The sequence below is a fragment of the Priestia sp. FW507-14D1A genome (assembly GCF_058781295.1).
In genome coordinates, this window is sequence record NZ_JBYSWQ010000002.1 from 344,753 (window position 1) to 401,531 (window position 56,779).

At 38.7% G+C, this 56,779-nt stretch carries 61 protein-coding genes and 3 riboswitches (1 of these 64 only partly in view); of the genes, 16 read left to right on the forward strand and 45 right to left on the reverse strand.

The genetic code is table 11. The features are described 5' to 3' along the window. Positions 1-340, forward strand: the final stretch of a protein-coding gene (gene metH / locus AC3WJG_RS10195) for a methionine synthase (RefSeq protein WP_492588196.1). Its footprint begins 3,104 nt before the window's first position; the window shows 340 of its 3,444 coding nt (coding positions 3,105-3,444); its start codon lies beyond the left edge, outside the window; its stop codon occupies positions 338-340. A 378-nt stretch (positions 341-718) separates the two neighbouring features. Next, positions 719-1,516, forward strand: coding sequence for an HAD family hydrolase (locus AC3WJG_RS10200; RefSeq protein WP_028407913.1), 798 nt, complete (start codon positions 719-721; stop codon positions 1,514-1,516). Positions 1,517-1,573: 57 nt separating this feature from the next. Here the strand turns inward: AC3WJG_RS10200 and AC3WJG_RS10205 are convergent, their stop codons facing one another. The 5 genes from AC3WJG_RS10205 to ymaG form a co-directional block, all read right to left on the reverse strand. After that, complete coding sequence (locus AC3WJG_RS10205; RefSeq protein WP_013055999.1) at positions 1,574-1,780, reverse strand: hypothetical protein; 207 nt, start codon at positions 1,778-1,780, stop codon at positions 1,574-1,576. 48 nt (positions 1,781-1,828) lie between these two features. Next, positions 1,829-2,092: a hypothetical protein gene (locus AC3WJG_RS10210; protein ID WP_013055998.1), complete on the reverse strand. Its 264-nt coding sequence runs from the start codon at positions 2,090-2,092 to the stop codon at positions 1,829-1,831. A gap of 204 nt (positions 2,093-2,296) precedes the next feature. Further along, positions 2,297-2,671, reverse strand: a complete 375-nt coding sequence (locus AC3WJG_RS10215; RefSeq protein ID WP_050689415.1) for a cbb3-type cytochrome c oxidase subunit I — start codon at positions 2,669-2,671, stop codon at positions 2,297-2,299. Between the two features lie 175 nt (positions 2,672-2,846). Continuing rightward, on the reverse strand, positions 2,847-4,145 hold the full coding sequence (locus AC3WJG_RS10220) for an NCS2 family permease (protein WP_013055996.1): 1,299 nt from the start codon (positions 4,143-4,145) through the stop codon (positions 2,847-2,849). A gap of 230 nt (positions 4,146-4,375) precedes the next feature. Next, entirely contained in the window at positions 4,376-4,663 is a 288-nt protein-coding gene (gene ymaG, locus AC3WJG_RS10225; protein ID WP_013055995.1) for an inner spore coat protein YmaG, read from the reverse strand. A 675-nt stretch (positions 4,664-5,338) separates the two neighbouring features. On the opposite strand from ymaG, the gene AC3WJG_RS10230 reads away from it, so the two are divergent. Beyond that, entirely contained in the window at positions 5,339-5,698 is a 360-nt protein-coding gene (locus AC3WJG_RS10230; RefSeq protein WP_028407910.1) for a YueI family protein, read from the forward strand. Positions 5,699-5,722: 24 nt separating this feature from the next. Here AC3WJG_RS10230 and AC3WJG_RS10235 read toward each other — a convergent pair whose 3' ends face one another. The 4 genes from AC3WJG_RS10235 to AC3WJG_RS10250 form a co-directional block, all read right to left on the reverse strand. Continuing rightward, positions 5,723-6,436: a cell wall hydrolase gene (locus AC3WJG_RS10235; protein WP_102813900.1), complete on the reverse strand. Its 714-nt coding sequence runs from the start codon at positions 6,434-6,436 to the stop codon at positions 5,723-5,725. Between the two features lie 312 nt (positions 6,437-6,748). Continuing rightward, positions 6,749-7,075, reverse strand: coding sequence for a hypothetical protein (locus AC3WJG_RS10240; RefSeq protein WP_013082248.1), 327 nt, complete (start codon positions 7,073-7,075; stop codon positions 6,749-6,751). Between the two features lie 147 nt (positions 7,076-7,222). After that, complete coding sequence (gene ykzS / locus AC3WJG_RS10245) at positions 7,223-7,417, reverse strand: protein YkzS (RefSeq protein ID WP_025749421.1); 195 nt, start codon at positions 7,415-7,417, stop codon at positions 7,223-7,225. A 17-nt stretch (positions 7,418-7,434) separates the two neighbouring features. Beyond that, positions 7,435-8,280: a patatin-like phospholipase family protein gene (locus AC3WJG_RS10250; protein ID WP_013055989.1), complete on the reverse strand. Its 846-nt coding sequence runs from the start codon at positions 8,278-8,280 to the stop codon at positions 7,435-7,437. A gap of 307 nt (positions 8,281-8,587) precedes the next feature. Here AC3WJG_RS10250 and AC3WJG_RS10255 point away from each other — a divergent pair, with 307 nt between their 5' ends. After that, positions 8,588-8,773 carry a YkvS family protein gene (locus AC3WJG_RS10255; protein ID WP_013082245.1) on the forward strand — a complete coding sequence of 62 codons (186 nt, stop codon included), beginning with the start codon at positions 8,588-8,590 and terminating at the stop codon, positions 8,771-8,773. Positions 8,774-9,089: 316 nt separating this feature from the next. Beyond that, the gene (locus tag AC3WJG_RS10260; RefSeq protein WP_098248384.1) at positions 9,090-9,317 is read left to right on the forward strand and encodes a hypothetical protein; all 228 of its coding nucleotides are present in this window, start codon (positions 9,090-9,092) and stop codon (positions 9,315-9,317) included. Positions 9,318-9,350: 33 nt separating this feature from the next. Here the strand turns inward: AC3WJG_RS10260 and AC3WJG_RS10265 are convergent, their stop codons facing one another. The 9 genes from AC3WJG_RS10265 to AC3WJG_RS10305 all read right to left on the reverse strand — a co-directional run bounded on the left by AC3WJG_RS10265 (position 9,351) and on the right by AC3WJG_RS10305 (position 17,118). Further along, the gene (locus tag AC3WJG_RS10265) at positions 9,351-10,052 is read right to left on the reverse strand and encodes an NAD(P)H-binding protein (protein WP_013055986.1); all 702 of its coding nucleotides are present in this window, start codon (positions 10,050-10,052) and stop codon (positions 9,351-9,353) included. A gap of 68 nt (positions 10,053-10,120) precedes the next feature. Further along, positions 10,121-10,618: a preQ(1) synthase gene (gene queF, locus AC3WJG_RS10270; RefSeq protein WP_013082243.1), complete on the reverse strand. Its 498-nt coding sequence runs from the start codon at positions 10,616-10,618 to the stop codon at positions 10,121-10,123. A 98-nt stretch (positions 10,619-10,716) separates the two neighbouring features. After that, complete coding sequence (gene queE, locus AC3WJG_RS10275) at positions 10,717-11,448, reverse strand: 7-carboxy-7-deazaguanine synthase QueE (RefSeq protein WP_081085294.1); 732 nt, start codon at positions 11,446-11,448, stop codon at positions 10,717-10,719. Beyond that, positions 11,441-11,881: a 6-carboxytetrahydropterin synthase QueD gene (gene queD / locus AC3WJG_RS10280; RefSeq protein WP_013055983.1), complete on the reverse strand. Its 441-nt coding sequence runs from the start codon at positions 11,879-11,881 to the stop codon at positions 11,441-11,443. Before queD ends, queE begins: the two co-directional genes overlap by 8 nt. Further along, entirely contained in the window at positions 11,881-12,546 is a 666-nt protein-coding gene (gene queC / locus AC3WJG_RS10285; protein WP_028414148.1) for a 7-cyano-7-deazaguanine synthase QueC, read from the reverse strand. Before queC ends, queD begins: the two co-directional genes overlap by 1 nt. A gap of 230 nt (positions 12,547-12,776) precedes the next feature. After that, positions 12,777-12,820, reverse strand: a riboswitch (PreQ1 riboswitch). 70 nt (positions 12,821-12,890) lie between these two features. Then, a complete protein-coding gene (locus tag AC3WJG_RS10290; RefSeq protein WP_337133424.1) occupies positions 12,891-14,012 on the reverse strand; it encodes a GerAB/ArcD/ProY family transporter in 1,122 nt (373 codons plus the stop codon). Between the two features lie 26 nt (positions 14,013-14,038). Continuing rightward, entirely contained in the window at positions 14,039-14,275 is a 237-nt protein-coding gene (locus AC3WJG_RS10295) for a hypothetical protein (RefSeq protein ID WP_013055980.1), read from the reverse strand. 11 nt (positions 14,276-14,286) lie between these two features. Next, the gene (locus AC3WJG_RS10300; RefSeq protein ID WP_098779221.1) at positions 14,287-15,486 is read right to left on the reverse strand and encodes a Ger(x)C family spore germination protein; all 1,200 of its coding nucleotides are present in this window, start codon (positions 15,484-15,486) and stop codon (positions 14,287-14,289) included. A 24-nt stretch (positions 15,487-15,510) separates the two neighbouring features. Continuing rightward, positions 15,511-17,118 carry a spore germination protein gene (locus AC3WJG_RS10305; protein WP_337133426.1) on the reverse strand — a complete coding sequence of 536 codons (1,608 nt, stop codon included), beginning with the start codon at positions 17,116-17,118 and terminating at the stop codon, positions 15,511-15,513. A 207-nt stretch (positions 17,119-17,325) separates the two neighbouring features. Between AC3WJG_RS10305 and AC3WJG_RS10310 the strand changes: the two genes are divergently transcribed. Beyond that, positions 17,326-18,045: a 3-ketoacyl-ACP reductase gene (locus AC3WJG_RS10310; RefSeq protein WP_013082239.1), complete on the forward strand. Its 720-nt coding sequence runs from the start codon at positions 17,326-17,328 to the stop codon at positions 18,043-18,045. 65 nt (positions 18,046-18,110) lie between these two features. Here AC3WJG_RS10310 and AC3WJG_RS10315 read toward each other — a convergent pair whose 3' ends face one another. The 3 genes from AC3WJG_RS10315 to nhaC all read right to left on the reverse strand — a co-directional run bounded on the left by AC3WJG_RS10315 (position 18,111) and on the right by nhaC (position 20,881). Then, entirely contained in the window at positions 18,111-18,236 is a 126-nt protein-coding gene (locus AC3WJG_RS10315) for a DUF6254 family protein (RefSeq protein WP_013082238.1), read from the reverse strand. Between the two features lie 87 nt (positions 18,237-18,323). Further along, a complete protein-coding gene (locus AC3WJG_RS10320) occupies positions 18,324-19,205 on the reverse strand; it encodes an alpha/beta hydrolase family protein (protein WP_014461062.1) in 882 nt (293 codons plus the stop codon). A 293-nt stretch (positions 19,206-19,498) separates the two neighbouring features. After that, the gene (gene nhaC, locus AC3WJG_RS10325) at positions 19,499-20,881 is read right to left on the reverse strand and encodes a Na+/H+ antiporter NhaC (protein ID WP_028407901.1); all 1,383 of its coding nucleotides are present in this window, start codon (positions 20,879-20,881) and stop codon (positions 19,499-19,501) included. A gap of 427 nt (positions 20,882-21,308) precedes the next feature. On the opposite strand from nhaC, the gene AC3WJG_RS10330 reads away from it, so the two are divergent. Continuing rightward, positions 21,309-23,420 (forward strand): ATP-dependent Clp protease ATP-binding subunit, encoded by a 2,112-nt coding sequence (locus AC3WJG_RS10330; RefSeq protein WP_337133429.1) that lies wholly within the window; start codon positions 21,309-21,311, stop codon positions 23,418-23,420. A 50-nt stretch (positions 23,421-23,470) separates the two neighbouring features. Here the strand turns inward: AC3WJG_RS10330 and AC3WJG_RS10335 are convergent, their stop codons facing one another. Then, positions 23,471-23,737 carry a hypothetical protein gene (locus AC3WJG_RS10335; RefSeq protein ID WP_337133430.1) on the reverse strand — a complete coding sequence of 89 codons (267 nt, stop codon included), beginning with the start codon at positions 23,735-23,737 and terminating at the stop codon, positions 23,471-23,473. A 340-nt stretch (positions 23,738-24,077) separates the two neighbouring features. Here AC3WJG_RS10335 and AC3WJG_RS10340 point away from each other — a divergent pair, with 340 nt between their 5' ends. Next, entirely contained in the window at positions 24,078-25,661 is a 1,584-nt protein-coding gene (locus tag AC3WJG_RS10340; protein WP_337133431.1) for a PAS domain S-box protein, read from the forward strand. 132 nt (positions 25,662-25,793) lie between these two features. Next, positions 25,794-25,928 carry a hypothetical protein gene (locus tag AC3WJG_RS10345; RefSeq protein ID WP_255256572.1) on the forward strand — a complete coding sequence of 45 codons (135 nt, stop codon included), beginning with the start codon at positions 25,794-25,796 and terminating at the stop codon, positions 25,926-25,928. A gap of 80 nt (positions 25,929-26,008) precedes the next feature. Here AC3WJG_RS10345 and AC3WJG_RS10350 read toward each other — a convergent pair whose 3' ends face one another. Continuing rightward, a complete protein-coding gene (locus AC3WJG_RS10350) occupies positions 26,009-27,703 on the reverse strand; it encodes a M3 family oligoendopeptidase (protein WP_492588304.1) in 1,695 nt (564 codons plus the stop codon). Between the two features lie 170 nt (positions 27,704-27,873). Further along, a complete protein-coding gene (locus AC3WJG_RS10355) occupies positions 27,874-28,344 on the reverse strand; it encodes a MarR family winged helix-turn-helix transcriptional regulator (protein ID WP_028407897.1) in 471 nt (156 codons plus the stop codon). A 199-nt stretch (positions 28,345-28,543) separates the two neighbouring features. On the opposite strand from AC3WJG_RS10355, the gene AC3WJG_RS10360 reads away from it, so the two are divergent. Together AC3WJG_RS10360 and AC3WJG_RS10365 are read left to right on the forward strand one after the other, a co-directional pair. After that, on the forward strand, positions 28,544-29,311 hold the full coding sequence (locus tag AC3WJG_RS10360; RefSeq protein WP_028414160.1) for a DUF4931 domain-containing protein: 768 nt from the start codon (positions 28,544-28,546) through the stop codon (positions 29,309-29,311). A 156-nt stretch (positions 29,312-29,467) separates the two neighbouring features. After that, on the forward strand, positions 29,468-30,199 hold the full coding sequence (locus AC3WJG_RS10365) for a ZIP family metal transporter (RefSeq protein WP_016763389.1): 732 nt from the start codon (positions 29,468-29,470) through the stop codon (positions 30,197-30,199). Between the two features lie 64 nt (positions 30,200-30,263). On the opposite strand, the gene AC3WJG_RS10370 is transcribed toward AC3WJG_RS10365, so the two are convergent. The 11 genes from AC3WJG_RS10370 to AC3WJG_RS10420 all read right to left on the reverse strand — a co-directional run bounded on the left by AC3WJG_RS10370 (position 30,264) and on the right by AC3WJG_RS10420 (position 40,786). Then, on the reverse strand, positions 30,264-30,503 hold the full coding sequence (locus tag AC3WJG_RS10370; RefSeq protein ID WP_013082228.1) for an aspartyl-phosphate phosphatase Spo0E family protein: 240 nt from the start codon (positions 30,501-30,503) through the stop codon (positions 30,264-30,266). A 277-nt stretch (positions 30,504-30,780) separates the two neighbouring features. After that, on the reverse strand, positions 30,781-30,918 hold the full coding sequence (locus AC3WJG_RS10375; protein WP_165573317.1) for a hypothetical protein: 138 nt from the start codon (positions 30,916-30,918) through the stop codon (positions 30,781-30,783). A 127-nt stretch (positions 30,919-31,045) separates the two neighbouring features. Then, on the reverse strand, positions 31,046-32,386 hold the full coding sequence (locus AC3WJG_RS10380) for a CoA-disulfide reductase (protein ID WP_060746717.1): 1,341 nt from the start codon (positions 32,384-32,386) through the stop codon (positions 31,046-31,048). 86 nt (positions 32,387-32,472) lie between these two features. After that, positions 32,473-33,507 (reverse strand): ABC transporter permease, encoded by a 1,035-nt coding sequence (locus AC3WJG_RS10385; RefSeq protein ID WP_028407894.1) that lies wholly within the window; start codon positions 33,505-33,507, stop codon positions 32,473-32,475. Further along, positions 33,504-35,009 (reverse strand): sugar ABC transporter ATP-binding protein, encoded by a 1,506-nt coding sequence (locus tag AC3WJG_RS10390; protein WP_337133433.1) that lies wholly within the window; start codon positions 35,007-35,009, stop codon positions 33,504-33,506. The genes AC3WJG_RS10385 and AC3WJG_RS10390 overlap by 4 nt, the downstream gene beginning before the upstream one ends. A gap of 16 nt (positions 35,010-35,025) precedes the next feature. After that, entirely contained in the window at positions 35,026-36,102 is a 1,077-nt protein-coding gene (locus AC3WJG_RS10395; RefSeq protein WP_060746714.1) for a sugar ABC transporter substrate-binding protein, read from the reverse strand. 122 nt (positions 36,103-36,224) lie between these two features. Continuing rightward, entirely contained in the window at positions 36,225-36,740 is a 516-nt protein-coding gene (locus AC3WJG_RS10400) for a 1,2-dihydroxy-3-keto-5-methylthiopentene dioxygenase (protein WP_013082223.1), read from the reverse strand. A 15-nt stretch (positions 36,741-36,755) separates the two neighbouring features. Next, positions 36,756-37,394: a methylthioribulose 1-phosphate dehydratase gene (locus tag AC3WJG_RS10405; RefSeq protein ID WP_028407891.1), complete on the reverse strand. Its 639-nt coding sequence runs from the start codon at positions 37,392-37,394 to the stop codon at positions 36,756-36,758. Continuing rightward, on the reverse strand, positions 37,391-38,056 hold the full coding sequence (locus AC3WJG_RS10410; protein ID WP_337133434.1) for a 2-hydroxy-3-keto-5-methylthiopentenyl-1-phosphate phosphatase: 666 nt from the start codon (positions 38,054-38,056) through the stop codon (positions 37,391-37,393). Before AC3WJG_RS10410 ends, AC3WJG_RS10405 begins: the two co-directional genes overlap by 4 nt. Beyond that, positions 38,053-39,297: a 2,3-diketo-5-methylthiopentyl-1-phosphate enolase gene (mtnW, locus tag AC3WJG_RS10415; RefSeq protein ID WP_492588202.1), complete on the reverse strand. Its 1,245-nt coding sequence runs from the start codon at positions 39,295-39,297 to the stop codon at positions 38,053-38,055. Before mtnW ends, AC3WJG_RS10410 begins: the two co-directional genes overlap by 4 nt. Positions 39,298-39,376: 79 nt before the next feature. Then, positions 39,377-39,483, reverse strand: a riboswitch (SAM riboswitch). Between the two features lie 130 nt (positions 39,484-39,613). Further along, positions 39,614-40,786: a pyridoxal phosphate-dependent aminotransferase gene (locus AC3WJG_RS10420; RefSeq protein WP_098779205.1), complete on the reverse strand. Its 1,173-nt coding sequence runs from the start codon at positions 40,784-40,786 to the stop codon at positions 39,614-39,616. A 112-nt stretch (positions 40,787-40,898) separates the two neighbouring features. Between AC3WJG_RS10420 and AC3WJG_RS10425 the strand changes: the two genes are divergently transcribed. From AC3WJG_RS10425 to AC3WJG_RS10440, 4 genes are all read left to right on the forward strand, one after another. Then, the gene (locus AC3WJG_RS10425; protein WP_013055956.1) at positions 40,899-41,681 is read left to right on the forward strand and encodes a carbon-nitrogen family hydrolase; all 783 of its coding nucleotides are present in this window, start codon (positions 40,899-40,901) and stop codon (positions 41,679-41,681) included. 91 nt (positions 41,682-41,772) lie between these two features. Then, positions 41,773-41,923, forward strand: a riboswitch (SAM riboswitch). Positions 41,924-42,058: 135 nt separating this feature from the next. Beyond that, positions 42,059-43,231 (forward strand): S-methyl-5-thioribose kinase, encoded by a 1,173-nt coding sequence (gene mtnK, locus AC3WJG_RS10430; protein ID WP_028407887.1) that lies wholly within the window; start codon positions 42,059-42,061, stop codon positions 43,229-43,231. A gap of 35 nt (positions 43,232-43,266) precedes the next feature. Further along, the gene (gene mtnA / locus AC3WJG_RS10435; protein ID WP_221840259.1) at positions 43,267-44,325 is read left to right on the forward strand and encodes an S-methyl-5-thioribose-1-phosphate isomerase; all 1,059 of its coding nucleotides are present in this window, start codon (positions 43,267-43,269) and stop codon (positions 44,323-44,325) included. A 135-nt stretch (positions 44,326-44,460) separates the two neighbouring features. Continuing rightward, positions 44,461-44,625, forward strand: a complete 165-nt coding sequence (locus AC3WJG_RS10440) for a hypothetical protein (protein ID WP_013055953.1) — start codon at positions 44,461-44,463, stop codon at positions 44,623-44,625. Here the strand turns inward: AC3WJG_RS10440 and AC3WJG_RS10445 are convergent, their stop codons facing one another. The 8 genes from AC3WJG_RS10445 to AC3WJG_RS10480 all read right to left on the reverse strand — a co-directional run bounded on the left by AC3WJG_RS10445 (position 44,626) and on the right by AC3WJG_RS10480 (position 54,131). Next, positions 44,626-45,129, reverse strand: a complete 504-nt coding sequence (locus tag AC3WJG_RS10445; RefSeq protein ID WP_060746707.1) for a methylated-DNA--[protein]-cysteine S-methyltransferase — start codon at positions 45,127-45,129, stop codon at positions 44,626-44,628. Positions 45,130-45,148: 19 nt separating this feature from the next. Further along, on the reverse strand, positions 45,149-47,329 hold the full coding sequence (locus tag AC3WJG_RS10450; protein ID WP_060746706.1) for a PAS domain S-box protein: 2,181 nt from the start codon (positions 47,327-47,329) through the stop codon (positions 45,149-45,151). Positions 47,330-47,734: 405 nt separating this feature from the next. Further along, positions 47,735-48,448 carry a LutC/YkgG family protein gene (locus AC3WJG_RS10455; RefSeq protein ID WP_081085293.1) on the reverse strand — a complete coding sequence of 238 codons (714 nt, stop codon included), beginning with the start codon at positions 48,446-48,448 and terminating at the stop codon, positions 47,735-47,737. Next, a complete protein-coding gene (locus tag AC3WJG_RS10460) occupies positions 48,426-49,865 on the reverse strand; it encodes a LutB/LldF family L-lactate oxidation iron-sulfur protein (protein WP_028407882.1) in 1,440 nt (479 codons plus the stop codon). The genes AC3WJG_RS10455 and AC3WJG_RS10460 overlap by 23 nt, the downstream gene beginning before the upstream one ends. A 17-nt stretch (positions 49,866-49,882) precedes the next feature. After that, the gene (locus tag AC3WJG_RS10465) at positions 49,883-50,602 is read right to left on the reverse strand and encodes a (Fe-S)-binding protein (protein ID WP_028407881.1); all 720 of its coding nucleotides are present in this window, start codon (positions 50,600-50,602) and stop codon (positions 49,883-49,885) included. A gap of 284 nt (positions 50,603-50,886) precedes the next feature. Next, complete coding sequence (gene nadE, locus AC3WJG_RS10470) at positions 50,887-51,717, reverse strand: NAD(+) synthase (RefSeq protein WP_013082209.1); 831 nt, start codon at positions 51,715-51,717, stop codon at positions 50,887-50,889. A 35-nt stretch (positions 51,718-51,752) separates the two neighbouring features. Further along, the gene (locus AC3WJG_RS10475) at positions 51,753-53,273 is read right to left on the reverse strand and encodes a nicotinate phosphoribosyltransferase (protein WP_337133438.1); all 1,521 of its coding nucleotides are present in this window, start codon (positions 53,271-53,273) and stop codon (positions 51,753-51,755) included. Between the two features lie 138 nt (positions 53,274-53,411). Beyond that, a complete protein-coding gene (locus AC3WJG_RS10480) occupies positions 53,412-54,131 on the reverse strand; it encodes a FadR/GntR family transcriptional regulator (protein ID WP_013082207.1) in 720 nt (239 codons plus the stop codon). Between the two features lie 193 nt (positions 54,132-54,324). Here AC3WJG_RS10480 and AC3WJG_RS10485 point away from each other — a divergent pair, with 193 nt between their 5' ends. Further along, positions 54,325-56,094: a B12-binding domain-containing radical SAM protein gene (locus AC3WJG_RS10485; RefSeq protein ID WP_050689442.1), complete on the forward strand. Its 1,770-nt coding sequence runs from the start codon at positions 54,325-54,327 to the stop codon at positions 56,092-56,094. 27 nt (positions 56,095-56,121) lie between these two features. On the opposite strand, the gene AC3WJG_RS10490 is transcribed toward AC3WJG_RS10485, so the two are convergent. Both AC3WJG_RS10490 and ykzP read right to left on the reverse strand, forming a co-directional pair. Next, positions 56,122-56,295 carry a protein YkzE gene (locus AC3WJG_RS10490; RefSeq protein ID WP_013055943.1) on the reverse strand — a complete coding sequence of 58 codons (174 nt, stop codon included), beginning with the start codon at positions 56,293-56,295 and terminating at the stop codon, positions 56,122-56,124. Between the two features lie 2 nt (positions 56,296-56,297). After that, positions 56,298-56,459 carry a protein YkzP gene (gene ykzP / locus AC3WJG_RS10495; RefSeq protein ID WP_013055942.1) on the reverse strand — a complete coding sequence of 54 codons (162 nt, stop codon included), beginning with the start codon at positions 56,457-56,459 and terminating at the stop codon, positions 56,298-56,300. Positions 56,460-56,779: the final 320 nt, after the last annotated feature.

Sequence of the window (56,779 nt, forward strand, 5' to 3'; positions counted from 1 at the left end):
CGGCGAGTTTTTAAAGAGTCACGTATTCCAAGCTCTTGCGCTTGAACTAGCTGAAGGATTAGCAGAACGTGTTCATCAGCAAATTCGTGACCGCTGGGGATTCCCTGATTCGCCTGACTTTACAATGGCGGAGCGTTTTTCAGCCAAATACCAAGGTCAGCGTTTTTCATTTGGATATCCTGCATGTCCAGACCTTGAAGACCAAGCAAAACTGTTTAAATTACTTAAACCTGAAGACATCGGCATTCAGTTAACAGACGGTTTCATGATGGAACCAGAAGCTTCTGTTACAGCCCTTGTTTTTGCACATCCTGAAGCGAAATATTTTAACGTATTGTAAAATATGGCCGCGGTCTTTTAGACCGCGGCTGTTTTTTTACAGTGAACAAACCTGAAAAAAAGGCTGCGACAAATGGATTGTAGCTGAAGAAAGATCCGAACGATAAATCCAGATTCTTAATTGAGAATCAACTGCGTTCGGATTTTTTTCATTGTGATCGTGAACTGGATTTCATGTAGCTGTTTCTAGCTGTTTGAAGGGTAAAGCGAAGACTCCTGCGGAAAAAATTGATGTAGTTATGTCTTAATCTCTTTGAATTCACCGCCGGTTTGAGCTTTTTTTATGAGTTTCTTGGGAAACACTGATAGAATAAGGAATGTAATAAATTTGTAACGCTCTTATCACAGCAAATTTTTTAGGGAAAGGAATTTTCAAGAAATGATTAAGTTATTTGTAAGCGACTTAGATGGCACTCTTTTACACGAAGAAAAATACGTAGAACAGCATAATGCAGACGCACTTAGTGAACTTCAGCGCCAAGGAGTAGAGGTTTGTCTTGCTTCGGGACGAATGGATGCGGAAATTTTAAAGATTTCTACTGATATTAATAATACATTTCATCGCATAAGCCAAAACGGAGGATTTGTGTGGACTAAAGAAAATCAAGAACTTCATGGAAAAGTGTTTGAAGATGATTTAGCGGCTCAACTTTATAAAAAAACGATAGATCCTAACCGTATTACGCTTGTCTGTTCAAACGACACGAATTATGTAGAGCAGCGAAATGAAATTATTGAAGCGATTGAAACTCACATGTTTTTCCCTATCGAAGAACAAATTAAAATGACGGATTCATTTGGTCACGCTCTTTCTCCATCTAAAATCACGGTTCTTGGAGATCATGATGAAATGGTAGCTCTGCAAAAAGAAGTGAACGAAGAGTTTGGTGATTATATTGATACATATATTTCTGCCAAGCAGTGTTTGGATATTATGCCTAAACATATCAGCAAAGGAAATGCCATTGAAATTTTATTAAATCATCTTCAGCTAAAACCAGAGGAAATTGCATGTGTGGGGGATTCATTTAATGATATTCCTATGTTTCAATTAACGCCGAACAGTTTCGCTATGGCTACAGCTCCTGAAGCTGTTCAGCGCCATGCCTCTGCTGTTGTGTCATCTGTTAGTGAAGCAGCGGGTATTGTTTTAGAAAAAAATAAGCAAACCATCTAAAAAAAGCGGTCAACGTTTAAATTGACCGCTTTTATCTATTTAATAAGAAAACGGTAGTTATTTTTTCCGTAAAGAACGAAAAAATTCACCTAAGCTTTTTTGCTTTCCATCTGCATGCTCTCCGTGATTAACCAAGCTGCTGATTCTTTCTCGTCGAACAACAACCATAATAAGAGTGGCAAAAAAGATAATGGAAACGGCAATGACAACCAGTGCAAGAACGGATGCTACAATAGCTTCAGAAGTCGTTAGTGACGATAGCATCTGCCTCGTACACCTCCATTTCGTTTGTGGCGAAAAGGAGCCTAGCAATTAGAAATGCAAATAATCTTTTTTCTCAGCTTGATGCATGTTATTATACACCATTTTCATTTTAGAAGCTGTAGCTTTTAAAGACGTAGAAGAATCCACATCTTCGGCTAACATAATGTTTACTAAGTCAACCACAGAACGAGACAACAACTCTACATTATTTTGCAACTCTAATTCGTCATAAGTTGTACGGTCTTGAAGACGAAGTCGAATAATTTCATTTGCTAGCTCCCTAACACGCACTAATTGTTGATGTTCTCCCATAGTATCTCCGCCGCAAGAAACTTATAATCAGCCCTTTTATTGGCTTTTATAAGAGCTAGAAATCCCTGCAGCTTACCCCTCCTTATAAAGATGCCTAGCACACCTTTATGTAAATCACTCTTTCACCTTGTTTACATGTATATTCGCTATAGCTGGTTCTTTTTCCTTTTGAAATTAGCAGCCGGCGTCACCGACCTTCTTCGTTTATCGTTCAGATTTCAAATTTTTAAGGATGTGATATACGAAAATTAAAACGCCAATAGCCGTAAGTGTTGCTCCTGCTGCCACTACGGGTGTAAAAGCTTGGTTTTCTAGTACGATCATGAAAAATAAACCAATCATCATGACCGGTAATCCTATATTATGCAACCATACGTGCAGTTTGGCTAATTTACTTTCGCTAAACGCAGGAAATAAATAATAAATAAGTCCCGCTAACGTAAGGGATGTCCATCCTAATAAATTGATGTGCACGTGAACAGGTGTCAAAGCGTAGCTGTGAACAATTGACATATAATACCCCAATATGATGCCAATTCCAAAATAAACGGCTGATATTTTAATTAATTTAATTCCCATCATTTTCTCCCCCCTTATATTCCCCTCCGACTTCTGTACTACTTTACGCAGGAAACGTCATTTTAGAAGCGGCAGATTAGCCAAAGGACACGAAATACGGAGTATGATATCTAAAAAGAGGATTCTTTACCGCAAACACAAAAAACAGCTGAGAAAAAATACTCAGCTGTCTATTTTAAGCAATATAATGCAGCACAAAATTCAAGAAAAACAACAGCGCGCTTACATACATAAACATCGATACTTCACGCATTTTACCAAGGAATAATTTAAGCAGTGGATACGCAATGAACCCAAATGCAATTCCATCAGCAATGCTGTACGTAAGAGGAATAAGCGCAATAATTAAAAATGCAGGGAAACCTTCTGTTAAGTCCTGTAAATTGATGTTTTTGATATTTTGAATCATCAATGCTCCAATAACAATGAGAATAGGTGCAATAGCACTATCTGGAACCAGCTTGATAAATGGAATAAACAGAAGTGAACTTAAAAATAAAACTCCTGTAATCAGCGATGTTAAACCCGTTCGCCCTCCTGCTGCAATACCAGATGCTCCTTCTACAGAAGACACCGTTGGACTTGTTCCAAACACGCCGCTTAGCAAAGCTGAGGCGGCTGTTGCTTGAAAGGCCCGCGGAAATTTACTATCTTGATTCATCATACCTAGCTGACCATGCAGCAAACCGATATTTTCAAAAATCAATACCATTGTTAATGAAAAGACAGCTGCCCAAAACGCAACGTCTCCAATAGCTCCAAAAGACAATGTGCCAAAGCTGCTAAAGAAGTCGTTCACGCTCCCAGCGGACTGTCCTTTTTCTGCACCGCTTCTTACACCAAGTAAGAAGGCAAGGACTGATCCGGCAATCATGCTTAACAAAAAGTTACCTTTCACATTTCGGATAAACAGTACGATTGTGATAATTAACGTCAACAGCGTACTGATCACAAACGGATCTGACAAGTCTCCAAGTGCTACAAAAGTGTTTTCGCTTGGAACTACAAGCTTCCCTTTTTGCAAACCGATAAATGTTAAAAATAAGCCAACACCGACTGTTATCGCTTCTTTTAGCGAATGCGGAATCGAAGAGACAATTTTGGCAGACAATCGTGAAAAAGCTAATGCTATAAAAAGAAAGCCGGATATCACTACTGCTAATAACCCTTCTTGCCAAGATAACCCCATTGATTGAACCATCGTATACGTAAACAATGCATTAATCCCCATACCTGGCACCAGAATAAGAGGCGCATTTGCCCAAAAAGCCATAATAACACAGCCTACAAAAGCCGAAGCTACCGTTGCGAATATTCCTGCTTCAAGCGGAATACCGGCATCAGACAAAATGGTTGAATTAACAGCAATAATATACACGATGGAAAGAAATGAAATGACCCCAGCTAAGCTTTCTTTTCCAACAGTTGTTTGGTGGTCGTTTAAACGAAACAACTTTTCAAATAATGCGTTCAATCTAATTTCCTTCTTTTCATCTATCCCTCGCCCACCCAGTGGCCAAAAATGCCACCGAAGTTATTATAGCAAAATCAACAATTGTTGCAAGGAAAACTTGTCTCCTTTAGCTTAAGCGTTCATTCCTTATTTAAAACTGTTATCATTTTCTAAACGTAACGTCTTGCATTCATTCTATATATATCTTGGACTGGACATAATAAAAGAGCGCTTTATCAGCGCTCATTGTTTTAATAATAATAAGGATAATATGGTGGGTACGGCGGATAATATGGTGCTGGATAACCGTAATAACCTGGACCTCCTAATGCACTTCCAAGAACTAATCCTCCAAGAAATGGAGCTCCAAAGCCCCAACCCCACGGGCGACCAAAGCCAAAGCCGAACCCCGGACGGCCGAAGCCAAAACCAGGACGACCGAAACCAAAACCTGGGCGACCGAAACCGAATCCTGGACGACCAAAGCCTCCAAAACCACCGAATGGTCTTCTTATGTCATTAATATCAAATTCTTGCATGATACATGCCTCCTCAAATTATATTTCATTCTCTTTATTACATATGTTATTCACCTACTTCTTGCATAGGCAATAGCCTCTTTTTTTGTGATTTCTTAAAAAATATTCCTTTTCTACCACCTCGTTAGGGTTAAACAAGCGTAGAGACATATATTTTTTAAGGCTTTGAAACATACTACATGTAACTTATGTAAAATAAGAGAAATGAAACGAGGAATGGACCTTTGTAATTTCCAGCACCTGCTGCAATAAGGAATAAACATAATATGAACGCATAAAAAGAACGCTCAACAAAAATGTTGACCGTTCTTCTTATGAAAATACATAGCGATTTTTTATTAATTTATCTGACCCTTTGCTTGACCGTATATGCCCTAAAGCTATATAATCCCCTTTTTATACAATGCGCTTTGAACATAAAATCATAGGAGCGTCTCCCCAAACGCTGCTATGTATGTATATCTGTAATCGCTTACAAACCTTTAATAAAAAACCGATATGATTTTCTATCTATTTACATTAAACAATATTTTAGGCTAAATTTCAACACATTTTTTGTTTTTCTTTGTACTCAGCAAAAAAACAGGTGATATAGCACAGTGATTTTCCTTTTTTCCTCTCCCTTTTACTTATAGCCATAATCGTTTATAGTTTATAACGAAAGGAAGTGACGCAATGTCTGATCAACTAGAAGAATACTTAGAACGAGGAATGTACGGAGCAAAGGAAACAAAAAGAGACGAAAGAAGATATTTCTTAACTGCTCTACGTGAGAATATTGAACTTGCGCTAAAAAAAGGGCAAGTCATGAAAAAAGATGCAGTAAAAATAAAGCCTCTTTTAAAAAAAGTGAAAGACGGTCATTTGTTTTTAAATGGCTCCTTGTCTTACTCATACCTCTCCCCCTATATTCAAGCGGCTAACGAACATAAAGTGCCTTTTACTATCGTTCAGAACTTAGAAGCTGATACCGATATTGGTCTGGTTTTAACAGGTTCTGAAGGCAGTTTGGAACGAGATATTTTTTTAGACTAAAAAAAGAGCCATAACGGCTCTTTTTTATTTAGCAAATACATGATGATCAATTGTTTTAATTACAGCACGTGAACGAATCCAGTTATCGGTAGCTGTTTTTGGATTATAAAAGTAAATGGAATCGTCTAAACGATCTTTTCTAGTCAATGCTTGCTCTACTGCTTTTTTCGAATCTTCTGAAGCAGGTTTGTTAATTGATCCGTTTTGGACCGGTGAAAAAGCGTATGCTTTTCCGACAACTTGTTTAATAACTCCTGTTACCGTATCTGGAAACTTCGGAGAATCTACACGGTTTAACACCACTGTTGCTACCCCTACTTTTCCTTCATATGATTCGCCTTTTGCTTCAGCTTCTACTAAGCGCGCTAATAAATCTTTTTCACTTGTTGAAATCGAAACTGCAGGTGTTTCCTGCTCTGCGGGTTTGGCCTCTGGTTTTGCTTCTGGTTTAGCCGTATTAGCCGATGCTGCCGTTGAAGGTTCCGTTGTTTCAGCAGCCAGCACTTTTGTCTTACTCGGAATCGCTAATGTTTCACCAATATAAATCATATCTCCTTGACGATTGTTTAATTTTTTAATATCGTCAATTGTTACACTATATCTTTTACCTAACTTCCAAAGACTATCGCCTTTGACTACTTTATAATTAGTTGCAGCCGTAGCTGTTGCATTAAAACCTATAAATGAAAGAGTAGCTAAACAAGCTACTACCATTGATTTCATATAACTATGTTTCATAGGTAATACCTCCTGAAATTTCGTATGGTATTACTCTATCATAGCTATATAGGGGTTTCACCGAACGATTCAATTACATTTCTTTAAGTTTGATGAACAAAATTACGTTCGGAACACAATTATGACATTGTACCTTGTTTTTTGTCATAATCACGGTAATTTTTCTGAAATACAGGTATATTTTCCCGGTTTGTTTCAGTTTAATCAGAAATTTCTTCATTTGTTTTTCCCTTATAATTCTTATGATAAACATTTAAATTCATCTACTTTTACACAAAAGAGCTGAATGTTGTAATCAACATTCAGCTCTTTTTAATCTTCGATCTCAATTTCTACAACATCATAGAAATCAATCACTAGCTTAGCACCCGTATCATCCATAAACGTAAAGACGTCTTGATCATCTGATAAATGTATCACGTATCCGGTCAACTGCTGTTCACTGTTGTCGTAAACAGTAGTAATTAGAATTTTTTTATGATCTACATATGCTTCTTCTAATAACGAATGGAGGTCATAGTCCCCGTCATCTTCGGGCCGGTTCGTTAACAGCATCCCATAAGTCGTCATTCCATTTTTATCTTTCCATATATGATCTGCAAAATAAAAAGGTGCTGTACTTTTTCGAAACTCATCCATAATATCCCTCCTATAACTAAACACGTTTATTCGCTCTTACCGTACGTTACTAAATAAACGCACAAGCACTTGTAACAGTATATTCTCTACTGTACAGGCTCATACATCCATTATATAAGGCATAATCAAATAATGCCATCATTTCGTTTAGCTCCTAGGAATTTCTAGATACGTATAGGTAAAATCCCCACCGCGTCCAGCTATTCCACGAAAATGTTTGAAATCAGGGCGATTTACTAAAAAAGGACGAAAAGCAAGAAAGTCTTCTTTTTTAACTTTAATTTCGATTACTTTTCCTTCACTTAACTCATTCAACATGTTTATGGCTGTTTGTTCATCCATTCAGTTTCACCTCGCTTTTAACTGTTCAGCCAATTTTGCAGAGATGCAAATTGAGCTTCAGCTTCTTTATATCCTTGGTTGTAAAGAGCGTCGAGACGCTCACGATTCTTCTCAATTCGCCCTACTACAAGAGGGGTTTGCGGACGAATCACAAAGATATTCCCCTGTCTTTCCTGTTCTTCAATATATGACAATGTTTCATTATACAATTTATAGCGGTTCTCAAGCGCACGAGTCAGCCCATCATAATGACGATATTTGCGCTTCAATAACCAAAGCATATTTGATTTCTTTTTTCGATATCCTTCGTTTCGCGTTAGCACAACAATATTTTTTCTATATCCATCCTGCACTGCTTTTTTGATTGGAATCGGATCACTGATTCCTCCGTCTAACAGCTCTTTTCCTTTATATGTAACGACAGGTGCTAAAAATGGAAGGGAACTAGAAGCGCGAACCGCTGTCAAAATGTCCCGGTCATACTCATCAAAATAAACGGGTTCTCCAGTCACACAGTCCGTTGCTCCTACTACAAGCTTCTCTGTACGCTCAGCAAATGCCTCAAAGTCAAATGGAAGAAGCTGATTAGGAATTTCATCAAAAACGAAATCCATTCCAAATATCTCTTTTGTTTTAAAATAATTTTTCCACGACAAGTAGCGAGGATCTTCTAAAAAATCTAAATTAGCTTTGCGACTTCTTCCTATTTGTCTAGATAAATAAGAAGTGGCATGACAAGCGCCGGCTGAAACGCCAATTACATACGGAAGGTACAGATTTCTTTCCATAAAGTAATCTAAAACTCCAGTTGTATAAAGGCCTCTCATACCGCCTCCTTCGAGCACGAGTCCAGTATCTTTCAATTTCTACACCTTCTAATTCTTATAATTTATGACAAGATTATACCTCGTTTATTATAACGAAAGATGCACAAAGATGGAACTGTCCTGCTTCTCTCTTTCATTAAAGCTACCAATTCCTTTTATTTCTCAGCACATTTTACTTATTTTTTCAATTTTATTTTATATTTTTTCAAAAAACTCTTTACTAATTCCCAGTTTTAAGGCAAAATTGTAAAAAAGAAAACGCTAACTAGTTTTACTATTTTTAAAATTAAAATTATTTAAAAAATTTATAATGAACTAATTTAAAACAAAGGAGCGATAAATCATGAAAATAGCAGAGGTAGGAAACTTGATAGAATTTAAAAATGGCTTACAGGGCATTGTCGAAAAAGTAAATGAAAACTCCGTGATTGTAGATTTGACTTACATGACAAACTACCGTGATTTAGACTTAGAACAGCGAACTGTTGTCAACCACAAAAACTACATCATCATTAATCCAGCTATGTAAAGGAAAAAAGCAGCCGGAAAGCAAAAGCGGTTGCTTTTTTATTGGTTTTGAAAGAATTGATTCTTTTGTTCTTCTGTAATAATCCCCAGCTTATACATGAGGTAAATATACTGTTGCACCTTAACATCCTTCGAACTTTTTTTCACTGTACTCCCTCTTTTCTAAAATGTTTCTTTATACAATAATATATGGCTGAGATAAAAAAAGTTTCCTTAAAGAAACAAAAACAGGCCCCATTTTTTCTTGAAAGGGGCTTATTTTCGTGTGACAATAAGAACAAGCTACTACTATCTTCTTACCGAAAGGAATTACTAGCATGTTTGATACTGTATTGTTTATCGTTGCTCTTATTGTCATTCTTTTTTTCATCGTGCAGTTCGTTTTTAAACGCAAACAAACTTCAAATAAAAAAACATCCGTTGAACCCATGAATTATGCCGAAGAAGATTCTAACTCCTACACAAGCTGGAGTGAATCTGCTTCTAACCACGATCATGATGGAGATGAAGATAGCGGTGGAGATGCGGATGGTGACGGAAGATAGAAAAAAAGCCCCTTCTTATGAAGAGGCTTTTCTTTATTTTGATAATACTCGCTTGCCGTTGGTAAACGAATAATAGCATTCACCTGTATAAATGTCTTGGCTTTCATGTACATGAACGCCACATTTATCTTCAAGAGCAGCTTTCATCATCGATTTGGCTACGTTATACGCTTTAATTGGACGATACTTTCTCCACTTTCCTACAAGGCAAAATGAACACGACTTTAACGTGTATCCCCCAATCTTTTCAAATAGGCGAAACTCTTGACGCTTGCCTAATAATAACGATGGGCGGAAAAAGTGAGTAGAACGGATATACAAGCTTGCGATATCTTCTTCTACTTGCCCCTTTACTTTACTGTAAAAGAATGGCGAACGAAGATCAGCACCAATTGCTGTGATCGTTAAAAAGTTTTTGCAGCGATATTTTTCTGCACATTTAGCCGCTTTTAAAGGAAATTCGTAGTCCACTTTAATGAATTTCGCTTTTGTTTTTGCTTTTTTCATTGTCGTGCCTAAACAGCAATATACATCATCAACTGCAAAGCATTCTTCGTGCTTATCAAGCTCTGAAAAATCAATTTCAAGCTGACGTAGCTTTGTGTGTTCGATTGGTAGCTTTTTTCGAACAAACACTGTCACATGGTTATATAAGCTGTTGCTTAATAACATTTTTAAAAGTTCTTGACCAACAAGTCCGCTTGCACCTAATACTAATGCTGATCTCTGTGACATTCTTTCACCTTCTCACCTGTTGTTTTTGCAATGGAAAACAGGTTGCATACACAACCTGTTTGTTCGAATTAACGATTATCAATTGTTTCTGGGTATAAATCATGATTCATTAGGCGATAATTAGCCATTTCTTCATACTTCGTACCGGGACGGCCATAGTTTGTATATGGATCAATTGAAATCCCGCCGCGTGGTGTGAATTTTCCCCATACTTCAATATATCTTGGATTCATCAGTTTAATTAAGTCATTCATAATAATGTTCATACAGTCTTCATGGAAATCTCCATGGTTACGGAAGCTGAACAAATAAAGCTTTAACGACTTGCTTTCTACCATTTTTTCATCTGGAATGTAACTAATATAAATGGTTGCGAAATCCGGCTGACCTGTTTTTGGACATAAGCTCGTAAATTCCGGACAGTTGAATTTCACAAAATAATCACGATTTGGATGTTTGTTATCAAACGCTTCTAGAATCTCTGGTGCATATTCAAACAAATAGTTTGTTCCTTGATTTCCAAGGAGTGATACACCTTCTAATTCTTCATCTTTTCGACCGCTCATTTGCATTTCCTCTCTTTCTACGATTGTCATTCTAACAGCGTTTTTTTATTTTGTATATATCTGTTTTTATTTTTCTTTGTAAATTTTTTGCTATGCGCTTACACGCCTCGTTTATTTCCCCATACAAGGGCGTGAACCTGCGGCAGAACTCTTACATCGTTCATGTTTTTAGCTGCCACTGCCTTATCGATTAACCACTCATACTTTTTAAGCAATTCTTGTGTTAACGACGCATTATCGATTGTCGTTAAGTCCTCGTTGCCTACTTGAACAAAAAATGGAACCTCAGGATAACGTTCATGAACAGACGCTGCATACTCAAAGTCCTCATCATTAAATACAACGACTTTTATGCTTATATGCGCCATGCGTTTTTCCTTTAGTAATGTCTCTATAATATCGTCTAATACGGAGAAATTTGTTTTCATTAATGAACTTGGAGGCTTAGGAGAAATCGTTAAATCATCGATCTTTAGGAACCAATCCTGATAACGGCTTCCCTGTGTTTCAAGAGCTGCTTTTACCCCTTGACTGTGCAAAAGCTCTACAAGTGAACCAATCGCCTTGATAAGCGCAGGGTTTCCTCCAGAAATGGTGACGTGATCAAAGCAATCTCCTCCAATTTCTTTTAGCTCCGTCCAAATTTGTTCTGCTGTTAGCTGACGAATATCGTTTTTAGCTGATCCATCCCACGTAAAAGCTGAATCACACCAGCTGCAGGAATAATCACAGCCTGCGGTACGAACAAACATCGTCTTACGTCCTACAACCATTCCTTCCCCTTGAATCGTTGGTCCGAATATTTCAAGTACTGGAATTGTATTAGCCACGTTTTTTCACCTTCTTTGGGCGGTAAACTACGTAACTTGTCGGCGTTTCCCGCACGAATACTTGTACGCAAGAAGGCTTATTTGGTAGTGTGTCTAGATATTCTTGAACCAACTCATAAATTTTACGGGCAACAACTTCAGTGGTAGGAAAATCATTTGGATTTTCTTCGTTAAAGATAGAATGATCGTTCAATAATGTATGATCAAATTGACCAGAAACAATTTTTTTCAATAGCGCAAAGTTTACTAAAAAGCCCGCTTCGTCTAATGTATCTCCGGCAACAGTTAGATTTACAAAATACGTATGTCCATGGACTTGACGGCATTTACCTGCTTCTGTGTGAGGAACAAAATGTGCCGCAGCAAACTGCATATCTTTGTTCAGTTCATATTCATAGTCATGAAATACTTGAGGATACATTTGTTGCAGCATTATTTCTCTCCTCCTTCTTTTGTTTGCAGGTATTGATCTAACCCGCGTTTTCGCAATTGACATGCGGGACATTCGCCGCACCCGTCAGCAACAATACCGTTGTAGCACGTTAATGTTTTTTCACGCACGTACTCAAGCGCCCCTAGCTCATCGGCTAACGCCCACGTTTCTGCTTTATCAATCCACATAAGCGGCGTATGAATCACAAATTCAAAGTCCATTGATAAATTAAGCGTGACGTTTAACGATTTCACAAATACGTCTCGACAGTCTGGGTATCCTGAAAAATCAGTTTCGCAAACGCCTGTTACGATATGACGGCCTCCACTGTTTTTAGCCAGTACGGCTGCAAATGATAAAAATAACAGATTGCGGCCGTCCACAAACGTTGTAGGCAACTCTCCTTCTTTTTGCTCGATCTCAATATCATCTCGCGTTAAGGCATTTGGTGCTAATTGATTTAAAAGTGACATATCTAGTACGGTATGCTTCACACCTAAATCAGCTGCGATAGCTTTTGCTACCTCTATCTCTTGACTATGACGCTGACCGTATTGAAAAGTAACCGTTTCTACTTCTTTAAAGTTTTTCAAAGCCCAAAATAGACATGTTGTACTATCTTGACCTCCGCTAAATACAACAATAGCTTTTTCATTTTTCATCATTATTGTTCGTCTCCTTTTTGATTGAAATCAAAAGAAGAAGAAACTTTATTGAACCGTTCGTTCCCTTTGTGACTAATTTTATAACACAAAAAAGAGACTGCTCTTTTCCAGCAATCTCCCTAAAAAGCAACTAAGATACACGTCCTCGCCAGCATACACGTCAAAAAGACGCGTTGATAGAAAAGCACGTGAAAGAAGACACGCTAAAACCGTGTCTTTTGTCATCAACGATGATCTTAGTTTTTTATAGAGGGAGTTTTCGAACCTCTCCCGTACATATACAAACGTGTACGGCGTTTCTTCTTGAATTGTCATCGTATTATACCACATGCGTATGAATAATGCTATATTTGTTGGCTTCTATCGCCTTTAGCTGCCTTATGTTTCTTTATATAAGAAAGCGCAATAAATAACACCGGAAAACAGACGCTTAGTACAAATAAATAAAACGGCCAGTAATATTTTTCAAAATAATTGAAGTACGCTGTATTAGGAATAATGTAATACGCCACGCCTGTAATAATTAGACCTAACGGAAAGCTTAAAAAATTGCGCACCCGTAAATTACACAATTGGACGATACTTAACTGAATAGCATAGAACACAATAACAACTTTAAAAAAGATAGATAACATCCAAATAATAGCTACTAATACTTCAACATGCTGAATCGTTGCACCTAACGAAATCATTTTTCCTAATAAATAAACTGGGTAGCTGTGCATCGATGCAATATTCGCGCCAAGAGCTAATATACAGGCCGCAACTGCAATCGTAATCGTCAAGCCCGATGCGACAGTGCCGATAACAAACATTCTTTTTACCTTTTTTCCATCTTTTATATGAGGCGTAATCATTAGAATAAAAACCAATTCCATAAACGGGTTTCCTAAAAAATAAGTGGTCCCTAATACTAAATCATCCATGCTAAATTCAAAAAAAGGATAAAGACGATCAATTTTCATCTGAGGAATATTTAAAACAATTAACAATAAAAAGGGGACCACAATCCAAGGCAAAAAGATTTCCGCGGTTCTTGCTACCACTTCAATACCTAGATACCCTCCGTATATAACAGCTAAAAGAACAAGAGCATGAATCCACGTAGGCAGCGTTTCAGGGACAATTTGAGTCGTCATGAATGTACTGATATCTCGAAGCGAAAACGTAGACTGAATGAACATAAAGAAAATGTAAATAAGAGAAATACACGTTCCTGCATAAGGACCTAGCGCCTTTTTAGCTATTTGAATGAATGTTTGCTGAGGGTAACGCTGAATCAGCCATAAAAGCACCGCAACGATTAAAAGTGCAAAGCCAATAGCAAGCACACCGCAAAACCACGCATTTTGTCTATTCGTCTCTAATAATGTAGCGGGAACTGCCAAGATGGCGCTTCCGATACAAAAAACATAAATGAGAAAAAGAAATTGTTTCGGACTAATAAATTCTTTTATTTGCATCATACACACCTTCTCTCCTACATGCTTGCTCACGTGAATAACAAATGATGAACGGTTCTAGTAAGAGGCTTAATTAGTGCCTCTAAAAAGTACAGAGGCGTAGGAACTTCTTTACGGAGTGTAATCGCTCCCCAAAAGAATAGACCCAAACCTATAAGACAAAGGTAGACGACTATCTCACGATAATACTTTTCCTTTCGGAAGTTGATCATTATTTTTTTAGTCAAATAAGCAAGCAGTACAAGTAAGGCGATAAATCCCTCCATTTTCTTTCTCCTTAATGCTTCATTTGCTTCATATATGAGTTATTTAACGTGCCTAAGCGACGGATTTGAACTTTTGCATCTAAATCGACGGTTAAATCCTCTGCGTAAATTCTGTTCCAGTCTCTTTTCATTTTGTACCATCTCTTTACATCTTGTCTGTAAAACGCTTCGCCGAAACCAAAGATATCGCTTTTATAGGTTTTTTGAGCTTTTTCTACTGCATCATTCATTTTTTCTTTCACGTCAGCTGCTGTTTTTCGTTCGAGCATATTGATTACAGCTGGGTCCTGTAAATTCACTTGACACTCTACATCAGCCACGTTCGCTTCTCCTTTTAAATCAACGTGAATATGAGGTTTATGATTTTTCATCGTAGCTGTCACCTTGACATTCGTTCGAAGCATTTCTACTCCAATGATATCATGCTGTTTTTCTTTTTTTTCGCATGGAATAACAATCAACGTACTTTTTACATTTCCTGTAATATAGTTATACCCTTTACTTTCGTCTTCATTGAACCAGCCGATAAGCTTATCATTTTGAAAGACACCTAATCCTTTGAAATTGAGCAGTGTGGAAAGATTGGTGCGAGAAATGCTGGACATATCTCCTGCATTTTTCACATTGCCTTTCACCAATACCCCTGATAATACCGCCTGCTTTCCCTCGCTGGTTAAGTTACTGATCAGTTCATTTAACTTTACTCCTCTAGTAGGTGCCCAAATACGCTGTGACACGTCTAATGAAGCAAACATGTGGTTAGCTGGTATTTTTTCGATTGTTGTTAATACGTTCAAAACGCTCGATGCTTTCGTGTTTTTAGCCACAACAACAAAATAATCGGTACGCACTTCATGATCCCGAGCAAAGAAATCAAGCACTTCAGCAATACCGTCTTCCGCCATGCTTTCGCTAAGCACTAGCATTCGCAAATGAGAAAGATAAATTTTCCGCGGAGATTTTGTCGTTATTTTTCTTAACCCCTCCATTACAGACGAAGCCTTAATAGAAAATGTGGTAACAGAAGGCCCGTTTGTAGGGGTTTTGGCCTGAATATCACCAGGGTTAATCAGCTGAACTGTCACAATAATGCCATCTTCTGCTTTATCAATTCCAACGGCAACCGTAATGGCTAGCTCATTCAACTCTCGACTGCTCCAGCAGCCGCTTAATAGCACTGAACAGATACATAACATTAGAAATGCTTTCATAGTAAACGGCCACCTTTACACAGTTTAGTTTTTTTGCGTCTTTTGACGTGAAATATTCTTCTCGTTAATAAGCTTTGGCCTTGTTTTCATTTTTTTGATCGAACGTCTAATCAGAACATCCTTTTGATCACGCTTCACAAATGGAGCCATAGGTGTCATATAAGGGACTCCAAATGACCTTAAGCTGCATAAATGTAAAATCATTAAAATTAGCCCCAGGATAATACCGAACAAGCCAAAAGTAGCTGCTAAAACCATTAAGATAAAGCGCAGCATCCTTACTGCAATAGCCATATCATACACGGGTGACACAAAGTTACTAATAGCGGTGATGGATACAACGATAACCATTGCAGGTGAAACTAATCCCGCTTGTACGGCGGCTTCTCCTAAGACGAGTGCTCCCACAATCGAAATAGCTGAACCTACTGCTCGAGGCAATCGGACTCCTGCTTCTCGCAAAATTTCAAACGTGATTTCCATAATAAACGCTTCAATAATAGCAGGAAACGGAACACCTTCCCTTTGAGCTGCAATACTAATTAACAAAGCAAAAGGAAGCATTTCTTGATGAAAAGTAGTTAAAGCAATGTAAGCAGAAGGTGTTAAAAGGGCTAAGAAAAATGCCATGTAGCGCATTAAGCGAATTAATGTACTAATATCTGCGCGCTGGTAATAATCTTCGGCCGCTTGAAAAAATTGAATAAATAGGGCAGGAACCATTAATACAAAAGGTGTACCGTCTACTAAAATGGCTATTCGCCCCTCTAAAAGACCTGCTGCTACGGAGTCTGGACGCTCCGTGTTATGCATAGTAGGAAAAGGTGTATAATCTTCATCTTGAATCAACTCTTCGATATATCCGCTCTCCAAAATACCGTCTATATCAATTTTAGAAAGACGCTCCTTTACCTCTTGAATGACCTGTTCATCCGCAATGCCGTCTATATAAACGAGCGCAATATCCGTTTTTGTAAACTCTCCTATTTGCTGAGATTCAACCCAAAGTTTTGGAGATTTTATTCGGCGCCGAATCAATGCGGTATTCGTTCGCAGTGTTTCTGTGAAACTGTCTCGAGGCCCTCTTACAACGGTTTGAGACTGTGGTTCAGAAACAGCCCTGTCTCTCCACCCTCTTGTACTTGCCACAATACACGTTTGATACCCTTCTAAAAACAGTACGGTATCTCCTGATAACACGTGAAGAAGAGCATCATCCAATGTCTTTGCTTCCATGATTTCACCCGCTGCCAAACTATAGCTTTTAATCAATTCGTACATATTAACGATGCCATCATCATGTGTTAAATGTTCATCGTGATAGTGCATAATGGAGTCCAGCGCATAGTGTTCAACTTCGTCTTTATTTACTAATCCGTCGATGTAAGCAACACCTAAAGTAAATTTTTCTTCAATCGAAATTCGAAACTCTCGCACAACTAAATCGGTGCTCTGTCCCAATGCTTTTTTCATGCGGGATAAATTATCTCCCGCCCTCTCAGATAATTTCTGCTCTTCCTGTGTAGAAGAAGCACTAGTATCCTTAGTGTCCTTAGAGTCCTTCGATTCGTCAGCTTTTTCTTTCCGCTGTTTGGATTTATTCGTTAACTCAGATAGTTTTTTTATACGCATTGTTCATCCTCCACTACATTGAACGAAAAGAAACGGAATTTCTTCTTTTTAGTCGCTATAGTTTTTGTATGAAAAGGAAATTTATACTTGAAGCCATTTTAATAATCTTTATTTTTGACATCATTTGTGCATTTCTATAGGATAGTAATGGATAATTCTTTGTTATTATGAAGAATGTTTATGCGGAACATTGAAAGGAGTCTATACATGGCACAATCACTTAAAGGCAAAGTAGCTCTTATTACAGGAGCAGGAAAAGGCATCGGTCGTTCAACTGCGATTGAATTAGCAAAAGAAGGCGTAAATATCGGTTTAATTGCTCGTACAGAGGCAGATTTAAAGGCTGTTGCTTCTGAACTAGAAGCATTTGATGTACAAGTTGCTTATGCAACAGCAGATGTTTCTTCTATGGAAGAAGTAAACGCAGCAGTTGAGCATCTACATACAAAATTAGGGGCAACGGATATCTTAATCAACAATGCAGGAATCGGTAAATTCGGAAGCTTTTTAGAGCTAGACCCAGCTGAGTGGAAACAAATCATTGATGTGAATTTAATGGGCGTTTACTACGTAACGCGCGCCGTTCTACCTCAATTAATCGAAAAAAATGGTGGAGACATTATCAATATTTCATCCACTGCTGGTCAAAAAGGCGCTCCCGTTACAAGTGCTTACAGCGCTTCAAAATTTGGCGTGCTCGGCTTAACTGAATCTCTAGCGTTAGAAGTGCGCAAACACAATATTCGTGTAACAGCGCTAACACCAAGTACAGTAGCAACGGAATTAGCTTATAAAGAAAACTTAACGGATGGCAATCCTGATAAAGTGATGCAGCCTGAAGACTTAGCAGAAATTATGGTCGCACAATTAAAACTGCATCCGCGTATTTTTATCAAATCTGCGGGCATGTGGTCCACAAATCCATAAACAAACATAGAAAAAGGAGAGCATCAGCTCTCCTTTTTTGTGTCTTTCTTTATATGATGGTTACCTTATTTACGTTTAGGCGTGATTTCTTCTGATAATTCTTCAAAAGATTTTACTTTTCCATGCGATGGGTTTTGTGATTGTTTTCGTACATTCCACTGACGCTCTTTTTGACTTTTAGACTGAGTCATTTTGCTTCATCCCCTCTTTATATGCTTACATGTAGTAGGATCAAACAAGCTGCTCTTTTCCATTCATCAAAACTGCTTCCAATTTCTTTACTGCTTAGCTAAATGTATTTTAAACCATTTATCAATTTCCGCGTTATACTGATCATAATATGCAGTTAGCGGATGGTCTCCGTTTTTGTACAGTACATATTTGTATTCTTTTCCCTGCTCATCTAGTTGTTTCACAAGCTTTTCAGCCTGCGTGTGGTGAACTTTACGATCATGATCACCCTGTAAAATCAAAAGAGGTGAATTTACTTTATCGCTCCAATAAACAACAGAACGACTTTTATACCTCTCCGGATACTGCGCCGGATCTCCTACAATCGTCCGCAGCACTTGTTTCATTTCAGGCCCTCTTTGATCATAGAATTGAAACATGTCTGTAATACCTGATTGTACGACAACTGCATCAAATTTAACGCCGTTTTTCATCGTTAAATACGTCATCATGCCGCCGCGTGAATATCCTAGCGCTACCTTTTGCTGGTGATTTACATAAGGAAGCTGTTCTCCCCACTTAATAAGATTTAACACGTCGTCAATATCTTTACCGCCGTACGTCTCTGTACCTTCACTTCCGCCATTTCCCCTGTATTGAGTCGCAACCACGACGTAGCCTTTACTTGCCCAATATGATAAGTACTGCAGTGTTTTTGCGCGAATCATGCCATGTTCGCGATTTCCTCCGCGATTATATACTAAAAGCGGATAATGTTTGTCTGCAATGTCTTTAGGCTGTACTAAAAACCCTTTTATCTTTAAATTATCACTAGGATACGTAATGCTATATACATCTACTTTATTTGAATAAGGCGATAATAAATTCAATTTTTCTTTATTTACATCATCACTTTCGGCTCGGTTGAAAACCGCTGTCACACCGAGCACAGCTACAGTGATTAATGCAATGATGCCCCATTTTTTCAACAGAAACCCTCTCCTCAATAAATATCTTTTCTCTTTTATAATGAGTGTTTTCATTTGGCTTTACCCTTCTTAAATGTTTGCTAAAAAGGGCATTCGTCCCATCGCCAATACAGCTTATTTATCATACCGCAAAACTCAAATTTCTTCATCTGTAAAGAAATAAGAATTCATACAAATACATTAACAAGAAAGACGTATAGTAAATTGTATTATTAAATTATAGATTTGAAAAGTGGAATGATACTTTTTTTGTCGTTTTTTACCTGTCCTTTTTCCAAAAAAAAAAAGCTCAGTTAAGACTGAGCTTTTTTCTTGGCAATGCCTATGCCTGTATATGCTAAAATAACTGAAAAGATCGGACAGAGAATGCTAAAGAATGTAAATGGAATATAGTCAGCTGCGGGAATATTTAATGCAGTTGAAATAAAAGCACCGCTGACACCCCACGGAATAATAGCATTAATAACCGTTCCGCCGTCTTCAAGCGTTCGTGATAAGTTTTTTGGATCTAAATTCCACTTTTCATACAGCGGCTTAAACGTCTGTCCAGGCAAGAGAATCGATAAATACTGTTCGCCTGTAATAACGTTCACTCCAATTGAAGATAGAAGCGTAGCAAAAATAACGTCTCCGCTGCGGCGAATTTGTTTTGCTAACCCTTCTAACAAAGCATCAATAATTCCAACGGCTCTCATCAAGCCACCTAGCGACAAGGCAATCATGATAAGGGAAATAGAAAACATCATGGACTGCAGTCCCCCTTTATTCACAATCGCATCCACTACTTTATTTCCTGACTCTACTGCCGGCCCGCTTTGAAGAACCCCTAGCAATTGACTCAGCGTAAATTCATGCTGTGTAATCATTCCTGTAATGATGGCCGTTACAATACCTAAAACTAACGTTGGCAGTACATCGACTCTTCTCATCGAAAAAATAAGAACTAAAAGTGGAGAAAGCAACGTTAACACGTGTAAATTAAACGTATGTTTTAATGCGTCTTGAATTCCTTGAATTTCCCCGTAATTGACGCTTTCCTGATTTCCGTTGATTCCGATTACCAGTGCAATGATTGCTGTAATAACAATACTTGGAACCGTCGTCCACGTAATGTGCTGAATATGTTTAGGAAGCGGGACTTCAACGATACCAGAAGCAAAATTTGTTGTATCAGACAAGGGAGACATCTTATCTCCAAACACAGCTCCTGAAACAATCATCCCCGCTGCTAGCCCTGGGTGTACACCAATAGCAGTTCCTACGCCAAATAAAGCGACCCCTACCGTACTGACGGTTGTTAATGAACTTCCCGTGAATGTTGAAACTAATACGGTAATAACCAAAGCACTAATTAAAAAGTACTGCGGTGAAATCCAGTGGAAACCGTAGGATAAAATCGTCGGTATCGTTCCTCCTACCATCCAAATCGCAATAAGCATCCCGATCAGCATTAAAATAAGGATAGGCTTAATGCCCAGTCTAACACCGTCTAAAATCCCTTTCTCCATTTCTGTCCACTTATATTTCAACAAAAAGCCAATCACACTAATAAATGCTACACCAAATATCAGCGGAATATGAGGCGGCAGCTTTAACGTAAATAATGAAACAAAAATAATAGCTAATAGCACCAAAACCACCGCTATTGATTGTATAAATGAAATTTCTTTTTTCATGAGGTATTCCCTTTCTATCTTTCTTTTTCACTTAAACGCTTTTATGCTTTTATGCTTTTATGCAGTTAAGTGCAAACCTTCTTGAGTATAATTTTTATCCTTCTTGCTGTCAATAACTTATTTTATCCAACGGTAGGCTCTGCACTCATCTTTCCACTTTTCTTCTTATTAATATTAATTCCCTCTCCAAGCAGATCATTGTACAAAATGCCTCTTATGTTTTTACATGTATAGAACGGGTACACATAAAACACATCTTTTTTTAATGTACTGCCTTTTGTACATAAGCGAGGAACTTCCTTCAAAAATTTTTTAAGCAAAAGACTTGAAAGTCAAAAAAGGTCAAAGTATAATAAAATTACGAAAGGTCAAGAAAGGTCAAACACCTGCTGATCTTCGATTAAAATCATTTAGGGAGGCTAATTAAATGATTTGTCAAAACTGTAATAAACGTGAAGCATCTATTCAATTAAATGTACAAACAAATAACCAAAAATCTCAATATCGTTTATGTCATACATGTTATCAAGCACTAATGAAAGAACATAAAATCCCATCAGGTTTTGGAGGTGGCGGCTTTATGAACATCGATGATTTATTCAATCAAATGGCGCACGAACAAGCTGCACCGGAGCAGCCACAGCAAGGAAATGGCGGCGGCTTTTTAGATCAATTTGGTCGAAACTTAACTCAAATTGCGAAAACGGGATTGATTGACCCTGTTATTGGCCGCGAAGAAGAAGTAGAGCGCGTCATTGAAATTTTAAATAGAAGAAATAAAAACAACCCGGTGCTAATCGGAGAACCTGGTGTTGGTAAGACAGCTGTTGTTGAAGGGTTAGCTTTAAAAATTGCGGAAGGAAAAGTTCCTGCCAAGCTGCTAAATAAAGATGTATATCTGTTAGATGTAGCATCTCTCGTAGCTAATACCGGCGTGCGCGGTCAATTTGAAGAGCGCATGAAGCATTTAATTTCTGAGCTTCAACAGCGAAAAAACGTGATTTTATTTATCGATGAAATTCACCTTCTTGTAGGAGCTGGTTCAGCGGAAGGTTCAATGGACGCAAGCAATATTTTAAAACCAGCTCTTGCACGAGGCGAACTTCAAGTAGTCGGAGCGACAACTTTAAAAGAGTACCGTTCCATTGAAAAAGATGCGGCTCTTGAACGACGCTTCCAGCCGGTTATGGTTCACGAACCGTCTGTAGAAGAAGCCGTTGAAATTCTAAAAGGAATCCAAAGTAAATATGAAGATTATCACGGCGTTAGCTATACAGATGAAGCGATCCGCGCTTGTGTAAATTTATCACACCGCTACATTCAAGATCGCTTCTTGCCTGATAAAGCAATTGACTTGCTAGATGAAGCAGGTTCAAAAATGAACTTACAGGCAGGCATTACAAATAAAGACGACGCGGCCGCTCGCTTAAAAGAAATTACAAAAGAAAAAGAGCAGGCACTAAAGGATGAAAAATATGAAGTAGCGGCAAAACTGCGCGATGAAGAAGCTGCTCTTGAAAAACAACTAAACGAAGAACAGCAAAAAATGAATGTCGATATCGCTGACATTCAAGCAATTATTGAAAAGAAAACGGGTATCCCTGTTGGTAAACTTCAAGAAAATGAATCAGCAAAAATGAAGCATTTAGCAGAGCACTTAGCTCAAAAAGTAATCGGACAGCAGGAAGCTGTAGAAAAAGTAGCAAAAGCGATTCGACGTTCTCGCGCTGGATTGAAAGCGAAGCATCGCCCAATTGGTTCATTCTTATTTGTCGGCCCAACAGGTGTCGGTAAAACAGAGTTAACCAAAACATTAGCTGAAGAACTATTCGGCTCAAAAGATGCTATGGTTCGTCTAGATATGAGTGAATATATGGAAAAACACGCGGTGTCTAAATTAATCGGTTCACCTCCTGGCTACGTAGGTCACGAAGAGGCAGGACAATTAACAGAGAAAGTACGCCGTAATCCTTATTCCATCATCTTACTAGATGAAATTGAAAAAGCTCATCCAGACGTTCAGCATATGTTTCTGCAAATTCTAGAAGACGGACGTCTAACAGATAGTCAAGGTCGCACAGTAAGCTTTAAAGACACAGTTATCATTATGACAAGTAACGCTGGTGTAGGTGAAAAGAAAATTACGGTTGGGTTTGACGCAGAAAATGACGCACTTAAACAGGCATCCGTTTTAGATTCACTTTCATCTTATTTCAAACCAGAGTTTTTAAACCGATTTGATACAATCATTGAATTTAATCATCTTGAAAAAGACAACTTGATTAAAATCGTGGACCTTATGCTTGCTGAATTAAAAGAAACATTACAAGAACAAAACATTACGCTGAGCGTAGCAGCTGAAGTAAAAGAAAAACTGGCTGAACTTGGCTATCACCCTGCATTCGGTGCTAGACCGCTCCGCCGAGCAATTCAAGAACAGCTTGAAGATCGAATTACAGACTTACTTTTAGATGACGCAGACGTATCGACAGTGAACGTAACGTTAAATGAAGCAAGCGAAATCACCGTACAAAACTAATAAAAAAAGCGACTCTACTTGAGTCGCTTTTTTTATAGAAATACTTACGTTTATTTACTTTCATCTGTTTTTTCGTCAGCACTATCCGTTGATTCTTCTTGATCATCAGCTGCTTTATCCCCAGATGAATCATCTGCTTCGTTTTGCTTCATTGTTTCCTGTGAATCATCTGTCGTTGTATCCTCCGCTTGAGTATCATCCGACTGTTCTGTTTGCTGTTCTGTGGCATCTTTTTCATCCGTTTGTGAGTTGCATGCTGTGATTAACATAATTGCTAGAAGTGATCCAAATAACTTGACTAATAAACTTTTGTTCATTTTACCGTCTCCCTTCGAATCATCTGAGCCTCTATGTAGTCACCATTCATATGGCTCTACTGGCAGTATAGCCTATCCAATTAGAAAAAAGTTCATTTTTACAAGGTTATCACAAAAGCTTTACATCCCCTTCATTTCGTTCATATTCCCCTCATATTTCCTTAATAGTTTATGACTAGCTGTATTCTAGATCTATCTTCCTTGGTCTAAGTGCTTAATTCAGCTATTCACACAGTTGTAACTATGCTAATATGAGTGATATATCACTATATCGTGCGACTAGCTGACTATAAAGTTATTCTCCTATAAAATTATTCACCATTTAAGAAAGGGATTTTTTATGGAATCACACAACCTCATAAAAAAACGGAATTTTATTCTTTTACTTATTTTTTGGCTGCTATATTTTGTCCACATTGTGTTATACCACTTTATTGCAGCTGATCCTCATATGATTGTTTTTATAAGCGGAGGAATTTTATTATTGATAGTGACGGCTATGTACTACTTTTGTTTTCATCCTGCTATCATTATGTATTCTTTTTTTATATGCTATTATGCCTATATTGCGTACATGACATCTATTGAACCTGCTGTTATTAATTATTTATTTTTGTTTCTTGGAATTATTGTTAGCTTTATTTATTATAGCTATGTCGCTATTGTAATTTCTACATTAATGTCCATAATAATTGTTTTGTACTTTTATGTAAGCAACACTCTTTTTACATCTGTGACTTTCGTGAAATTAGATATCGTTTATTTCATTTTGTTTACGCTGATCACAATGATTATTTTGTTGTACTGTGCTCATTTCTCTAAAAAACTGATTGCTATTACGACGGTCAAAATGAACAAAACTGAAGATGAACTGTATTCAGCTCAAGAGTATTTACAATCTTTTTTTACATACAATCGCGACGCCATTGCCGTGTTCAGTCTAGACGGTAAAGTGATTAAAGTAAACGATGCTTTTGAGCAAATATACGGATGGAAAGCTGAAGAAATTGTGGGAAAAGCCATTCCATTTATTCCTGCCGGCTTAAAAGGCGACGCTGAAAGCCGATTAGAAAGGGTTAAAAAAGGAGAAAAGCTAGTAGCCTTTGAAACCCAGGACAAGCGAAAAGACGGAAAAATAATTGATGTAGAAAGCACTGTTTCACCTATTTTTAATCGTGATAAACAGGTCGTTGCGCTTTTTGGTATTTCACGCGATCTTACCGAAGAGAAGGAAACAGAAAAATTTCTTCGCCAAACCGATAAGTTATCTCTAGCCGGCGAAATGGCAGCGGGAATCGCTCACGAAATTCGAAATCCGCTTACTTCTCTGAATGGGTTTATTCAGCTTATTCATGAAGACAGCAGCCGCTATCATTCTTATACAACCATCATGCTTAGTGAACTGAATCGTATTAACTCAATCGTTGGAGAATTTTTATTGCTCGCTAAACCTCATGATACGGTTATGAAAAAGCATGCATTCTCTACTATTTTAAATGACGTTATTCTTCTGTATGAATCAGAATGTGTATTAAAAAATGTCGTAGTTAAAACGCAGGTGGAAGCCCCGCATACATACATCTGCTGTGATGCAAATCAAATTAAGCAAGTACTCATTAATTTGTTGAAAAATGCGCTCGAAGCTATGCCTATCGGAGGAGAAATTCATTTAAACGTTACTCAGCATACTAAAGATCTTACTATTTTCATTAAAGATACAGGAGTCGGCATTCCTTCACATTTGCTTACGCACATTCAAAAGCCCTTTTTTACCACGAAGCCCTCAGGTACTGGTCTTGGACTTGTTGTGATTAAAAACATTTTGTATCAGCATAAAGGAACATTTGAGATTAAAAGCACTGTTGGCGAAGGAACCAGCGTTTCCCTTACGATTCCTTTATGGGAACAAGAAATTAATCATTAAAAAAGAGGCTGGAACAAAAGTATGTTAGTTGAAGAAAGATCCGAACGAGTTTGTTTCTTGATTAAGAAACAAACTCATTCGGATTTTTTATTATGAGGGTGAACGTAGATTTAATCTAGGTGCTTCTAGCTGTTGATTGGAGGGCAAGGCGAAGACTCCTGCGGGAAAAGCGGAATAGGTGAGACCCCGCAGGAGCATAAGCGCCAAGGAGGCTCACCGGCCGCCCGCGGAAAGCGAAGCCTTGCACAAAAATCAACGGCGGTGTAACAAGCGATTCATACTAGATTGTTTATCCCATTTGTTCGTCTTTAGATTGGATTGATTTTGTTGTGTCTCAATCTCTTTTTTTATAGCTTTTTATCATCAATACTATTTAAATAGTTTTCAATTTCATCTACTACAGACTGCACGCAGCCCTCTTCGAATGGAGAGATCAAATTCGCTTCCTCTACTAATTCTAAAAACGGCTTACTTCCGCCAAGCTTACACAAATGAACGTAATCTTGCCATGCTTGTTCATGATTTTCTCGATCTTTTTTCCAAAATTGAAATGCACAAATTTGAGCGAGCGTGTAATCAATATAATAAAACGGAGACGTGTAAATATGAAGCTGGCGCTGCCAGAAGCCCCCGCTTTCTAGATAGTGATGGCCGTCATAGTTTTTAGAAGGCATATATTTCTTTTCAATTTCTCGCCACGTTTGTTTTCGTTCCGAAGGCGTCATCTCAGGGCATTCGTATACAGCGTGCTGAAATTCATCTACCGCTACCCCGTAAGGCAAGAAAGTTAAGCCTGAGCTTAAATGAGAAAACTGGTATTTATCTTTGTCTTCTTTAAAGAATAACTCCATCCAAGGCCATGTAAAATACTCCATACTCATCGAATGAATTTCAGCTCCTTCATGCGTAGGCCAGTGATACTCATTGGTTTCCATATCTCGGCTGGAATACACTTGAAAAGCATGCCCTGCTTCATGCGTTAACACATCAATATCCCCTGATGTTCCATTAAAATTCGAAAAAATAAACGGCGCTTTGTATTCTTCAATAAACGTACAGTAGCCTCCGCCTGCTTTGCCCTTTTTAGCGACTAAATCCATCAAATTATTTTCAAGCATAAATGAAAAAAATTCGTCCGTCTCTTTAGAAAGCTCCTTATACATAACCCGTCCATTTTCAATAATCCACTTTTCATCACCTTTTGGCACTGCGTTTCCTGTTTCAAACTGAAACGGTTCATCATAATAAGTTAAGCTCTCTACTTGAATTCTTTCCTGCTGACGCTTTTTTAGTTTTTCAGTAAGGGGAACAATATACTCTTTTACTTGTTTGCGAAAAGCGGCAACCATTTCAGCATCGTAGCCTATTCTAGACATACGAGCATAGCCCACTTCTACGAAATTTTTATAGCCTAATTTTCCAGCAAGCTTGGTCCGCACTTTTACAAGTTTGTCATAAATATCATCAAATTCCTCTTCATGATCGGTAAAAAATTGAAACTTTGCTTCTGCTGCTTTTTTTCTCATTTCTCGATCAGGTGACTCCATAAACGGATCGAGCTGAGCTAACGTTCTTTCTTCTCCTTCAAATAAAATTTTAGCTGACGCCACTAGTTTCGTATATTGAGACGATAGCTTATTTTCTTCCTGAAGCTCTTTTACTATTTCCGGAGAGAACGTTTTTAACTGCATTTCAGCAAGAGAGAACAGCTGCTTGCCCCACTTTTCTTCTAGTTGCTGTTTAAAAGGCGAAGAGATTAACGCTTTGTAAAATTTCTCTACATATCCTTCTAAAAGCGGCTGTGTATCATCAAAATAGTCTTGTTCTTCCTTATAAAATTCATTCGCTGTGTCGATAGAATGACGAATATAGCAGATGTTCCCCATTGTGCTGTACTGGGAATACGCATCATTTGCTAGACGAATTGCCTCGTTTTGCTGACTGACTGACGCTGCTTCCGTAAAGTGTGTAATGGCCTTTTCAAACTGCTTTTCAATTTCATTCATATCAGGTCGCGTATATGTATAATTCTCAAATTTCATCATTTGTACCCCTTCCTCTATTGTCTGTATGTAACCTAATTCGTTTTTATCCAGCTGTATTCCTGTTAATTTCAATTTTTTGTCACTTTTTATTTTTTATGTCGATTGGTTATGAAAGAAGTCATAGAAAAAACTCGTTTGTTCAACAGAAACAAACGAGCTTTCCTTAATTAATTAGTCGATTCCGGTAAAAATTCATCTGCATAGTGCCCCAGTTTCTTAAGCATCGAAATAGCAACTTCCTTTTCTTCGCTAGACAGGACGGATAAAATATCATGAATTCTTTTTTCATGACTCGGAAACATACTTTCAATCATTTCCTTGCCTTGCTGAGTGATCGCTGCGTAGGTTACACGGCGATCGTTCGGACAAGCAACGCGCTCTAAGAAGCCTTTTTTCTCAAGCTTGTCTACTACATACGTAATACTGCCGCTTGCGAGTAAAATTTTTCCGCCAATTTGCTGCAGAGGCTGTTGACCTTTGTGATACAATAACTCTAGGACAGCAAATTCAGTTGGATTCATTCCATGCTGTTGAATAAATTTATGCACATGATCATTAATTGAACGATTGGCACGAGATAGTACAATAAATAATTTAAGAGATTGGTCTAACTCTTCTCTAGTTACATCATTCGTCATTTTAATCAGTTCCTTTAATATTATCTTGATATCAAGATAATACTAAAATTTCCCTTCAAAGTCAATCAAAGCAGACTTATTTCATCGGTTATTCTCTCCGCTTGTACAATTTTTTCGATAAAAAATGTATATAAGTGGATTTATACATATGCTTTTAATACAATAAACATATGACCATTACATAAAAAGGTGAATGATTATGAAACCAACCCATTTATTATTTAATTCCGCGATTGGTTCACAAAAGCCTGAAACAATCGTTAACCGGCAAAACCCCTGTCCCTTTTGCGACGTAGAATCTCTTACTGGCATTATTGAAAAACAAGGACCTATCATTTGGCTGAAAAATAAATTTCCCGTTCTGCAAGATGCTTATCAGACGGTTATTATTGAGACCGATGAGTGTTCTTCGGAACTATCTATTTATCCAAAAGAACATCTGTACACCTTGCTGAGCTTTGCTACTGAACGATGGATATCGATGATGAACAGTGGTGAATATGCTTCTGTTCTTTTCTTCAAAAACCATGGACCTATGTCTGGGGGGTCGTTACGGCATCCTCATATGCAAATTATTGGTTTAAATGAGATGGATGTAAATGAAAATGTGAAGCTCGAGCAGTTTGAAGGAGTCACAATTGCCAAAAATGAACACGTCACATTTAATTTATCTGTAAAACCTAGAATGGGCTTTTTTGAATTTAACGTGATAACGGATCAGCTTGACAAAGAGCTGCACACATTTGCAGATTATCTTCAAACGGCTGCTCACTATTTATTAAATCATTTTCATCGTAGCTGCACGAGCTATAACTTATTTTTTTATAACCTTAAAAACGGCAAAATTGCGGCGAAAATCATTCCTCGCTTTGCCACATCTCCTTTGTATGTAGGATATGGCATTCCTCAAGTTTCCAATAAGCTTGAGCACATTGCTAACCAAGTTCAGGAGCTGTACTTTACCTAAAAAGTTGAACCTTCACTGGTTCAACTTTTTTGTAAGGTTATTGCATAAAGCTATTCATTTTTAAAATAGTCATGCTCATAGAAAACAAAAAAACATACACTAAAAGAACGATGTGAATTGAGGATAAAAAGAAGAATACGTAAAAGGAGACGGTTTATGACTGAGGTACTAATTGGAAGCATTCTTTCTGCGCTATCGACTGGAGTAGGCGCTTTGCCTATTCTGTTTTTGAATCAAGAACTCACTCATCGCTGGAAAGATATACTTCTTGCGCTCACTGCAGGTATTATGACAGCTGCTTCTACTATGAGCTTGATTCCAGAATCTCTTCAAAGCGGCGGATTTTTTTCCTTAGCAATTGGCTTACTGCTTGGAGTTGTAACATTAACACTCTTGGAGCAGAATATTCCTCACATTGACCTTGAACATTCTAAAACCGGCATTCAATTTGATGAAAAAGCACTTTTAATTGTTTCCGCTATTACTTTGCATAACCTTCCTGAAGGACTGTCTGTTGGTGTTAGCTACGCTTCAAATGTTGAAAATACAGGGAACTTAATCGCCCTTGCAATCGGTCTTCAAAATGCACCTGAAGGACTGTTGGTCGCGCTATTTTTAGCTCAGCAAAATATCAGTAAAATAAAAGCATTTTTAATTGCTACCCTTACAGGCTCTGTTGAGATTGTAACATCTTTACTCGGGTTTTATTTAACTAATTTTGTTGATTCTCTCGTTTCATATGGATTAGCTTTTGCTGCTGGAGCCATGCTTTTTATTATTTATAAAGAGTTGATTCCGGAAAGTCACGGCGATGGAAACGAAAGATTTGCTACTTATTCGTTTATTTTTGGTATTTTGTTTATGATCTTTTTAATTAACATTTTTTAAAAGTGAAGAGAGGCCACGGGCAGCATAATTGTTTTACTGCCCGATCCCGAATGCTTGTCCTGCATTACAGCTTTGAAAAAGATAAAAAGCGGCTAATCAGTGTGGCAAACGATGTCTTTTCTTCCTCTTCTTTTAAACGCTGCTTTTGATAAACGAGTAAGAGCTGATCAAGCTCTTGACTACAGGTAACGGTTTCTTCATTAGTCAAACCTTTTTCTTCTCCGAGCTGCACCATCTTTTGTCTTTTTTGGACGATTTCTACTAATAATCTCTCTGATTTCGTTCTATTTCTCACTCCAAACACAAAATCCTCTCCTATGACAAAGAAATTAGCTTATAACGCATTATTACAAATTCTACTAAATATGTAAATAGAGTCGCAATAATAGACATTTTTTTTGCAAAAAAATTATTTTGTCGGAATTTACAAACGCTTACATTACTATAGGAATACCATTTATCTTTTTTTTACAACTTGTTTTTCGACAAAAGATGCTGCTTGTCGAATCGAAAAAAGATTGAGACATAACGAAATAAATCTAATCGAAAGACGAACAAATGAGATACATGAGCTGGACTGCTTATGACACCGCAATTGATTTCCGTGCAAGGCTTCGCTTTCCGCGGGCGGCCGCTGAGCCTCCTCGTCGCTTTCGCTCCTGCGGGGTCTCACCTGTTCCGCTTTTCCCGCAGGAGTCTTCGCCTTGCCCTCCAATCAACTGCTAGAAGGAACGAAACAAATAAAACGATGTGCACCATCACAAAAAAAACGAACCACTCATCAAACAGGTTGATGAATGGTTCGTTTTTTACTTGGACTCAACTACTTTTGTCCCAGCCTCTTTTTTATTCAGCTTTCTGAGCAGCAATTTGTACAGCATCCCATACCGTAGCAAAAGGAGGAGCGTACGAAAGATCTAGCATGGTTATTTCATCTGTTGTGAGGCGGCAAGTAATAGCTGTCGCAAATACATCGATTCGTTTTGCTACTCCTTCTTTCCCAATCATTTGAACCCCCAAAATCTCTTTTGTTTCAGGGTGATAAACAAGTTTTATCACAATCTTTTCAGCTCCTGGATAGTAAGAAGCATGACTCGGAGCTTCGGCTGTGACGGCTTTGTATAAAAGAGAATTTTCTCTTGCTTCTCTTTCTGAAATGCCGGTTTTTCCGATTTCATAGTCCATCACTTTGACAATACTTGTACCTATAACACCGGGAAATTCTCGACTTTCTCCCCCTAATCGGTAACCAAGAACCCTTCCCTGCTTATTGGCAATGGTTCCAAGAGCAATATGAACATCTTTTTTTAATACGCGGTGATAGCTCGTTGCACAATCCCCTGCTGCGTAGATATGTGGCACGTTGGTTTCCAACTTCTCATTTACTAAAATAGCTCCATTTTCAAGCATCCTTAGTCCGTTTCTTTCTAAGAATTGCGTATTCGGACGAACTCCTACATTTACAATCACTAAATCTGTTTGATACGTTTGACGGTTTGTTTGAACGTGAGTGATGGAACCATCTGAATGCAGCAATGCTTCCACTTCTTCTTCGAAATGAAATAAAATATCGTCATCTAGCTGCTTTTGTAAATGCTCTGCCATTTCTTGATCTAAAATAGATAGAATCTGCTTTCCCTGTTCAATAACCCGTACTTCTTTTCCCAAAGCCTTCATTGCTTCAGCTACTTCCATTCCGACATATCCTCCGCCGATAATGGTGACTTTCTCTACGGAGTGAGCCTGTAGATATGTATAGATTCTTTCGCTGTCTTCTAATGACTTTAATGTGCATACATTCGGCATGTGATCACTCATAAAATTGGGTTTAACAGCCGTTGTTCCAGTTGCAATGATGAGTTCATCATATGTTATCTCTTTTTCCGTTGACGTCTTTACATCTTGCACTACTATGTATTTTTTTGTATGATTTACTTCTTTAACTTCGTGGAAAAGATGGACGGAGATGTTTCGCTCTTCAAATTCTTGTTTCGTCCGAGCAATCAAATCGTCTTTTTCTTTTACAACTCCTGACAGATAGTAAGGCATGCCACATGCGCTGTAAGAGATATCTCCACCTTTTTCAAACACAAGGATTTCCACTTCTTCTTTTTCTTTCATCCGGCGAAGCTGTGAAGCTGCGCTCATTCCGGCGGCTACTCCTCCTATAATGACGACACGTTTCATCTATACTCCCTCTTTCTACATAAATAATAAGCTATACTATTGTTTTTCCTTATTCTTCCCGATTTCAAACGAAAAAAAACGGCTGTTTACACAGCCGTAGATGTTTGTTTCGAGCGGTAATATGTTAAAGCCAAGGCTCCTGCTAATACAGCTCCTTTAATAATGTCTTGCATATAATACGGAACATTTAGCATCGTTAACCCATTTAACAGCACACCAATTAAAATAGAGCCAATCAGTGTCCCGAATACATTCGGTTTCCCTGCTCCAAATACGGAAAAGCCAATGTATGTAGCAGCTACGGCATCCATTAAAAATGGTGAACCCGCGTTTACTTCTCCTACTCCAATACGGGCAGCTAAAACGACTCCTCCAATTCCAGCAAGCAAACCTGAAAACATATAGGCATACATACGGTAACGATTAACCGGTACGCCCGAAAGTCTTGCTGCTTCTATGTTCCCTCCTGTTACGTAGAAAAAACGCCCAAACTTCGTATAGGAAAAAACGATATGAACAAGCAGCACAGTCAGCAGCATAATGATAACAGGAACAGGAATACCTAGTAAGTGACCTTGCCCCAGCGCAAGGAAAGATGGAATAAAAATTCCCGGAGCTCTGTCTCCGCTTGGTAAAGGCATATTGGTATAAATAGCTGAGCCTTTTGTATACGTTAATAAAATCCCCTGTACGATGAACATCATGGAAAGAGTGGCTAAAATATCAGGAATCTTTACTTTCACTACTAAAAAAGCATTTATTAACCCGATAAGAAGCGATGCAATAATCGGAACAATAATAGCGACTGCAATTTCTTGTCTGTGTAAAACAAGCATAGAGGCTGATAAAATAGTGGCTAACCCAGCCGTAGACCCTACAGATAAATCGAGTCCGTTGACGGTTAACGATATCGTTACACCAAGCGCTATTAAGGTAACAATGGAAATAGAGCGCAGGATATCACTAATGTTTTCTCCTGTTAAAAAGTTAGGTGTGGCAATGGAGAAAATAATCATAATAACAAAAATCATTAAGACTGTCCCATATTTATAAAAAAAGTCGAAAACGCTTATTTTTCTCTTTGGTTTCGCTACAGGTTCTGTTACATACTCCGCACTCATCCTTTTACTCCTCCTGCTGTATAATAAAATAATTTTTCACTAGTTGCTTCTTCTTTGGATAATTCTTTCACGATTTTCCCGTTGTACATAACATAAATTCGATCCGCTACCCCTAGCAGTTCCTCGAATTCACAGGTTGCATAAACAACGCCTTTTTGCTGTGACACAAGATTTGTAATTAAGTCGAATATTTCTCGTTTGGAGCCCACATCGACCCCTTTAGTTGGTTCATCAAACAACAGCACGCTAGAGTCCGTAACAAGCCATTTTCCGATTGCTACTTTCTGCTGATTTCCACCGCTTAACGTTCCAACTGACTGCTCGATAGAATGAGACTTTACGCCAACTTGCCCAGTCGTTTTCTGCGCTTTTTCTTTGATCTTTCCCCGCTTTAGAAATGAATAATTTGTAAAGCGGGACAGACTTGGCAAAACTAAGTTATCCGCAATGGATTCATGAACAAAAATCCCTTCTTTTCTTCGTTCTTCAGGAACAAGAGAAAGACCTTGTGCAATATAATAATAAGGCTGTTTATTCAACTTTAGTTTCTTGCCTTTTAACCGCACGCTGCCGCTCACATATTGTTCTAAACCAAATAGACTGCGGCAAAGCTCCGTTTTCCCCGCTCCAACAAGCCCTGCAATACCGACTACTTCTCCTTCCTTTACATGAAAAGAGATATTAGAAAGGCGCCCTGGAAGAGATAATGCTTCTACATGTAACAGTTCGTTTCCAATTTCTGCTGATTTTTTGACCCATTGTTTTACAGAAGACGTTCCTAACATAAGCGTAATCACGTCTTCAATCGATGTATGTGAAGTTTCTTTTGTAGCTACATAGCGTCCGTCTTTTAAAACGGTTAAACGGTCGCAAATATCAACCACTTCTTGAAGGCGATGTGAAATGTAAATAATGCCTACTCCGCTTTTCTTCAGCTCTCTCATCACAGAAAACAATTGTTTCGTCTCTTCCACACTAAGAGGTGCGGTTGGTTCATCCAAAATTAAATAATCAACATTCTGTACAATTGCACGTGCAATAAGCACCTGCTGTTTTTCTGATAGAGTTAGGTCAACGACATTTTTTTTAACGGATAGAGAAGAGCCAAGTAAAGAAAGAGCTTCTTCCGCTTTCTTATAAATAGATTTCCAGTTTACAAATGTCTTACTTTTATTAGAAGTCTGCACGTCTAACACAATGTTTTCAGCTACTGACAGCGAAGGAATCAGCGCTACATCTACTTCTTGATGTACAATGCCGATGCCGTGGCGCTTAGCTTCTTTAGGAGAAGAAATGGAGATTTCTTCTCCTTTTTTGAATATTTTTCCTTCGTACTCATCGTAAGCTCCGCACAATATTTTCATCAGCGTACTTTTACCGGCACCATTGGCTCCCAATAAAGCATGGATTTCCCCTTTTTGAACAGTAAAATCAACTTTGTTCAGCGCTTGAAAAGAACCAAAGTTTTTTGTAATGTTCTTCATTGAAAGCTCATTCGTCATATCTGTCCCTCCATTTCTATTCTTTATTGCCCCATTCTTTTACGTACTGACTAAGCTGATCCATATTAATCGTTTGATTAGGCAAGTCTGTTTGTTTGACTAAAACCGGATCAAATGAATAGTAGCGAGGAATCTCTTGACCGGAAATCTTTTTAAGAAGCAGATCAACTTGCTTTTCTCCTACTGAAGCTGGATTTACGGCAGCTGACGCTTTCCACGGACTGTTTTTTGCCTGCATCATTTGCAGATCTTCATCAGATAAGTCCACTCCGTACACTTTAATCTCGTCTCGTCCCGCTTCTTTAATCGCTCTTGTTACTCCTTTTGCAAATTCGTCCCAAGGTGCCCAAACGGCCGCGATGTCTCCTTTATTTGGATACTGCTTCAACACAGCTGCCATTTTATTTTGTGTGTCTAACGAGGTGTTGTCCGTTGCGCTTCCAAACGTAGCAATTTGTTTTACATCTGGGTAGCGATTCATCATAATTTTATAAATGCTGTCGCGCTTTTCCATCGGCGCAAAGCCTCCAACAAACGCATATACAATGTTTCCTTTTCCATTAATGTCCTGCATCATTTGTTTTAGACCCTGCAGCGCAAGCATATAATCGTCTTGGTCAATTGTTGTAACGCCTTCTACTTTTAATTCTACGTCTGTTGCAATAACGGGAATTCCTTTTGCAATCGCGCGTTTCACGCCAGGTTCAAGAGTTTCAGCCCGGCCGTGGTCAATCATAATACCGTCAACATTTTGGTTAATAGCCGTGTCTAAATAAGCAGCCATTTTGGATTGATCATTGTTTGAATCAGAAACGGATAGCTGTACCCCTGCTTTTTTAGCCGCTTTTGTCACACCTGTTATGTACTGAGCAGCGTGAGTGCCTGACGTAAATTCAGAAATAAGCGCAATTTTTGTATCTTTCGTAACCTTTTTTCCTTCTTGCTGTACAGGCTTAGCAGAAGCCGCTTGCTGCGCTGGAGCTGCCTGTGCTTTCTCGTTTAGACTTGGCTGTTCTTTCGTGCAGGCAGCCAGCGCAAAGACTAGAAGCACGAGCAAAGTAAGTGGCCACAGCATTTTTTTACTCTTTTTCATGGTGTTCCTCCCATTAAACTTATTATTCATATAAAAATAGTTAGTTTTATAATAATCCAAAGAATACCCCGCTTTTAGATGTAAAAGCGGGGTGATGATGACCTATGCTTTACAAGTAATTGTTATGCGTAAATAGGTACCCATCCTTCAGTTGTCACGAAAATTCGGACAGCGACTACTTTACGATCTTCCATTAGTGTAAAGTAATGAAGAATATTTTCTGGTACTGAAATTAAATCGCCCGGCTCTAATTCAACATCAAAAAATTCGCCGTCTTTTCCTTGGATAACAAAGATTCCATGACCGCTTACAATAAAGCGAACTTCGTCATCTGTGTGAATATGCTTGCGCTGAAAGTTTTTTAACAATTCATCAATATTTGGTGTAGATTCCGATAACGAGATAACATCTTGAGCTTTATAACCGCGGCGTTCAGAAATATCTTTAATATCCTCACCAAAAGCGTTTAAAATTTCTGTTTTTTCTTCATCAGTTAAATCATATTTTTCACGAAGATTTTCTGGAAGTTTTGTAATGTCCCAGTTTTCATAAATAACTTCATTGTTTGCCAGAAAAGCTGATACTTCCTCTTGAGTTTCAATTCTTTTATTGTTTACATGTAAGCGAATGTGCGCCATTGTTGTTTCCTCCTTTTATAAATGCACCTTTGGCTTAATGCCTTTAAGTGACAGTAATTTGACGTGGTAGCTAAATAGAAATTCATAGGCTTCTAGCGCTTTTTTTGTTTCAAATGCATTTTTCCCCCATACCGTAATCCCGTGGTTACGAATCAAAATCGCGCCTTGATCGCCTTTTATATGATGAGAAAACTCTTCTGCTAGTGTCGGAATATCTGCGTAATTCGGAATAATCGGAACAGTAATTTCCGCATCTTCTTCCCAAATACCTAGCGCCTTAATAATTTCTTGACCTTTGAATGAAATAACGCCTTCATCTCCGTACAGTTCAGAGATCACGTTATTGTCGATTGTATGTACATGAAGGCTGCACCCAGCATTCGTTAAATTGTAAATCTTAACGTGCAGAAGCGTTTCAGCAGAAGGCTTTAAATGCGTGTCTTCTGCAGGCTTTCCGTATTGATCAACTAATAAAAAATCTTCATTTGTACGTTTTCGTTTATCTTTTCCACTTGCTGATACAAAGAAAGTTGTTGGATTTTGGTCCACTTTAATTGCTAAGTTTCCGCTTGTACCGAAGAACCAATCGCGCTCTGCCAGCTCATCTTTTATATCCGCAAGCTCATGCAACCTTTGCTGAGCCATGATACTCATGCTTTCACCTCTTCTGTTAATTCTTGTAAATGATGAATTACATCATAAAAAGTAGAAAAAGGACGATACGGTAGAGATAGCTCTTCACATTTTTCAATTAAAAAGTCACGTGCAATGACCGTATCAGCTAATTTGGCAGCCTGCAAATCCGTAATGGAATCGCCAATAACAACCGTATGATCTCTTTCATCTGCAAGATGGTGAATAATCGTTGGCTTACAGCAGCCGCAGTCATTTGTACACTGTTTATCACATGTATGAGGCCACGTAATGGAAATATGCTCACCGGAAAAATCAGATCCGTTGCAGTAGAGCATTTCCTCTGCAACTCGATTTCCCAAAAGTGGTTTTACAAAAAAGTCAATTCCTCCGCTTACAATATAAAGCGGAATATGGTGCTCTTTTGTATAGGCAATAAAATCATCAAATCCATCTCGAATAGCAGACGTCTCTAAAATATAAGAAATAATATCTTCTTTTAATTCCACGGGGAGCAAGGCAAACATTTGCCCTACTCCTTCTTGAATAGAGACGCGCTGTGCCAACACGTCGTCTTTAATACTTTCCCACTCCGGAGGAGCAAATTGTTTCATAATAGCAATAATGTTATCGCTATTTGTAATTGTTCCATCAAAGTCACAAAAGATTTTTAACGATGTCATGCTTTCACCTCTACTGTTCCCCATAGTTGCAAAGCTTTTTGCAACTCTTTTGATTCTTCAGCTTTTTCGGCTAATGTTTGATGAGAGAGTACTGCATCTATCGCCGCACGGAATGCTTTTCCTCCTCCGATAGCTCCCTCTGGATGACCGTGAACTCCGCCTCCTGCATTAATAATGCTGTCGATTCCAAAGTCCTTCACAAGCTGCGGTACCATTCCAGGATGAATTCCTGCTGAAGGAACCGGGAAAGACTGCTTATATTTGTATACAGGACGCGTTAATTCGTAGGCAATGCCTGTCGTATCTTCAAGAGAAAGCGCTACGCTTCCGTATGGTGATGGAAACAGAGAGAAGTCCGCTCCGGCTAAACGCAATAGCTTTCCAAGCAGTAATGAATTTGAAAAACCGTAAAACTCTGATGGCGTAAGCGCTCCGCTAACAGCTGGGTGTGCCATAATCGACAAGTTAATTTCATCGTCTTCTCGAAGTGCCTGCAGTACGTCTAACCCGTAAGCAAATACATTGAATAAAAGAGCATCGGCTCCTAGCTCAGCTGCTTTTCTCGCTTTTTCTTTTAATTCAAACGTTCGACCCGTTAAATTAACAGCATACAGCGTGCGGTGTCCCGTTTTTTCGTATACTTCATTCAGTACTTTTTTCCCTTCTGTAACGCGAGCTTCAAAAGGTGTTCGTTCACTATCAAACAAAATCTCGTCGTCTTTAACCAAATCCACTCCGCCAAGCGCTTGCTCACGCAGCTGAGTTGTTAAGTACGTCATATCTCTTCCAATCACGCCTTTAAAAATACTCATCACAAGCGGACGGTCATAAACGCCTAGTTTCTCTCGGATACCTTCTATTCCAAAGCGCGGTCCTGGGAATTGAGCTAATAATTCATCAGGAAAATCCAAGTCTAATAATTTCACTTTTCCATCAAGTGATAGTTTTCCGAAAACTGTAACTAGAATAGCCGGTAAATCTCTTGAAAAGTTGGCAGTTGGATAAGCAATTTTGACAATTGCCTGCTTAATTTCTCCGCCTAAATATCCGTTTACACGTTCGCAATCTTGAAGCTCAGTTACGGACACGACGCGCCCTTTATGCTTTTGAAGCTGCTGTTGATCTAAAAGCGGCAGATCTGTCCATGAGCCGACGGTTAGTCCTAAAGCAATTCCTTCCGCTTTTTTATAAAAATTCCCTTTATTATCATGTAGTAAGTAGCTTGCAACGATTTCACTCATTATGCTAAAAACTCCCTTGCTGTTTAATATCGTTAATAAAAAAGCCTCTTCTGTGATTAAGAAGAGGCTTTCGTTGCTCTTCTTATCTCTCAGCTGCTGCTGCAAGAATTAGCACCGTGCTTAACATGCGTTAAGTCGGTTGCCGGGCTTCATCGGGCTAGTCCCTCCACCTACTCTTAATAAGAAAGTTGCTATTTATTTAAATTAAATTCATAGATTATATACTAAATAAAAAATACCGCTAGGATTTATCGGTTATTAATCTCGTTAACTTCTTACATATTAAGCCAACTCAAAAAGGATTGTCAATGCGTTTTTAAAATAAATTTAATTTTTTTATTCGAGATACGGCTTCTCTCATACGCTCTTCATCCGTCAGCAGTCCTACGCGCACATAGCCTTCACCATATGTTCCAAAGCCTACTCCAGGCGCCACTACAACGTGAGCTTTTTCAAGAAGTAAATCTGAAAACTGTTCAGAAGTATATCCTTCAGGAACTTTTAGCCATGCAAAAAAGGAGCCCGCTGGAGATGTAACATCCCAACCAATTTCTCGAAGCCCTTGAATAAAGGTATTGCGTCTAGATTCATAGCGCTTAACTAAATCATTCACACATTGTTGAGATTCTAACAGAGCTGCGGCTGCTGCCTCTTGAACCGCCCCAAAGAGACTGACATACATATGATCTTGAAGAAGATTAATAGCTTCTACAACACTTGCATTTCCTACAGCAAATCCAACTCGCCATCCCGCCATGTTATACGTTTTAGAAAGAGTATAAATTTCAATTCCCGTCTCTTTTGCACCAGGAGTCTGTAAAAAACTGATTGGCTTTTTACCATCAAATCCAATTGCTCCGTAGGCAAAGTCGTGTACCACACAAATATCGTGCTTGGCAGCAAACGCCACGGTGTCTTCAAAAAATTCTGCCGTTGCTACTGCACCAGTAGGATTATTCGGATAGTTTAAAAACATGAGCTTTGCCTGTTCTTTAGCACGTTCACTTATCTCTTCGTATACGGGTAAAAAATGATTTTCAGCCGTGAGCGGCATCACTTCCATCTTTGCCTTTGCAAGCTCTACTCCAGACCAGTAATCAGGATATCCAGGATCGGGAACCAGCACCGTATCTCCAGGGTTTAATAAGCACTGCGGGATTTCTACAAGTCCACCTTTCCCGCCAAACAAAATAGCTACTTCTTTTTCAGGATCCACATCAACGCCATATTCTCGTTTATAAAAAGTCGCAACGGCCTCTTTTAAAAACTGGTGCCCCCGAAATGGAGAATATTTATGATGCATAGGATTAGCACTTGCTTTTTGCAGTGTTTCTACAATATGTGAAGGAGTAGGCTGATCGGGATTTCCCTGCCCTAAGTTAATAACGTCGTGCCCTTGGGCCATTACTTTTCCTACCTTGCCTACAAGTGATGCAAAAAATTGTTTTGGTAAACTTTTTAATAGTTCCGATTGCTCAAATTGTTTCATCATCGCACACCTTCTCAAAAAATTCTTGAAATTCTAGTCACAAATAATATATTGTAATACTCAACTTGTAAAGTCATTTTTTTCAACTACTAAAAAAAGGACGGATGATAAAGTGAGTGTAAAAATTACGTGTTTACAGCTTGATATTGCGTTTGGAAACCCAACTAAAAACCGAAAATATATCGAACAAAAAATGACGGAAGCCCTGAAAGAAAACCCTGATATCCTTGTGCTTCCTGAGCTATGGGATACAGCTTATGATTTGACTCGGCTAGACGAAATTGCAGATGATGAAGGGCAGCAAGCCAAGCAATTAATCTCTCAGTTTGCTAAAACAAACGAAGTAAATATTGTGGCAGGTTCGATTGCGAAAAAAACAGAGCAAGGTGTCACGAATACGATGTATATTTTTGACCGAAAAGGTCGTGAAGTATCACAATACAGTAAACTGCACTTATTTAAATTAATGGATGAACACCTGTATTTAGAAGCAGGAACAGCAAAAAATCTTTTTACACTTGAACAGTCACTGTGCGCAGGAGTTATTTGTTACGATATTCGTTTTCCAGAATGGATACGGGTTCATACTAGCAGCGGAGCAGAAGTCTTGTTTGTTGTCGCTCAGTGGCCGGCTCCAAGACTTGCCCACTGGAAAGCCCTGCTCATTAGCCGTGCAATCGAAAATCAATGCTATGTAATCGCGTGTAATCGTGTAGGCCAAGATCCTAATAACACATTTGCCGGACATTCCTTAGTCATCGATCCGTGGGGAGAAATAATCGCTGAAGCTGGCGATAGCGAAGAACTTTTAAGTGCTGACGTTAACCTGGAACTTGTAAAAGAAATTCGTAAACAAATTCCTGTCTTTACAGATCGCCGTACAGAATTTTATTAATTATGTATTGACAGCCGTTTTTTTGCATGATACGATTTTCACCAGATATCATAAAATATTCAAACAAATCAAAATTGAATAAGTAATCGTACTCTTATCAAGAGTTGGCTGAGGGATTTGGCCCTGTGAAGCCCAGCAACCGACCGTCATTCCATCCTAAGATGGATCACACCCGTAAAACATGTTTTACAAAGGCACGGTGCTAATTCCAACAGAAAGTAATTTTTTCTGGCAGATAAGAGGTTTGAACACTACAATCAAGCCTCTTTCCAACGAAAGAGGCTTTTATATTTTCTAAAATTATAAAAGCCTCCATATATTCTTAAACCTATTAACTTAGTAAACGAATCAGTTTAATAAACTATGGAGGGATTCCGATGTCAACAACAAAAACAGAGAAGTATCAGCCTTTAACAGAAATTTCAGCAATCAAACTTGTGAAAAAGCTAGGTCTTTTTGATGCTACAGAAGCACTGACTGCCCGTGAAATTGGTGACGGTAACTTAAATCTCGTCTTTCACATCATAAATGATCAAACGAATAAATCCATTATCGTCAAACAAGCACTTCCCTATGCAAAAGTTGTAGGCGAAAGCTGGCCTCTATCCTTGAACCGTGCCACAATTGAAAGCAATGCGCTCAAGCAATTCGGTGCATTTACGCCAGAACTTGTTCCCGCTGTTTATTACCACGATGAAACGCTTGCTGTTACGGTCATGGAAGATCTGTCTCATTTAACGATTTCTCGTGCCGGACTTATTCAAGGTGAAAGTTATCCTCTGCTCTCACAGCATATCGGTTCTTTTTTAGGACATATTGCGTTCAAAACGTCTGATTTCGCCTTAAAGCCTCAGGATAAAAAAGAAGAAGTTGTTAAGTACAGCAACCCCGACTTATGCAATATTACGGAAGATTTAGTTTTTACAGATCCTTTTTTTGATATTGATACAAATGAATTTGAAAAAGCGCTGCGTCCTGATGTAGAAGAATTGTGGAATGATAGTGATGTAAAGCTACAAGCAGCAAAATTAAAATATAAATTTTTAACAAATGCGCAAACGCTAATCCACGGTGATTTACATACAGGCAGCATCTTTGCTAGCAGTCAAGAAACGAAAGTGATTGATCCAGAGTTTGCTTTCTACGGTCCGTTTGGATTCGATTTAGGGCAATTTGTTGCGAATTTATTTTTAAATGCTCTTTCTCGAGAAACAAATCGCGAACCGTTATTTGCACACATTACGAACACATGGAACGTATTCAAAGATACCTTTACTGCGCTTTGGCATTCTGAAAGCACTGAACCTTTCGCTAAAGATGAGCGCTTATTACATGAAATTTTAACGCAAACGTGGCAAGATGCTGTTGGATATGCAGGATGTGAAATCATTCGACGTACGATTGGCTTAGCTCACGTGGCAGACTTAGACGAAATTTCTTCAGAGGAAAGAAAAATTAACGCTAAACGTACTGCGTTAAAAATTGGACGCTATTTGCTTCTGCACCAACAAGACGTTTCACCAAATGAATTTGAACATTTACTTCGATAACGAATAATGTACACAATGAAAGGATCGGTATCAGCATGACAAATACACTATCACTTCCGCGCTCAGTGGAATGGAATGAATCATATATTACTTTATTAGATCAGCAGCAGCTTCCTGGCAAAGTTGAATATATTAAGCTGCAAACCATTAAAGACGTATGGGATGCTATCACTACCTTGAAAGTACGCGGAGCCCCTGCAATTGGCATTACGGCGGCTTTTGGTCTTGCTCTTTCTGTGCTTAGCTATGACACAGATTCAGTCAAGGAATTTAACAAAAAGCTAGCTCTTGATCAACAGTATTTAGCTAGTTCACGCCCTACTGCCGTCAATTTATTTTGGGCATTGGAGCGCGTAGCGAAAAGCGCTGAATCCGCTTCGTCCGTTAATGAAGCTAAAACAAAAGTTGTTCATGAAGCTATTCAAATTCAAGTAGAAGATGAAGAAACGTGCTACCGAATTGGAGATTATGCTCTTTCTTTATTTAAAAAGAAAGATAAAATCATGACAATATGTAATGCTGGTTCAATTGCTACAGCTTATTATGGAACAGCCTTAGCACCTTTTCACTTGTCTAAGCAGCGCGATATTCCGCTTGAAGTATTTGCCTGTGAAACAAGACCCGTTCTTCAAGGTTCTCGCTTAACAGCATGGGAACTTCAGCAGTCGGGAGTGGACGTTACGCTGATTACGGATAATATGGCCGCTCATACCATTAAAACAAAAGGAATTAATGGGATTATTGTAGGTGCTGACCGCATTGCAGCAAATGGCGATACGGCTAACAAAATTGGAACATATGGACTTGCTCTTTTAGCGAAAGCATTCGGTATTCCATTTTACGTAGCAGCGCCGCAGTCCACATTTGATTTATCTATTCAAGACGGCAGCAGCATTCCTATTGAAGAACGTTCACCTAAAGAAGTCACACACATTGGGGATACGCAAATTGCTCCAGACGGAATCTCTGTGTACAATCCAGCTTTTGATGTGACGCCAAGCGAACTGATTACGGCCATTATTACAGAGCATGGAATTATCCATGCCCCGTCTTTTGAATCCATTCAAAACGTTTTGCTGCAATCTGCTCAATAAAAAAAGCCGCTGCTATGCGGCTTTTTTTATTGAGCACTGATTTCCACCTGCATTTGTAACACAATTGTAACAGTACTCTCTTCCTTTTCTACATATATTATAGGGGATTTCTTTTGAATAAGGGGGAGAGTAAATATGAGTTCAGAGCAAAAAACGGATAAAAACAAAGCGCTGAATCGTAAGCAGCAATATCAGCTATTCGATTTATCCAAAGATGAAGAACTAAATTCCCTCCCTTCTCCTCAGCAAATTGACGGTGTTTTTGTGCAAGGAGAAGGCTGGAAATTAGACGGTGAATAGTTATTTTAACTCCAGAGCACCTTTTGCTACATTTCTTTCAAGCATTAATAGCTTCTCTTTTATATGAGTTTGCGAGCCTGCATAACCTGTTAAAGCTCCATTTTTGCCAATCACACGATGACAAGGCAAAATAATAGGCAGTGGATTTCGACGATTCGCTTGTCCCACAGCTCTTACGGCTTTAGAGCGATTAACAGACTCCGCTACCTCACTGTAAGACCACGTTTGTCCATAAGGTATATGTTCAAGCGTTAACCACACTTCTTTTTGGAAGTCTGTTCCTTTTATATCCAAAGGCAAATCAAATGTTAGCGTGCGCCCTTCAGCATAATCCTGCAGCTGTCGCTTCGCTTCTTTCACATGGTGATAATCCTCGTCATGGACAAGTTTTTTAAGCTGCTCATTATGATCATCGCTATCAAACCAAATATGTTGAACCCCTTTTTCCGAGGCTACAATATAAATTTTCAAATCAGAAAATAAATTCATTTCTCCATAGTACATACTTGCTTATCCTTTCTATTTAGGCTGGAAGAATAACATGAAAAGCTGTGCCTTCTCCTATTTTGCTTTCCACTTCAATGCGCCCTTTATGTTCTTCGATAATTTTATATGAGACCATCAAACCGAGTCCCGTTCCTTTTTCTTTTGTCGTATAAAATGGTTCTCCTAAGCGCTTGATGCGCTCTTCGGGCATTCCGTCTCCTTGATCTCGAATGGAGACCGTCACGTAGTGCGGCTCTGTAGAGGAGACATCAACAAAAATTTTTCCTCCGTTTGACGTGACTTCAATTGCATTTTTAATGACATTTATTAGTACTTGCTTAATTTGGTTCGGCTCGCAGTATACCATTGGCAGCTGAGGGGACACACTTAGTTCAAACTGAATATTTTCTAAAAGCGCCTGAGCATTTAATAAATCGATCGTTTCTTTCACAACCGCATCTAGATTTTTCTTTTCAAACTTTACTGCCTGTGGCTTAGCGAGTACTAGAAACTCTGTAATAATGGTTTCAATTCTTTTTAATTCGGATTTAATAATATCAAAATAAAGAGAATGATCTTCTTGAATGCTGCTTTCTAACAGCTGCACAAATCCTTTTAAAGCTGTCATTGGGTTGCGGATTTCATGCGCAATCCCAGCTGCTAACTGTCCGACTACTTGAAGCGTATCCGATTTTCGAATCTGCTCCTGCATTTGATTTCGTTCCGTTACGTCTCGTAAAAGCGTCATATATAGACCTGGCAAGATATCTTTTTTCGTGGAAAATTCGATATTTTTAACTTTTTCGTTCCCCGTAACGTACGTAATCTCTCCTTCAGCTTCCCCTTTTTGCTCAATCGTTTCTTTATGCTCAATGACCGCATCTAAATTCGCTGAAGAAATAAAATCCTCCATGGAGTGCGCACAAATCTCCTCTTTGCTGAGTTCTAGAATATCACAAAGAGAAGAATTTACATCAATAATATTTCGCTTGCCGTCCCATAAAACTAACCCATCGATCGAACCATTAAAAATCTGTCTGAATTTCTCTTCGTTATTTCGAAGCTCCTGTTCGATTTTTGTACGTTCACTGATGTTTCGAAAAATCGTTAAATGGTCTCCTTCTATAATGCCTTTTTTCCCTGTGAATTCCAACTGCTTGATTTCTCCATTTGGCATGTAAAAAGGAAGCTGATTACGAATTTCTCCTTTTGTTTGAAACGTTTGGAGCACCTTTAACGCACTAAAGCTTTTTGTATCGATAAACGTATACAAATTGCTTCCAATTAATTTGTTTAACGGCAGCTCAAATGTACGCGAAGAAGCAAGATTAGCGTTCAAGATTTCACCATCATCTCTCCAAATCAAGATCGCTTCAATCGCATTTTCAAAAATAGCCCTGAAATTTTTTTCGCTTCTCAACAGTTGCTGCTCCATCAGCCGTTTTTCCGTCACGTCTCTCATAATGGACATATAGTATTGACTGTATATATTAGCCGTTGTGGTAAATTCAAAAAAAGTAACGTCTCCATTTTCGAGCCTGATCGGTAGCTCGCCGCTTGTCTTTCCTTCTTGATGCAGAGTTCTCCATAATTTTTTCACCTTATAATGATAAGTAGGTTCTACAAGCTCTTCTAATGTTTTGGTTAGAAGCTGTGCTCTTGTATAATTTAATCGTTCGCAAAATGAAGGGTTCGCGTCGATAAGCTGACCCGTTCGATCAAAAATGACAATTCCGTCTACCGCTTCATTAAATACATCCATAAACATATGATGACTAATAAACCGTTCATTTTCCATCATTTTGTGCTGCGTAATATCCCGAAATGTACACACAATAATGCCCGACATGTGACTATGTTTGTGTGAAGTAAATTCAACATGCTTCATCATGCCGCTTCGAAGCGTCATCGCGCCTTCATATTTGAAATAGCTTTCTTCTAAAAGTGCTGGATAATATGCTTCAATCATGTCATACGGAAAATACATCAGAAAATCTTTCATTTGATACGTTAATAGCTCATCCTTTGTTTTTTCAAACAGCCCGCAGGCTGATTCATTTGCATTTATAACTTGAAAATACTCATCAAATACGACAATGGCATCTAATACGTCATTAAAAATAGCTCGTAGCTGCTGTAATTCATCTTGCTGCTTTTGCGCAGCTTCAGATGTTAATTCTCTATGTGGTGACATGCTCATTGCTCCTTTCTTTTGCACTTCCCATTTCCCCACCTTTTATCTATAGACTTAATATTCTACAAGATTTGCTTTTTACCTTTTTAAAATTAGGCACGTTTATTCAAAATGCGACATTTCTTCACATTATCCCGCTATTTAGAAATGGAGCATGAATAAAAGAGGCTGAGACATAACAAAATGAATCCAATCTAAAGACGAACAAATGAGATGCATGAGCTAGCTGAACCGCTTGTGACACCGCAGTTGGTTTCCGTGCAAGACTTCGCTTTCCGCAGGAGTCTTTGCCTTGTCCTCCAATCCACTGCTAGAAGGAATGAAACAGCTAAAACCTATGCTCAACATAACAAAGAAAACGAACCGTGAATCAAACATGTTGATTCACGGTTCGTTTTTCACTTCGCCTAAAATACGTTTGTCCCAGCCTCATCGATCATTCACTACAATATAAGTGGCCTGAATAGGTCCATGCACGCCAACGACTAAATTCATTTCAATATCGGCTGAATTGCTCGGTCCCGTAATAAAGTTAATGCAAGAAGCAATCGTTTCTCCTCGCTCTACTTTTTCATGAATCATTTCAGCGGCTTGTGTCATGCGAGGAACAATTGAGCTTTGAGGAATGATTGCAATATAAGTGGCGGGCAGCAAACTGACCGATCGTCCTTTTTCAGCGCTGCTGAACAAAACAACTGTGCCGGATTCCGCTAGCGTCAAATCACTGAAGGTAATGCCAACATTTGCTTGTTCAGCTAGTGTAATATTCTCATCGCCTTTTGCAGAATTCCATACATGAAGGCTACTGCTTGTTTCCCATTTCTCCATCAGCAGATTCAATCCATATTCGGAAAATCTAGGATCATCCCACGTGCTCACAAGACCATTTCCATAGTTCGCTACGGCTTCCTCAAGGACAGCTGGCAAGTGTTGTGATGATGTTTCTACATAGCGAGTATGAATACGTTCGCAATGGTTTTCAAGCTCTTTCTTTAATTGATCCGGCGAATAGCTGCGGTAGACCTCATGCTGAGGAGCGTGCTTCCATTGTGGCTTTACTACGCCGCTTGTTCGCCTGTTTCGCTTAAGATTAGCAGCAACATTGTCTAAAAAACTGTCTCTATTTTGAATGCTTCCGTTCATCATCATCACTCCTTTTATCAAACCAATCTCGTAAGCGCTCTTTTGTAGGTGCGGGAAACTCTCTGCTTTCCGTCCACGCTTTTAATGGACCAGGTCCTTTGGAAATACTGCTTCCTGACATAAAAGGCGTAAGAGCTGCCGGTGCTACTTTAGCGCCCACTGTATATAGAGAAGAAGAAGCTGCTCCCAAGCCAAATGCTTTCATCGCCAGCTTTTCCGAAATAGGTGCTTTTCCTTCTTTTTCGACAATTCGCTGACGATGCTTGTGTAATAGCTCATGCAGCGGAATTTTGACCGGACAGGCATCTGTACAGGCTGCGCATAGCGTTGATGCATAGGGAAGCTCTTTGTAGTCTTCATAGCCTCCAAGCAAAGGAGATAATACAGCTCCAATCGGACCTGAATAAATAGATCCATATGAATGCCCTCCAATATGGCGATACACGGGACATACATTCACACATGCCGCACAGCGAATACACTGTAAAACAGATTGAAACTCAGTTCCTAAAATCGCAGATCGCCCGTTATCTACAATCACTAGGTGAAATTCTTCCGGTCCGTCTACTTCCCCTGGAAGTCTAGGCCCTGTAAGCGCTGTTACGTAACTTGTGAGCCGCTGACCTACTGCACTTCTAGTTAACAGGCTTACCAACACTTCAAACTCTTCAAACGTTGGCACAATTCTTTCCATTCCCATAACTGTAATTTGCGTTTTAGGAAGGGCAGTTGTTAACCTTGCATTTCCTTCATTGGTTACAAGTGAAATAGATCCAGATTCTGCAATCGCAAAATTACATCCCGTGATGCCAATATCTGCTGATAAAAATTCTTTTCTCAGCATTTCCCGGGCATGAAGAGCTAGTTCTTCAGGTTTTTCTGTTTTTTTATACGAAAGCTTTTCCTGAAATACATCTCTAATTTGTTCTTTATTTTTATGAAGTGCAGGAGCTACGATATGAGAAGGCGGATCGTGATCATCTACTTGCAGGATATATTCTCCTAAGTCCGTTTCAATAACTTCACAGCCTAGTTCTTCTAAAGCAGCGTTCATATGAATTTCTTCTGTAACCATTGACTTGGATTTAACCACTTTCTTTGCCTGCTTTTGCTTCGCTACATTTTTTATGTACTCATTCGCTTCTTCAGCTGTTTGAGCGAAAAAAACGTGGCCTCCGCGTTTAGCTACATTATCTGTCAGCTGTTCTAAATAGTAATCTAAGTTTTCAAGCGTATGCTGACGAATTTCTTCACCAAGCGCTCGCCATTCTTCCCAGTTTCCTAACTCTTCTGCCGCATCTAATCTACGGCTTCTTAAGCGCTCTTGAGCACCTGAAACCGCAAAGCGCATAAACGCATTATTGACTCCATCATCAACACGTTTTTTAAACTGGTCGTTTCCTATTTTCATAGACATTCGGTATTCTCCCTTCTTTACATTCTGCTATTTAATACTTCAGCGATATGCATCACTTTTACAGGCTGTCCTTTTCGTTCAATTCTTCCTCCAATATTCATAAGACAGCCGCAGTCGGCTCCAATTAAGTACTCTGCGTTTGTCTTAGCTATACAGCCCACTTTTTCATCGACCATTTGTTCAGAGATTTGCCCCATTTTAACCGAAAACGTCCCGCCGAATCCGCAGCAGTTATGACTGTTTTCAAGGTTTTCCATTTCAAGCCCCTTTACATTGTTTAATAGTGTAAAAGGTTCTTTTTTTACGTTTAGCAAACGCGTCATATGACAAGAAGAATGATAAGTGGCTTTACCATTTAAGCTGGCGCCTACATCTTCCACTTTTAAAACGTTTACAATAAAATCCGTTAGCTCATACGTTTTATCAGCAAGCTTCACGGCAGATTCATGCCATGCAGCATCACTTTCAAAAAGATGGGGATACTCTTTGAACATTGTCACACACGAGCCAGACGGAGATACAACGTACTCTGCATGCTGAAACGCTTTTATCATGTTTTTCATCGCTTCTTTTGATTCTTTTACATAACCGCTGTTATATGCAGGCTGTCCGCAGCAAACTTGACTCTTTGGAAAATCCACTTCGCATCCTAATCGTTCTAACAATTCTACCGTCGCTTTTCCTACATTTGTTTGAAACATATCAATCAAACATGTGGCAAATAAAGATACTTTCATCATTTGCTCCCTCCAAGCTGATCATTTTACTTCTTTTAGTTAACAGGTCATCAGATGACTTAATGCTATTATACTCCTATGTTTTTCTAATTTCACTAGTTTTTCAAAAATACCTTTCTTTGTTTGCTATCTTTTTTCATAGAAAATAAGAAATTGAGATACGTGAAACCTACGTTTGCCATGTCATTAAAAAAATCTGACCGGTGAAGATTCTCTATCAAGAATCTTCACCGGTCAGATCTTCCTTCAACTAAAAACTATGTTTGTCTTAGCTTCTTACTTATTTATTTCCAAAAATCATCAAATACTGTGATTGGCAATTGGCGTTTATGCTGCGTTTTTAAGAAGTGACCTTCAATGACGTTACTTGCATGTTCACCTACATCTTTGCCTTCTAAATAATCGTCGATTTGCTCATACGTTACGCCAAGCGCTTCTTCATCCGGAAGCTGTGGACGATCTTCTTCCAAATCAGCCGTTGGTTTTTTCATATATAGATGCTCGGGACAGCCTAATTCTTTTAGCATTTGTTTTCCTTGTCGCTTGTTCAGACGGAAGATAGGTACTAAGTCAGCTCCTCCGTCACCGAATTTTGTATAAAATCCTGTAACAGCTTCAGCAGAGTGATCCGTTCCGAGTACGACTCCACTGTACATGCCCGCTACCGTATATTGCGCAATCATTCGTTCACGTGCTTTTACATTTCCTTTGTTGAAGTCGGAAACTTTATCATCTGCCGCTTCTTCAACAGCAGAAAGCATCGCATCTACTGCTGGTTTTACGTTAATAGAAATAGATTTTGTTGGTTGAATAAAAGCAAGTGCATCTTGACAGTCTGCTTCATCTGCTTGCACACCGTATGGAAGACGAACAGCAATAAACTGATAGCGCTCTTCTCCGGCCTCTTCGTTCAACTCATTAACCGCTAGCTGCGCCAGCTTTCCAGTTAACGTAGAATCTTGGCCGCCGGAAATACCTAGTACAAACGAACGTAAAAAAGGATATTTGTTCATGTAGGATTTCAGAAAATCAACGCTGCGGCGAATTTCTTCCACGGGATTAATTTCTTTTTGGACGTGCATTTCTTCAATAATTTGCTTTTGTAGCTCTTTCATAAAAAAACTCTCCTCTCATTAATAGCTGACGGAATCTACACAAGTACGGTATCAGATAGTAACTTGCTTCTAGTCTCTTCAATATTTTGCATTTTGTTATCCCAGCAGTTTGTACTCAAGTCTACCGGATACTCTGTAGGACGGAATACATCTTCGTTCGATTTTGTAATGACTTTGTAGTCATCCCATAGATGCTTTAAGTTTTGTAAGCAGTAGGCTCTCATTTCTTCAATTGTAGGCTGCTCGTACACAAGCTTTCCCTGCGCAAAGATTGGCTGGTGAATTTTACGTGCGTTAAAGTTCGTGACAAACTTGCTGACGTGCGTATGAATCGGATGAAACATTTTTAAGTGCTGCTCTTCGTTCGGCACTTCGTCTTGCATCGTAATATAATCGCCTTCCCATTTGTGGTTCACTTGGTTTACAATTCGGTATACTTCTTTTAAACCAGGAGTGGAAATTTTCTCTGGATTTTCTGACAGTTTAATCGTATCCACCATGTTTCCATGATCATCTTCAATCGAAACCAGCTTGTACACCGCTCCTAGCGCAGGCTGATCAAAGGACGTCATGAGCTTTGTTCCAACTCCCCATCCATCAATTTTGGCACCTTGCGCTTTCAAATCTAGAATGCTGTACTCATCGAGATCATTCGAAGCAAAAATTTTCACATCATGATAGCCAGCTTCATCAAGCATTTTTCTTGCCTCTTGAGAAAGATATGGAAGTCTTCCGCTATCTAATCGAATACCGATAAAATTAATGCGATCTCCCATTTCATTTGCTACTTTAATAGCATTGGGAATACCTGATTTTAACGTATTATATGTGTCTACTAAAAAGATACAGTTACGGTGTGATTCCGCATACTTTTTAAACGCGCTGTACTCATCACGATAGACTTGAACAAGCGCATGAGCGTGAGTGCCGGATACAGGAATTCCAAATACTTTCCCCGCTCTGACATTACTGGTTGCATCAAAGCCTCCAATATAAGCAGCTCTCGCTCCGTAAAATGCAGCGTCCATCTCGTGTGCTCTTCTTGAGCCAAATTCCATAAGCTGATTCGTACCCGTATGCTCATATAAATTATCTTCTCCCGCCGCCAAGCGAATACGCGATGCTTTTGTCGCAATCAGCGGATGGAAATTTAAAATATTTAAAAGCGGCGTTTCAATAAGCTGCGCTTCTGCTAAAGGAGCGTCAATTTGCAGCATCGGTTCATTAGCAAAAATCATTTCGCCTTCTACGACCGAACGAATATTACCGCTAAATCGAACTTGCTTTAAATAGTCAATAAACTCCGCTTCATAATGCAATTCTTCATATAAATAATCTAAATCCGTTTCGCTAAATCTGAAATTAGCAATAAAATCAATTACTCTTTCTAGGCCGGCAAACACCGCATAACCGCTTTCAAACGGCATACGACGAAAGTAAGCTTCAAATACAGAACGACGTTTATGAATGTGGTCTTTAAAATACGTATGCGCCATATTCAGTTCATATAGATCTGTATGCAAAGCTAAACTATCATCTCTATATTGCTTTTTCATACTTTGTAACCCTCCATTTGACAATCCTAGTTTCTATTATGTAAATCTTTTCACAATAGAGCAAGCATAAATTATCGGAAGGTGCTTGAATTTTAGTTTTTCTGTTATTTAGTGCACACTTTTCTACCTGAAATGGAATTATTTTTCTTCCGGTATGTATTTCATTAATACGTGTTCAACATTATCAAGATGACTCATCATAAAATGCTGAGCGTCTTCTGCATGCTGAGAAAGAATAGCTTCATAAATTTGCTGATGCTCTTTATAAATTCGTTCAGCCGTTTTTTCTTCTGCATAAAGCCAGATGCGTCTTGTCTCCTTCATCGTTTCAATCATCATTTCTGATACGTTATTCATAAGCTTCACTAAAAGCGGATTTTGCGAGGCTTTGGCAATGGCTAAATGAAAAGCAAAATCTGCTTTCTCTCCCAGCTCTTCATTGCCAAACGCTCCTTTCATTTGTTCCAGACTATCAGACAGCTGCTTGAGATCCGCATCCGTTCGCTTTTGAGCTGCAGCACGAACAGCCCCAATTTCTAATACTTTTCTCACTTCAAGCAAATGCTCAATATCATTTTTATTCATTAATACAGCGCTAGTTACAGGCAAAGACAGCATATCGGAGTTAAATTCGCGTACAAATGTGCCTTCTCCCTGTTTCATCTCGAGCAGCCCCATCGCCCGCAAAGCGCTAAGAGCTTCACGAATAGCTGAGCGCCCTACCTGAAAGTTTTCCGCCAGCTGCTGCACTGAATCCAAACGGTCACCAGGCTTTAAACTGCCTTCTTTTATATTCTCAAGAAGCGTTTCAGCTACTTCTTCGTATATTTTTTTTGGCTTAATTCGCTTATATTCCACGTTTTCCACCTCATTTTTTTCGTTCACCAAGGTTTACATTAACCGAGACTCTTTCTTCTTTTACGTTTCTGTTACATTTTACCGAAATCCTTTCCCCTCCACAACAAAAGTGGCAAGGTATTTATACTTTATTTCTCAAATGTGCTAAAATAGTAAATTGATTTCATATTACGAGTTAAAAGGAGCTTTTTGAATGAACATTGTTGTCAGTACATTGAATGCGAAGTATATCCATACTTCTTTAGCCCTTCGATGTTTAAAAGCCTATGCAGAGCCTGACTATAAAGTGGATATGGCCGAATATACGATTAAAGATCCTGCTATGAATATTGTCACGGATTTATATAAACGCAACCCAGATATTATTGGTTTCAGCTGTTACATTTGGAATATTGAAGAAACGATTAAAGTGGCACAAATGCTTAAAAAGATCAATCCCGAGCTCATCATTATATTCGGTGGACCAGAAGTAACCTATGATGTAACTCACTGGCTAGAGCGTATTCCTGAAGCTGACTTTATCGCGATCGGTGAAGGAGAAGAAACATTCAAGCAGCTGTTGGACGAACTTCACGGAGAGCGTCAGTTTGAAAACGTAAGCGGCGTGGCTTTCCGAAAAGAAGGAAAACCAGTTGTAAACCCGCAGCGCAATAAAATTGATCTGCGCGAAATGCCTTCTCCTTTCCGTTTTGAAGAAGACCGCCAAGAACTTTCAAAACGCGTTGTGTATATTGAAACGAGCCGCGGCTGTCCGTTTAGCTGTCAGTTCTGTCTCTCTTCTATTGAAGTAGGCGTTCGTTATTTCGATAGAGAAAAGGTAAAAGAGGATATTCGCTATTTAATGGATAACGGAGCCCGCACAATTAAGTTCGTAGACCGCACGTTCAACATCAGCCGCAGCTACGCCATGGAAATGTTCCAATTTTTAATTGATGAACACCGTGAAGGCACCGTATTTCAATTTGAGATTACTGCCGATATTATGCGCCCAGAAGTTATTCAGTTCTTAAACGATCATGCGCCAAAAGGATTATTCCGCTTTGAAATTGGCGTTCAATCTACAAATGATGCTGTCAATGAACTAGTCAAACGCAAACAAAACTTTAAAAAATTAACGCGTACCGTAACAATGGTAAAAGAAGGCGGAAAGATCGATCAGCATTTAGACTTAATCGCGGGACTGCCAGACGAAGATTATAACTCATTTAAGAATACGTTTAATGATGTATTTGCACTTCGCCCTGAAGAGCTTCAGCTAGGCTTTTTGAAAATGCTTCGCGGCACCGGCTTACGCTTAAGTGCGCCTCGCTATAATTATCAATACATGGATCAGTCGCCTTATGAAATTTTAAGCAATAACGTCTTGCCATTTTCAGATGTCGTACGTATTAAACATGTAGAAGATATTTTAGAAAAGTTTTGGAATGACCATCGAATGGATGAAACAATAGAGTTTTTAGTAGAGCACTGCTATGATACACCTTTTGATTTCTTCCAAAACTTCGGGACGTATTGGGATGAAATGGGCTGGGTTCGAATCGGCCATCAGCTTGAAGATTTATTCAGACGCCTTAGACAGTATATTGAAACAGAGAATTTTTCAAATGAAGAAATGATTGAAGGGTTTATGAAAATTGATTATTTACAAAACCAAAAGCATAAGCCTCGTAAACCTTGGTGGGACGATAAAGTAGAAAAACAAATCCGCTCTCATTACTATCAGCAAATGCTTGCTAACCCTTCTATTATGGGACAGGCTTTTGAAGCTGAACAGCTCGCTGAAAAAGAATTATACAAGCACACTGTTTTAGAGATTCTGCCATTTGACTATATGTATTATAAACAAACGGGAAAAATAAATGAACAACCATCTGTTCTTCTTGCTTATTATGATCAAAAAGCAAATGATACAAAACTTTATTCAGCACCTGTAGAGGCATTTGGCCTTCCAGTTGTAAGCTAAAACCTCGGATATCCGAGGTTTTTTTCTTTAACATTCTTTTTTCTTTTTTTGCTCTTTATCAGACTTTGTCTTTCCTAAGGATTCATATATTTTAGCTGCGTTCGGATCGCCCATTTCCGCTCCGAACTCTTCTTGCAGTAATTGCTTTTGCTTTGCTTCGGTGCTTGCTATATGCTTATTATTTTGTTTATGTTTGCTCATCGTTACTTACCTTGCTTTCCTTTTTTCGAATTGCGATTCGCGCCTTTAGCCGGCTCCTCGCCGCCAGCATATTCAGCAGCAAATTCTGCATCTGAAAGGCTCTCTTTTGGTGTATTATTGTTAGTCAGTGCTGATTTGTACCCTACTTTACGCTTTGCCATCATCTATCCCTCCTATGCTTGGAAGTCCATTGAACTTCCTTTTCTTAGAATGCACTTTCTGATGCGCAATATAAGCAGAAAAAGCTGTAAAAAAGCGGTTGAAACATAACGAAATTACTTTAATCTAAAGACAAACAAATGGGATACATGAGTTCATCTGAACCGCTTTTCCCGCAGGAGTCTTCGCCTTGCCCTCCAATCAACAGCTGGAAGCAGCTAAACATATGAGACCTATGTTTACCATCATAAAAAAATCCGAACGAGCTTGATTAAGAATTAAGCTCGTTCGGATTCTTCTTCAACTAACATATTTTTACCTCAGC

What these genes read in the sequence shown, in the direction of transcription:
- nhaC (WP_028407901.1), bottom strand. Translation starts at nt 20,881, where the DNA reads ATGAAAAAAGAAATTTCATTTATACAATCAATAGCGGTGGTTTTGGTG.
- AC3WJG_RS10465 (WP_028407881.1), bottom strand. Translation starts at nt 50,602, where the DNA reads ATGAAAGTATCTTTATTTGCCACATGTTTGATTGATATGTTTCAAACA.
- AC3WJG_RS10485 (WP_050689442.1), top strand. Translation starts at nt 54,325, where the DNA reads ATGAACATTGTTGTCAGTACATTGAATGCGAAGTATATCCATACTTCT.
- AC3WJG_RS10340 (WP_337133431.1), top strand. Translation starts at nt 24,078, where the DNA reads ATGGAATCACACAACCTCATAAAAAAACGGAATTTTATTCTTTTACTT.
- AC3WJG_RS10330 (WP_337133429.1), top strand. Translation starts at nt 21,309, where the DNA reads ATGATTTGTCAAAACTGTAATAAACGTGAAGCATCTATTCAATTAAAT.
- AC3WJG_RS10360 (WP_028414160.1), top strand. Translation starts at nt 28,544, where the DNA reads ATGAAACCAACCCATTTATTATTTAATTCCGCGATTGGTTCACAAAAG.
- AC3WJG_RS10310 (WP_013082239.1), top strand. Translation starts at nt 17,326, where the DNA reads ATGGCACAATCACTTAAAGGCAAAGTAGCTCTTATTACAGGAGCAGGA.
- AC3WJG_RS10255 (WP_013082245.1), top strand. Translation starts at nt 8,588, where the DNA reads ATGAAAATAGCAGAGGTAGGAAACTTGATAGAATTTAAAAATGGCTTA.
- AC3WJG_RS10350 (WP_492588304.1), bottom strand. Translation starts at nt 27,703, where the DNA reads ATGAAATTTGAGAATTATACATATACGCGACCTGATATGAATGAAATT.
- AC3WJG_RS10235 (WP_102813900.1), bottom strand. Translation starts at nt 6,436, where the DNA reads ATGAAACATAGTTATATGAAATCAATGGTAGTAGCTTGTTTAGCTACT.
- AC3WJG_RS10445 (WP_060746707.1), bottom strand. Translation starts at nt 45,129, where the DNA reads ATGTACTATGGAGAAATGAATTTATTTTCTGATTTGAAAATTTATATT.
- AC3WJG_RS10305 (WP_337133426.1), bottom strand. Translation starts at nt 17,118, where the DNA reads ATGCGTATAAAAAAACTATCTGAGTTAACGAATAAATCCAAACAGCGG.
- queD (WP_013055983.1), bottom strand. Translation starts at nt 11,881, where the DNA reads ATGCTGCAACAAATGTATCCTCAAGTATTTCATGACTATGAATATGAA.
- ykzS (WP_025749421.1), bottom strand. Translation starts at nt 7,417, where the DNA reads ATGGATGAACAAACAGCCATAAACATGTTGAATGAGTTAAGTGAAGGA.
- AC3WJG_RS10290 (WP_337133424.1), bottom strand. Translation starts at nt 14,012, where the DNA reads ATGATGCAAATAAAAGAATTTATTAGTCCGAAACAATTTCTTTTTCTC.
- AC3WJG_RS10380 (WP_060746717.1), bottom strand. Translation starts at nt 32,386, where the DNA reads ATGAAACGTGTCGTCATTATAGGAGGAGTAGCCGCCGGAATGAGCGCA.
- AC3WJG_RS10215 (WP_050689415.1), bottom strand. Translation starts at nt 2,671, where the DNA reads ATGGGAATTAAATTAATTAAAATATCAGCCGTTTATTTTGGAATTGGC.
- AC3WJG_RS10240 (WP_013082248.1), bottom strand. Translation starts at nt 7,075, where the DNA reads ATGGATGAGTTTCGAAAAAGTACAGCACCTTTTTATTTTGCAGATCAT.
- AC3WJG_RS10295 (WP_013055980.1), bottom strand. Translation starts at nt 14,275, where the DNA reads ATGGAGGGATTTATCGCCTTACTTGTACTGCTTGCTTATTTGACTAAA.
- mtnA (WP_221840259.1), top strand. Translation starts at nt 43,267, where the DNA reads ATGACAAATACACTATCACTTCCGCGCTCAGTGGAATGGAATGAATCA.
- mtnK (WP_028407887.1), top strand. Translation starts at nt 42,059, where the DNA reads ATGTCAACAACAAAAACAGAGAAGTATCAGCCTTTAACAGAAATTTCA.
- ymaG (WP_013055995.1), bottom strand. Translation starts at nt 4,663, where the DNA reads ATGCAAGAATTTGATATTAATGACATAAGAAGACCATTCGGTGGTTTT.
- AC3WJG_RS10300 (WP_098779221.1), bottom strand. Translation starts at nt 15,486, where the DNA reads ATGAAAGCATTTCTAATGTTATGTATCTGTTCAGTGCTATTAAGCGGC.
- AC3WJG_RS10210 (WP_013055998.1), bottom strand. Translation starts at nt 2,092, where the DNA reads ATGGGAGAACATCAACAATTAGTGCGTGTTAGGGAGCTAGCAAATGAA.
- AC3WJG_RS10395 (WP_060746714.1), bottom strand. Translation starts at nt 36,102, where the DNA reads ATGAAAAAGAGTAAAAAAATGCTGTGGCCACTTACTTTGCTCGTGCTT.
- AC3WJG_RS10405 (WP_028407891.1), bottom strand. Translation starts at nt 37,394, where the DNA reads ATGAGTATCATGGCTCAGCAAAGGTTGCATGAGCTTGCGGATATAAAA.
- AC3WJG_RS10385 (WP_028407894.1), bottom strand. Translation starts at nt 33,507, where the DNA reads ATGAGTGCGGAGTATGTAACAGAACCTGTAGCGAAACCAAAGAGAAAA.
- AC3WJG_RS10475 (WP_337133438.1), bottom strand. Translation starts at nt 53,273, where the DNA reads ATGAAAAAGCAATATAGAGATGATAGTTTAGCTTTGCATACAGATCTA.
- AC3WJG_RS10365 (WP_016763389.1), top strand. Translation starts at nt 29,468, where the DNA reads ATGACTGAGGTACTAATTGGAAGCATTCTTTCTGCGCTATCGACTGGA.
- AC3WJG_RS10390 (WP_337133433.1), bottom strand. Translation starts at nt 35,009, where the DNA reads ATGACGAATGAGCTTTCAATGAAGAACATTACAAAAAACTTTGGTTCT.
- queF (WP_013082243.1), bottom strand. Translation starts at nt 10,618, where the DNA reads ATGAGCGGTCGAAAAGATGAAGAATTAGAAGGTGTATCACTCCTTGGA.
- AC3WJG_RS10315 (WP_013082238.1), bottom strand. Translation starts at nt 18,236, where the DNA reads ATGACTCAGTCTAAAAGTCAAAAAGAGCGTCAGTGGAATGTACGAAAA.
- AC3WJG_RS10265 (WP_013055986.1), bottom strand. Translation starts at nt 10,052, where the DNA reads ATGTCACAGAGATCAGCATTAGTATTAGGTGCAAGCGGACTTGTTGGT.
- AC3WJG_RS10200 (WP_028407913.1), top strand. Translation starts at nt 719, where the DNA reads ATGATTAAGTTATTTGTAAGCGACTTAGATGGCACTCTTTTACACGAA.
- AC3WJG_RS10410 (WP_337133434.1), bottom strand. Translation starts at nt 38,056, where the DNA reads ATGACATCGTTAAAAATCTTTTGTGACTTTGATGGAACAATTACAAAT.
- AC3WJG_RS10420 (WP_098779205.1), bottom strand. Translation starts at nt 40,786, where the DNA reads ATGAAACAATTTGAGCAATCGGAACTATTAAAAAGTTTACCAAAACAA.
- AC3WJG_RS10355 (WP_028407897.1), bottom strand. Translation starts at nt 28,344, where the DNA reads ATGACGAATGATGTAACTAGAGAAGAGTTAGACCAATCTCTTAAATTA.
- nadE (WP_013082209.1), bottom strand. Translation starts at nt 51,717, where the DNA reads ATGAAAGAGCTACAAAAGCAAATTATTGAAGAAATGCACGTCCAAAAA.
- queC (WP_028414148.1), bottom strand. Translation starts at nt 12,546, where the DNA reads ATGATGAAAAATGAAAAAGCTATTGTTGTATTTAGCGGAGGTCAAGAT.
- AC3WJG_RS10455 (WP_081085293.1), bottom strand. Translation starts at nt 48,448, where the DNA reads ATGAACGGAAGCATTCAAAATAGAGACAGTTTTTTAGACAATGTTGCT.
- mtnW (WP_492588202.1), bottom strand. Translation starts at nt 39,297, where the DNA reads ATGAGTGAAATCGTTGCAAGCTACTTACTACATGATAATAAAGGGAAT.
- AC3WJG_RS10230 (WP_028407910.1), top strand. Translation starts at nt 5,339, where the DNA reads ATGTCTGATCAACTAGAAGAATACTTAGAACGAGGAATGTACGGAGCA.
- ykzP (WP_013055942.1), bottom strand. Translation starts at nt 56,459, where the DNA reads ATGATGGCAAAGCGTAAAGTAGGGTACAAATCAGCACTGACTAACAAT.
- AC3WJG_RS10400 (WP_013082223.1), bottom strand. Translation starts at nt 36,740, where the DNA reads ATGGCGCACATTCGCTTACATGTAAACAATAAAAGAATTGAAACTCAA.
- AC3WJG_RS10205 (WP_013055999.1), bottom strand. Translation starts at nt 1,780, where the DNA reads ATGCTATCGTCACTAACGACTTCTGAAGCTATTGTAGCATCCGTTCTT.
- AC3WJG_RS10260 (WP_098248384.1), top strand. Translation starts at nt 9,090, where the DNA reads ATGTTTGATACTGTATTGTTTATCGTTGCTCTTATTGTCATTCTTTTT.
- AC3WJG_RS10460 (WP_028407882.1), bottom strand. Translation starts at nt 49,865, where the DNA reads ATGTCTATGAAAATAGGAAACGACCAGTTTAAAAAACGTGTTGATGAT.
- AC3WJG_RS10335 (WP_337133430.1), bottom strand. Translation starts at nt 23,737, where the DNA reads ATGAACAAAAGTTTATTAGTCAAGTTATTTGGATCACTTCTAGCAATT.
- AC3WJG_RS10440 (WP_013055953.1), top strand. Translation starts at nt 44,461, where the DNA reads ATGAGTTCAGAGCAAAAAACGGATAAAAACAAAGCGCTGAATCGTAAG.
- AC3WJG_RS10490 (WP_013055943.1), bottom strand. Translation starts at nt 56,295, where the DNA reads ATGAGCAAACATAAACAAAATAATAAGCATATAGCAAGCACCGAAGCA.